Origin of the sequence: Actinoallomurus purpureus, from assembly GCF_024055795.1 — a bacterium.
In the GTDB taxonomy this organism is placed as follows: domain Bacteria; phylum Actinomycetota; class Actinomycetes; order Streptosporangiales; family Streptosporangiaceae; genus Actinoallomurus; species Actinoallomurus purpureus.
This window is the reverse complement of record NZ_JAMXMY010000006.1, coordinates 171,802-227,876: the sequence shown is the minus strand read 5'-3', so window position 1 is coordinate 227,876 and position 56,075 is coordinate 171,802. Positions and strand designations below refer to the sequence as shown.

Annotated in this window: 55 protein-coding genes (2 of these 55 only partly in view); 23 read left to right on the top strand and 32 right to left on the bottom strand. The window is 71.0% G+C overall.

What is annotated here, in order from left to right; translation table 11 throughout:
• Positions 1-151 carry the 5' portion of an alpha/beta fold hydrolase gene (locus NE236_RS14155; RefSeq protein ID WP_252842406.1) on the bottom strand. The gene continues 338 nt to the left of window position 1, outside the view, so the window shows 151 of its 489 coding nt (coding positions 1-151); its start codon is at positions 149-151; its stop codon lies off the left edge, out of view.
• Positions 152-167: 16 nt separating this feature from the next.
• Here NE236_RS14155 and NE236_RS14150 point away from each other — a divergent pair, with 16 nt between their 5' ends.
• Complete coding sequence (locus NE236_RS14150) at positions 168-650, top strand: CGNR zinc finger domain-containing protein (RefSeq protein WP_252842405.1); 483 nt, start codon at positions 168-170, stop codon at positions 648-650.
• 99 nt (positions 651-749) lie between these two features.
• On the opposite strand, the gene NE236_RS14145 is transcribed toward NE236_RS14150, so the two are convergent.
• From NE236_RS14145 to NE236_RS14125, 5 genes are all read right to left on the bottom strand, one after another.
• Complete coding sequence (locus NE236_RS14145; protein ID WP_252842404.1) at positions 750-3,506, bottom strand: RICIN domain-containing protein; 2,757 nt, start codon at positions 3,504-3,506, stop codon at positions 750-752.
• A 69-nt stretch (positions 3,507-3,575) separates the two neighbouring features.
• On the bottom strand, positions 3,576-4,004 hold the full coding sequence (locus NE236_RS14140) for a substrate-binding domain-containing protein (RefSeq protein WP_372494343.1): 429 nt from the start codon (positions 4,002-4,004) through the stop codon (positions 3,576-3,578).
• A complete protein-coding gene (locus NE236_RS14135) occupies positions 3,923-4,669 on the bottom strand; it encodes a LacI family DNA-binding transcriptional regulator (RefSeq protein ID WP_252842403.1) in 747 nt (248 codons plus the stop codon). The genes NE236_RS14140 and NE236_RS14135 overlap by 82 nt, the downstream gene beginning before the upstream one ends.
• Before the next feature lie 490 nt (positions 4,670-5,159).
• Positions 5,160-6,149, bottom strand: a complete 990-nt coding sequence (locus tag NE236_RS14130) for a glycoside hydrolase family 25 protein (protein ID WP_252842402.1) — start codon at positions 6,147-6,149, stop codon at positions 5,160-5,162.
• A gap of 1 nt (position 6,150) precedes the next feature.
• Positions 6,151-6,630 carry a CHAP domain-containing protein gene (locus NE236_RS14125; RefSeq protein WP_252842401.1) on the bottom strand — a complete coding sequence of 160 codons (480 nt, stop codon included), beginning with the start codon at positions 6,628-6,630 and terminating at the stop codon, positions 6,151-6,153.
• A gap of 394 nt (positions 6,631-7,024) precedes the next feature.
• Between NE236_RS14125 and NE236_RS14120 the strand changes: the two genes are divergently transcribed.
• Positions 7,025-8,416 carry an outer membrane protein assembly factor BamB family protein gene (locus tag NE236_RS14120; RefSeq protein ID WP_252842400.1) on the top strand — a complete coding sequence of 464 codons (1,392 nt, stop codon included), beginning with the start codon at positions 7,025-7,027 and terminating at the stop codon, positions 8,414-8,416.
• Positions 8,417-8,729: 313 nt separating this feature from the next.
• Here NE236_RS14120 and NE236_RS14115 read toward each other — a convergent pair whose 3' ends face one another.
• Positions 8,730-9,119: an RNA-binding S4 domain-containing protein gene (locus NE236_RS14115; protein WP_252842399.1), complete on the bottom strand. Its 390-nt coding sequence runs from the start codon at positions 9,117-9,119 to the stop codon at positions 8,730-8,732.
• Positions 9,120-9,240: 121 nt separating this feature from the next.
• On the opposite strand from NE236_RS14115, the gene NE236_RS14110 reads away from it, so the two are divergent.
• Together NE236_RS14110 and NE236_RS14105 are read left to right on the top strand one after the other, a co-directional pair.
• A complete protein-coding gene (locus tag NE236_RS14110) occupies positions 9,241-10,251 on the top strand; it encodes a Ppx/GppA phosphatase family protein (RefSeq protein WP_252842398.1) in 1,011 nt (336 codons plus the stop codon).
• A gap of 381 nt (positions 10,252-10,632) precedes the next feature.
• Complete coding sequence (locus tag NE236_RS14105; RefSeq protein ID WP_252842397.1) at positions 10,633-11,697, top strand: sodium:calcium antiporter; 1,065 nt, start codon at positions 10,633-10,635, stop codon at positions 11,695-11,697.
• Between the two features lie 99 nt (positions 11,698-11,796).
• On the opposite strand, the gene NE236_RS14100 is transcribed toward NE236_RS14105, so the two are convergent.
• The 5 genes from NE236_RS14100 to NE236_RS14080 form a co-directional block, all read right to left on the bottom strand.
• Positions 11,797-12,237, bottom strand: a complete 441-nt coding sequence (locus NE236_RS14100; RefSeq protein ID WP_252842396.1) for an MBL fold metallo-hydrolase — start codon at positions 12,235-12,237, stop codon at positions 11,797-11,799.
• Positions 12,234-13,565 carry an MFS transporter gene (locus NE236_RS14095; protein ID WP_252842395.1) on the bottom strand — a complete coding sequence of 444 codons (1,332 nt, stop codon included), beginning with the start codon at positions 13,563-13,565 and terminating at the stop codon, positions 12,234-12,236. The genes NE236_RS14100 and NE236_RS14095 overlap by 4 nt, the downstream gene beginning before the upstream one ends.
• Before the next feature lie 69 nt (positions 13,566-13,634).
• Positions 13,635-14,192 carry a methylated-DNA--[protein]-cysteine S-methyltransferase gene (locus NE236_RS14090; RefSeq protein WP_252842394.1) on the bottom strand — a complete coding sequence of 186 codons (558 nt, stop codon included), beginning with the start codon at positions 14,190-14,192 and terminating at the stop codon, positions 13,635-13,637.
• On the bottom strand, positions 14,189-15,667 hold the full coding sequence (locus NE236_RS14085; RefSeq protein WP_308209094.1) for an AlkA N-terminal domain-containing protein: 1,479 nt from the start codon (positions 15,665-15,667) through the stop codon (positions 14,189-14,191). The genes NE236_RS14090 and NE236_RS14085 overlap by 4 nt, the downstream gene beginning before the upstream one ends.
• Positions 15,668-15,793: 126 nt before the next feature.
• Positions 15,794-15,985: a DUF1059 domain-containing protein gene (locus NE236_RS14080; RefSeq protein ID WP_252842392.1), complete on the bottom strand. Its 192-nt coding sequence runs from the start codon at positions 15,983-15,985 to the stop codon at positions 15,794-15,796.
• Between the two features lie 345 nt (positions 15,986-16,330).
• On the opposite strand from NE236_RS14080, the gene NE236_RS14075 reads away from it, so the two are divergent.
• The 4 genes from NE236_RS14075 to NE236_RS14060 are packed head-to-tail and all read left to right on the top strand — an operon-like array spanning position 16,331 to position 22,098.
• Positions 16,331-18,364 (top strand): NPCBM/NEW2 domain-containing protein, encoded by a 2,034-nt coding sequence (locus tag NE236_RS14075; RefSeq protein ID WP_252842391.1) that lies wholly within the window; start codon positions 16,331-16,333, stop codon positions 18,362-18,364.
• A gap of 1 nt (position 18,365) precedes the next feature.
• Complete coding sequence (locus tag NE236_RS14070) at positions 18,366-18,959, top strand: (2Fe-2S)-binding protein (RefSeq protein ID WP_252842390.1); 594 nt, start codon at positions 18,366-18,368, stop codon at positions 18,957-18,959.
• On the top strand, positions 18,959-19,927 hold the full coding sequence (locus NE236_RS14065) for an FAD binding domain-containing protein (protein WP_252842389.1): 969 nt from the start codon (positions 18,959-18,961) through the stop codon (positions 19,925-19,927). Before NE236_RS14070 ends, NE236_RS14065 begins: the two co-directional genes overlap by 1 nt.
• Positions 19,924-22,098 carry a xanthine dehydrogenase family protein molybdopterin-binding subunit gene (locus tag NE236_RS14060; RefSeq protein ID WP_252842388.1) on the top strand — a complete coding sequence of 725 codons (2,175 nt, stop codon included), beginning with the start codon at positions 19,924-19,926 and terminating at the stop codon, positions 22,096-22,098. The genes NE236_RS14065 and NE236_RS14060 overlap by 4 nt, the downstream gene beginning before the upstream one ends.
• Before the next feature lie 73 nt (positions 22,099-22,171).
• Here NE236_RS14060 and NE236_RS14055 read toward each other — a convergent pair whose 3' ends face one another.
• Together NE236_RS14055 and NE236_RS14050 are read right to left on the bottom strand one after the other, a co-directional pair.
• Complete coding sequence (locus NE236_RS14055) at positions 22,172-22,837, bottom strand: hypothetical protein (protein WP_252842387.1); 666 nt, start codon at positions 22,835-22,837, stop codon at positions 22,172-22,174.
• Between the two features lie 184 nt (positions 22,838-23,021).
• On the bottom strand, positions 23,022-23,990 hold the full coding sequence (locus NE236_RS14050; RefSeq protein ID WP_252842386.1) for a LysR family transcriptional regulator: 969 nt from the start codon (positions 23,988-23,990) through the stop codon (positions 23,022-23,024).
• 158 nt (positions 23,991-24,148) lie between these two features.
• Here NE236_RS14050 and NE236_RS14045 point away from each other — a divergent pair, with 158 nt between their 5' ends.
• Positions 24,149-24,703: a ClpP family protease gene (locus tag NE236_RS14045; protein WP_252842520.1), complete on the top strand. Its 555-nt coding sequence runs from the start codon at positions 24,149-24,151 to the stop codon at positions 24,701-24,703.
• A gap of 392 nt (positions 24,704-25,095) precedes the next feature.
• Here NE236_RS14045 and NE236_RS14040 read toward each other — a convergent pair whose 3' ends face one another.
• Both NE236_RS14040 and NE236_RS14035 read right to left on the bottom strand, forming a co-directional pair.
• Entirely contained in the window at positions 25,096-25,518 is a 423-nt protein-coding gene (locus NE236_RS14040; protein ID WP_252842385.1) for a spore germination protein GerW family protein, read from the bottom strand.
• 115 nt (positions 25,519-25,633) lie between these two features.
• Positions 25,634-28,288 carry an AAA family ATPase gene (locus tag NE236_RS14035; protein ID WP_252842384.1) on the bottom strand — a complete coding sequence of 885 codons (2,655 nt, stop codon included), beginning with the start codon at positions 28,286-28,288 and terminating at the stop codon, positions 25,634-25,636.
• A gap of 94 nt (positions 28,289-28,382) precedes the next feature.
• Here NE236_RS14035 and NE236_RS14030 point away from each other — a divergent pair, with 94 nt between their 5' ends.
• Complete coding sequence (locus NE236_RS14030; RefSeq protein WP_252842383.1) at positions 28,383-28,598, top strand: DUF2277 domain-containing protein; 216 nt, start codon at positions 28,383-28,385, stop codon at positions 28,596-28,598.
• A 64-nt stretch (positions 28,599-28,662) separates the two neighbouring features.
• Here the strand turns inward: NE236_RS14030 and NE236_RS14025 are convergent, their stop codons facing one another.
• Positions 28,663-29,295 (bottom strand): pyridoxamine 5'-phosphate oxidase family protein, encoded by a 633-nt coding sequence (locus NE236_RS14025; protein ID WP_252842382.1) that lies wholly within the window; start codon positions 29,293-29,295, stop codon positions 28,663-28,665.
• A 178-nt stretch (positions 29,296-29,473) separates the two neighbouring features.
• Between NE236_RS14025 and NE236_RS14020 the strand changes: the two genes are divergently transcribed.
• Positions 29,474-31,834 carry a Tex family protein gene (locus tag NE236_RS14020; RefSeq protein ID WP_252842381.1) on the top strand — a complete coding sequence of 787 codons (2,361 nt, stop codon included), beginning with the start codon at positions 29,474-29,476 and terminating at the stop codon, positions 31,832-31,834.
• 73 nt (positions 31,835-31,907) lie between these two features.
• Here NE236_RS14020 and NE236_RS14015 read toward each other — a convergent pair whose 3' ends face one another.
• The 3 genes from NE236_RS14015 to NE236_RS14005 form a co-directional block, all read right to left on the bottom strand.
• Entirely contained in the window at positions 31,908-32,237 is a 330-nt protein-coding gene (locus NE236_RS14015) for a helix-turn-helix domain-containing protein (RefSeq protein WP_252842380.1), read from the bottom strand.
• Complete coding sequence (locus tag NE236_RS14010) at positions 32,237-32,620, bottom strand: type II toxin-antitoxin system RelE/ParE family toxin (RefSeq protein WP_252842379.1); 384 nt, start codon at positions 32,618-32,620, stop codon at positions 32,237-32,239. The genes NE236_RS14015 and NE236_RS14010 overlap by 1 nt, the downstream gene beginning before the upstream one ends.
• Positions 32,621-32,750: 130 nt before the next feature.
• A complete protein-coding gene (locus tag NE236_RS14005; protein WP_252842378.1) occupies positions 32,751-33,731 on the bottom strand; it encodes a TerC/Alx family metal homeostasis membrane protein in 981 nt (326 codons plus the stop codon).
• Positions 33,732-34,421: 690 nt separating this feature from the next.
• Here NE236_RS14005 and NE236_RS14000 point away from each other — a divergent pair.
• Positions 34,422-34,622 carry a transposase family protein gene (locus NE236_RS14000; RefSeq protein ID WP_252842377.1) on the top strand — a complete coding sequence of 67 codons (201 nt, stop codon included), beginning with the start codon at positions 34,422-34,424 and terminating at the stop codon, positions 34,620-34,622.
• 119 nt (positions 34,623-34,741) lie between these two features.
• On the opposite strand, the gene NE236_RS13995 is transcribed toward NE236_RS14000, so the two are convergent.
• Both NE236_RS13995 and NE236_RS13990 read right to left on the bottom strand, forming a co-directional pair.
• Positions 34,742-34,897, bottom strand: a complete 156-nt coding sequence (locus tag NE236_RS13995; protein WP_252842376.1) for a DUF397 domain-containing protein — start codon at positions 34,895-34,897, stop codon at positions 34,742-34,744.
• On the bottom strand, positions 34,888-35,688 hold the full coding sequence (locus NE236_RS13990) for a helix-turn-helix domain-containing protein (protein WP_289850354.1): 801 nt from the start codon (positions 35,686-35,688) through the stop codon (positions 34,888-34,890). Before NE236_RS13990 ends, NE236_RS13995 begins: the two co-directional genes overlap by 10 nt.
• A 139-nt stretch (positions 35,689-35,827) precedes the next feature.
• Here NE236_RS13990 and NE236_RS13985 point away from each other — a divergent pair, with 139 nt between their 5' ends.
• Positions 35,828-36,211: an ATP-binding protein gene (locus tag NE236_RS13985; protein ID WP_252842375.1), complete on the top strand. Its 384-nt coding sequence runs from the start codon at positions 35,828-35,830 to the stop codon at positions 36,209-36,211.
• Between the two features lie 73 nt (positions 36,212-36,284).
• Here the strand turns inward: NE236_RS13985 and NE236_RS13980 are convergent, their stop codons facing one another.
• The 3 genes from NE236_RS13980 to NE236_RS13970 all read right to left on the bottom strand — a co-directional run bounded on the left by NE236_RS13980 (position 36,285) and on the right by NE236_RS13970 (position 39,783).
• On the bottom strand, positions 36,285-38,051 hold the full coding sequence (locus tag NE236_RS13980; protein WP_252842374.1) for a serine hydrolase domain-containing protein: 1,767 nt from the start codon (positions 38,049-38,051) through the stop codon (positions 36,285-36,287).
• Positions 38,052-38,088: 37 nt separating this feature from the next.
• Complete coding sequence (locus tag NE236_RS13975) at positions 38,089-39,348, bottom strand: exo-beta-N-acetylmuramidase NamZ family protein (protein WP_252842373.1); 1,260 nt, start codon at positions 39,346-39,348, stop codon at positions 38,089-38,091.
• Between the two features lie 294 nt (positions 39,349-39,642).
• On the bottom strand, positions 39,643-39,783 hold the full coding sequence (locus tag NE236_RS13970; protein WP_252842372.1) for a hypothetical protein: 141 nt from the start codon (positions 39,781-39,783) through the stop codon (positions 39,643-39,645).
• 195 nt (positions 39,784-39,978) lie between these two features.
• Between NE236_RS13970 and NE236_RS13965 the strand changes: the two genes are divergently transcribed.
• On the top strand, positions 39,979-40,542 hold the full coding sequence (locus NE236_RS13965; protein ID WP_252842371.1) for a hypothetical protein: 564 nt from the start codon (positions 39,979-39,981) through the stop codon (positions 40,540-40,542).
• 73 nt (positions 40,543-40,615) lie between these two features.
• A complete protein-coding gene (locus NE236_RS13960) occupies positions 40,616-41,221 on the top strand; it encodes a copper resistance CopC family protein (RefSeq protein ID WP_252842370.1) in 606 nt (201 codons plus the stop codon).
• Positions 41,222-41,269: 48 nt separating this feature from the next.
• Here NE236_RS13960 and NE236_RS13955 read toward each other — a convergent pair whose 3' ends face one another.
• Positions 41,270-41,674, bottom strand: a complete 405-nt coding sequence (locus tag NE236_RS13955) for a hypothetical protein (protein ID WP_252842369.1) — start codon at positions 41,672-41,674, stop codon at positions 41,270-41,272.
• Between the two features lie 246 nt (positions 41,675-41,920).
• Here NE236_RS13955 and NE236_RS13950 point away from each other — a divergent pair, with 246 nt between their 5' ends.
• Positions 41,921-43,591, top strand: a complete 1,671-nt coding sequence (locus NE236_RS13950) for a substrate-binding domain-containing protein (RefSeq protein WP_252842368.1) — start codon at positions 41,921-41,923, stop codon at positions 43,589-43,591.
• 40 nt (positions 43,592-43,631) lie between these two features.
• Here the strand turns inward: NE236_RS13950 and NE236_RS13945 are convergent, their stop codons facing one another.
• Positions 43,632-44,777, bottom strand: a complete 1,146-nt coding sequence (locus tag NE236_RS13945; protein WP_252842367.1) for a globin domain-containing protein — start codon at positions 44,775-44,777, stop codon at positions 43,632-43,634.
• Entirely contained in the window at positions 44,774-45,472 is a 699-nt protein-coding gene (locus NE236_RS13940) for a pyridoxamine 5'-phosphate oxidase family protein (RefSeq protein ID WP_252842366.1), read from the bottom strand. Before NE236_RS13940 ends, NE236_RS13945 begins: the two co-directional genes overlap by 4 nt.
• Positions 45,473-45,823: 351 nt before the next feature.
• Here NE236_RS13940 and NE236_RS13935 point away from each other — a divergent pair, with 351 nt between their 5' ends.
• A complete protein-coding gene (locus NE236_RS13935; protein ID WP_252842365.1) occupies positions 45,824-46,522 on the top strand; it encodes a histidine phosphatase family protein in 699 nt (232 codons plus the stop codon).
• A gap of 25 nt (positions 46,523-46,547) precedes the next feature.
• Here NE236_RS13935 and NE236_RS13930 read toward each other — a convergent pair whose 3' ends face one another.
• The gene (locus NE236_RS13930) at positions 46,548-46,925 is read right to left on the bottom strand and encodes a phage holin family protein (RefSeq protein WP_308209093.1); all 378 of its coding nucleotides are present in this window, start codon (positions 46,923-46,925) and stop codon (positions 46,548-46,550) included.
• Between the two features lie 30 nt (positions 46,926-46,955).
• On the opposite strand from NE236_RS13930, the gene NE236_RS13925 reads away from it, so the two are divergent.
• Complete coding sequence (locus tag NE236_RS13925; RefSeq protein WP_252842364.1) at positions 46,956-47,546, top strand: GNAT family N-acetyltransferase; 591 nt, start codon at positions 46,956-46,958, stop codon at positions 47,544-47,546.
• Between the two features lie 45 nt (positions 47,547-47,591).
• On the opposite strand, the gene NE236_RS13920 is transcribed toward NE236_RS13925, so the two are convergent.
• On the bottom strand, positions 47,592-48,836 hold the full coding sequence (locus tag NE236_RS13920) for an MFS transporter (RefSeq protein WP_252842363.1): 1,245 nt from the start codon (positions 48,834-48,836) through the stop codon (positions 47,592-47,594).
• A 64-nt stretch (positions 48,837-48,900) separates the two neighbouring features.
• Here NE236_RS13920 and NE236_RS13915 point away from each other — a divergent pair, with 64 nt between their 5' ends.
• Positions 48,901-50,091: an ROK family protein gene (locus NE236_RS13915; protein ID WP_252842362.1), complete on the top strand. Its 1,191-nt coding sequence runs from the start codon at positions 48,901-48,903 to the stop codon at positions 50,089-50,091.
• A 218-nt stretch (positions 50,092-50,309) separates the two neighbouring features.
• On the opposite strand, the gene NE236_RS13910 is transcribed toward NE236_RS13915, so the two are convergent.
• On the bottom strand, positions 50,310-50,972 hold the full coding sequence (locus tag NE236_RS13910; RefSeq protein WP_252842361.1) for an HAD family hydrolase: 663 nt from the start codon (positions 50,970-50,972) through the stop codon (positions 50,310-50,312).
• Entirely contained in the window at positions 50,969-52,309 is a 1,341-nt protein-coding gene (locus NE236_RS13905; RefSeq protein ID WP_252842360.1) for a sensor histidine kinase, read from the bottom strand. The genes NE236_RS13910 and NE236_RS13905 overlap by 4 nt, the downstream gene beginning before the upstream one ends.
• A gap of 605 nt (positions 52,310-52,914) precedes the next feature.
• On the opposite strand from NE236_RS13905, the gene NE236_RS13900 reads away from it, so the two are divergent.
• The 4 genes from NE236_RS13900 to NE236_RS13885 all read left to right on the top strand — a co-directional run.
• Entirely contained in the window at positions 52,915-53,064 is a 150-nt protein-coding gene (locus NE236_RS13900; protein ID WP_252807152.1) for a hypothetical protein, read from the top strand.
• A gap of 166 nt (positions 53,065-53,230) precedes the next feature.
• Positions 53,231-54,382: a CaiB/BaiF CoA transferase family protein gene (locus NE236_RS13895; protein ID WP_289850351.1), complete on the top strand. Its 1,152-nt coding sequence runs from the start codon at positions 53,231-53,233 to the stop codon at positions 54,380-54,382.
• A 120-nt stretch (positions 54,383-54,502) separates the two neighbouring features.
• Complete coding sequence (locus NE236_RS44475) at positions 54,503-55,657, top strand: cytochrome P450 (protein ID WP_252842359.1); 1,155 nt, start codon at positions 54,503-54,505, stop codon at positions 55,655-55,657.
• Between the two features lie 110 nt (positions 55,658-55,767).
• Positions 55,768-56,075 carry the 5' portion of a LuxR C-terminal-related transcriptional regulator gene (locus NE236_RS13885; RefSeq protein WP_252842358.1) on the top strand. It continues 364 nt past the right edge of the window, so the window shows 308 of its 672 coding nt (coding positions 1-308); its start codon is at positions 55,768-55,770; its stop codon lies off the right edge, out of view.

Sequence of the window (56,075 nt, the reverse complement as noted above, 5' to 3'; positions counted from 1 at the left end):
CGAACTCCCACGTCGGAGAGACGTTCTTCCAGATCAGCTTCGTGAAATCGTGGCGGTTCTGCTCGAGGCCGAGCCGACCCCTCTCCGTGGCGAAGTAGTACTGGTACCACCACGCCAACTCGGCCTTCGGAACGCTGCGCGCCCGGCGCAACGTCGCGCCACGGGAGATGCTGACGTCGGCGAGCAGCCTGGACTCGTGGTTTCGCGAGTCCGGGATGGTCGACGGGGACACGGGCTCCCGGCCGTCCGATGTCCCGAAAGCCGTGGCGCTCCGGGAGGCGATCCACTCGCTCATCGCGACAAGGCTCGCGAACGAGGGTTATGACGAGAGTTCGCTCTCCCTCGTGAACGAGACGGCGCGGACACCCTGCACGATCCCGCAGCTCACCGCCGTAGGGCGTCGGATCGACGCCACCCCGGAACAGGCGATGTCGTCCGTCGCACGGGCCGCCATCGACATCCTCAGCGGGCCGGACGCACAGTTGCTCAAGGAGTGCGGCAGACCAGAGTGCACACAGGTCTACATCGATCGTTCGCGGGGGGCACGCCGAGACTGGTGCTCCACCAAGTGCCGCCACCGGGTGAACGCCGCCGCCTACCGCGCTCGCAAGAGAGAGGACCACTCCCGACCGGTCACCACACGACCGTGACGACCGACGCGGCGCGGCTGACCGGGGACGTGACGTCATGAGGTTCGATCGCCCGTGGACCGTGCCGGGCGGCGTCGCCGCCCGGCACGGTCGCCGCCGTCAGTTGTTGAGGTTGATGGTGATCGTGTTTCCGGTGGCCGTCACCGTGTGGGTGCCGGAGTTGTAGCTACCGCCGGTCACCGAGGTCACCGTGGAACTGGAGAAGACCGGCAGCGAGATGTAGGCGGTGCCGCCGGGCGGGGTGCCGGTGATGTTCACGGTGATCACCCGGGCTCCCGGATTCGTGACCGCGATCGAGACCCCGTACGTGCTGCGCGCACCGCTGCTGACGTTGTACGACGAGGTCAGGTTGCTCACCGAGATGGTCTGGCCCGCGGCGAGCCAGGAGTTCGGGATGCCGCGTCCGATGTAGAGGGGCCGGCTGTAGGTGTACGGGCCTGAGCCACTGGCCGCCAGGCCCTCGGCGACGATGGAGTTGAGGAGCCCCAGTTGCTGGCCGGCGAGCGGCCACGCGTACGGGCAGGCGCCGAACTGCGGACCCGCGTGGTTACCGGCCCACGGATTCGACGAGCTCGGGCCGCTGCCGTTGGCCTCCCACCAGGCGTTGGGGCCGCCGGTCGTGGTGGCGAGCTGCCAGGCGTAGCTGGTGATCGGCAGGTCGCGGTAGTTGTTGCTGTAGAGGCCGTCGGATGCGTAGAAGGTGTTGTATCCGGTGGAGTAGCCGTTGAAGGCGCCGAAGGTCGGATAGGGATAGCCCTGCGCGGACAGCCGGGCGAAGCCCCACTGGTACATGCGGTCGATCTGGCCGGCGTCGCCGACGATCCCGTTGAGCGCGCCGCCCATCAGCATGGTGTCGAACTGGTTCTGCCCGGCCCAGGCCGGCGACGCCCAGTTGGCGTCGTTGAACGTGTTACAGCGGTTGGCGCTGTTGGGCTTGTCGACCTCGCACGGCAGGTAGTTGAACCCGTTGGCCGACTGGTTGTTGCCCACGACCTTGTTCAGCGCGTTCAGCAGGTTGGTGTAGGCGGTGTCCGCGTACGTCGCCTCCGAGGTCAGGCCGAGCCTGGTGGCGATGTACTTGTAGGACGCGAGGCCGATCAGCGCGGAGTAGTTGCTGAACAGCCATTTGCCGGTCGAGTCGTTGTCGAAGTTGCTCTGCAGCGTGCCGTCGCTGTCGAGCTGGCCCTGGTAGTTGGTGTGCATCATCGTGTAGAGGCTGGGGCCCCACGCGCTGGAGCCGCCGGAGTCGTCATGGAAGTAGCTGTTGACGAAGGAGGTGTCGCCCGTCTTCGCCAGGTAGATCGCCCAGATCTGCGGCGTCTTCCAGACCCCGTCCCAGTACCAGTTCGCGCCCTTCTCGTCCCAGCCCTCCTTCTCGGAGATCCGGGCGGTGAGCAGGAGGTTCTGCGCGTCGTGGAAGTCGCCCGTCGACAGCTTGGCGATCAGCTCGCCGGGCACGTCGTGGTTGAGGATGTACGCGTAGTTGTTGGCGGCCGAGAACTGCGCCTTGCCCACCTGCATGATCAGGTTGTAGGCCGTGGCCGCCTTGTACGCGTTGGTCATCGCGGTACCCGGGTTGGCCAGGTTTCCGGTGCCCGGCAGGGTGATGTTGGGCAGCGCGAAGGTGTTGAGCTCGCCCAGCCGGCCGTTCCAGTACGACGCCATCTGGCTGTAGGCGGTGTCGTAGTCCGGCGCGCTGGAGGCCAGCGTGCTGGTGCTGGGGAAGGCCGCCCCGCTGCCGAAGTTGTCGACCGCGGCCACGAAGTCATGGTTGCTGGTCGCACCCGCGGCGACGGTGTCGAGCGACGAACTGGTCAGGCGCACAAGGTTGGGCCCGGACCCGCCGGGCGGCACGGTCACCGAGCCTGAGCCCTTGTTGGTCACCGAGACCCGGGTGTAGATCAGCATGAAGGTGCTGCCGTTCAACGTCACCTTGTTCGCGAAGTTCTTGATGGCGATGGTGACCGAGCCGCTGGTGAACTGCGTCTTCAGGGCGGGCAGGTAGCCGTTGTCCATGGTCCACTGGACCGACTGCGCCGCGTGGGTGCCGCCGTAGTTGTAGGCGCTGAAGGAGTACATGCCGCCGCAGTACTGCGAGTTGTAGACACTGTTGACCCCGCGCGCGAAGTACGACCCGGACAGGAAGGTCGTCACCGGCCAGTAGTTGCCGTCCCAGCCGAGCGCGCTGGTGTTGTAGTAGCCCTGGGAGTACGGGTCGTTGGGGGTGGGGAAGTTCGTCCCGTACGACCGCCCGAGGCTGGAGTTCCCGCAGACGTTGTAGGCGGGCAGGGCCGGGAAGCCCTCATAACTGCCGGTTCCGCCGCCGCCCTGGGCGGCGTAGTTCGGCACCTGCCAGGTCCGGGAGCTCGCCGTGCTGCAGGGCAGCTGGACCAGGCCGGTGTTGGAGGCCGAGGAGTCACCCGATGGCACGACGCACTTGCCGGAGTGAACGGCTTTGAGGTTGAAGGTCTTGTTACTCGCCGAGACCGGCACCAGCTGGAACTTCTGACTGTTCTGCCCGCTGCAGGCCGACTGGCCGACGGTGGCGTTGTCGGCGGTCGAGGCACCCGAGACACCTGCGCACTTGCCCGTCGCCACGGTGCCGATCGTGTACTGGTCGGTGGTGCCCGAGACCGGGGAGAAGGTGAAACTCTGATTGGTCCCGTTATTACAGGACCACTGAATGAGCTGAATGTCATCGGACGAACCCCATGGCACGTCCATGCAGTTGCCGCCGTTCTGATTCACGACGGTCGAGGAGAAGGACACCGCGGCCTCGGCCGTACTGAGAATGGACAGCACGGTCGTGAGGAGCAGGGCCGCGGACAGCAGGAACAGGACTCGTGAGCGCCGCACAGAACCCCCATTACGGGTAGGCGTGGCAAGGACTCACGACAGTGGAAGCGCCGTCCGTAAGAAGTGCGCCTACCCGGCCACCGGCGGAGGTGCCCCAATTGTTGATGATCGTCCAGAAGCTGGCAAGGGTCTTTCATGGACCACGGCAGGAGCGGTCGAGTCGCGGATGATCAGCCGGCAGGGCATGCGGCGCACGCCCGGCGTGGCGCGCCCGTCGATGGCCGCGAACAGGTGCTGGGCGGCCGTCCGGCCCAGACTCTCGAGGTTCATGTCGATGGTGGTGAGCGGGGGGCGGGTCTCGGTGGACAGCACCTCCCAGTTGTCGTAACCGACGACGGCGACGTCGTCCGGGATGCGCAGGCCCCGCTCGCGGGCCGCCTCGATAAAGCCCGCGGCGATCTGGTCGCTGCCGCACATCACCCCGTCGACCCGCGGGTCGGCGCGCAGCACGATCTCGGCGGCCTGGCGGCCCCAGCGCTGGGACCAGGCGCCGTACAGCGGCTCGCCGGACAGGGCCAGATCGGCGTCGGCCAGGGCCGCCCGTACGCCCGTACGCCCGTGGCACGATCCCGCGCGGCCGCGTAGTGCGTCGGCCCGGTGATGTGGGCGATGCGGCGGCGGCCCAGCGTCAGCAGGTGCTCCACGGCGGTCCGTGCGCCCTGGACGTCGTCGGGCACGAATGAGACGTCCTGCGGGTCCTCCGACGGGGCGTACGCGTAGACGACGGGAACGGGCAGGTCGTGGCTGAGCGAGGGACGCGGGTCGGTGCTCTGGCCCACGACGATGAGGCCGTCGACGCGGCGGCCGAGCAGTGTCCGCAGGTGGTGCTGCTCGCGGATCGCGTCACCGCGCGCGTCGCACAGCAGCACGGCCATCTCCCCGGCCCCGAATGCCTCTTCGGCGCCGAGCAGCACCGGGATCCCGAACCGTCCGACGCTGTCGCTGGTGAGCAGGCCGACGGTGCGGGTCTGGCCGGTCAGCAGGCCACGGGCCAGCGCGTTCGGCTGGAAGCCGAGCTCTGAGGCGGCCTCGAGCACCCGCTGGCGGGTCTCCGCCCGCACCTGCGCGCGGTTGTTGAGCGCCTTGGACACCGTGGCGATCGACACTCCCGCGTGCGCCGCGACATCGCTGATCGTGACCGGGCGTTGCCGCTCAGAATCCACGTGAACCCATTTCGGTACGTCCCAGAATCTCGGCGTTGACATCGCTCAGGAAACGAGCTTACGTTACCGAAAACGTTTTAGGTTTTTTTCGGTACGCCTGGAGGAGGCGGAAAAGACCAGGGATCGAAGGCGCTGAGAGGCGCGCTGTTCGGCGGCGATCCGGCCAGCGGCCGAAGGTCGGCACCCGCGGCTCTCGGCCAGTGAGAACGTGTGCCCGGCCCGTGGGCGATTACCCGGCCGCTCACGGGCCGGGCACCGGCTGGACAGCGCCGTCGACCCCCTACAGGCCCGCCCCGTACGACAGCGGCCGGCCCCGTCGCACCCCCCTGGACGGAACCGCCGGCGTCGGACAGGCTCGATCGGATCCGCGTACGCGGACTTGGCCGAGTGAGCCGGCCGCCGGTCGGCGGCACGTGCGCCCGAGACGAGCGGTCGCACCTGCCGACGCGGGCGCCCCCCAGAAACGACCGGGGGGCGCCCACCGGATCGGTCAGCTCATGTCCCAGCCGATGGGTCGTGTGCCCTCATCGCGCCGGATCAGCACGACGTAGTCGACGTCCTCCGGATGGTCGAAGTACTCGACCGTCTTGAACGTCTTGTCCGGTTGGTGGGCGTCGACGGTCCCCATCCCGACCTTCGCCTCGATGAGCTGGTGCGTGCCGTCCTTGCGATGCACCGCGATGCGCACCTCGCCGGTCGGCTGCGGTGCGACCCCCAGCTCGGGGATCGACAGGCTGTTGTCGTAGACCAGCCCGATGGCCCTTGGGAATCCCCTGGGGAAGGAGATCTCCAGCTCGCCGCCCTTACCGGCCGGCAGTTGTCCTCCGTACGGCATGTCCCCCTCCTGTCGCCCGCCCACTCCGGCGAGCTCCTCGATCGTGAGCCGGCTGACGTTCGCGTCGAACTCCCCGGCGAACGCGTCGGTCCACTGCCAGATGTGCGGCCGCTTCCAGCCCACCGTCAGCCCGGCGGGCAGCCAGGGGCTGAATGAGCGCGGCCAGTTCGTGGTCGTCCCGGAGCCGGGGTACTGCGGGTACCACCACAGGTCGAAATGGTCGGCGAGCCCTCGGCCGGTGGCGTTCCCGGCGTAGGAACCGCCGAGATACAGCACCGTCGTGACCCCGGGAGCCCGCTGCCGCAGCCGGGCGGCGAACGCCTTGGCCCAGGCGTTCGTCTCCGCCTGCCCCAGCGCGGAACGCTCGAGATCCAGGCACAGCAGGTCACCGGCTCCGGGCCTCGCGGCGCCGACCAGCCGATCGGCCTGGACGGAGGCAGGCGACTGTTCGGGGCGCGCGAAATGGTAGGCGCCGCGGACGAGCCCGGCGGCCTTCGCATGAGCCCAGTCGGCGGCGAACCTGGAGTCACTGAACGCGGCGCCCTCGGTGGCCTTGATGAAGACGAAAGACCAGCCGTACCGCTTCGCCAGCGACCCCAGGTCTGGCGTGCCCTGCCATGCCGAGATGTCGGCGCCGCGGAGCATGTCAGCCCCTCCAGCAGGAGTCGCCGCCCGCCACGACCGTCACCCGTCGGCCTTGCCACTCCGGGTCGCCGAAGCCGAGGACGTCCGCCAGCCGACGGCCCCGAATGGCGCACCAGCCGTTCAGGGTGTTGAACTCGATGGTGATGATCGAGCCGTTCCCGTTGTCCTGCAGAACGGCTCCGACGTGTTCGGGATCGCCGGTCGAATTGAAATCGAAGAAGGCGATCCGGCCGCGAGCGGGCCGTTGCGTCGACCGGCCGGCGTCCTGCCAGTGCCGCCACCACGACGGCACCCACGCCCACTCTCGGTGTACGCCGCCCAGGGCCAGGACCTGGTCGGTCCTCCAGGCGCACCACAGCAGGCCCATCGCGCAGAAGTCACCGCTGCGGTAGGCCGGGTCCCCGATGAGCTCGGCGAACCAGTCGCCGTACTTCGTGCTGCCGTCGGCCCGTCTTCGCGGACCGATCTGTGTCTTGGCCATCGCCAAGAATGCTTCACTTCCAGGCATTGCTCACCCCCCGTTGAACAGATGATGACAGTCCGCAAACAATGCCGTCAGTATCGGGGTCGCCACGCTGCGCTTAATGGACGGGCAAGAAGGTGATGACGCCACGGCTGCATCTCCTGGACCGCTCCCCCCGGCCCCTCACCACGCCGCACGGAGGACCGGGCCACGGCCGGCCCTTGCCCCGTCGCCGATCCGGCCGTTCCCCGCCCCCACGACGCGGCCGTTCCCCGACCCCACGATCCGGCCATGCCTGCAATCGCCCCCCGGTCGATGCCGTGGCCAGGCCGCCCCCGCGCCTCCCTGATCGAATCGATGGAGTCGGCGGATCACCGTGTCGCCGTCGCCGGACTGTGGTGACAATGGGCCCATGGGCAGGGTCGCGTACGGCGCCGCACTCATCGTCCTCACCGCCGCCACGGCGTGCGGTTCCGGTGGCGGGTCGAAGCCCGACGCCGGTTCGCCGACCCCGGACGGATCCGTGGCGAGCGCGTCGGCACCCGTACGGGCGACCGCGTCCTGGCCGACGTACCACGGCGCCAATGACCGGTCGGGGTTCGCCGCCGGCTTCCCCGCTCCCCGCACGCTCGGGGACGCCTGGACGGCGAGGCTGGACGGCGCGGTGTACGGGCAGCCGATCGTCGTGGCCGGTACGGCGTATGTCGGCACGGAGAACGACACCGTCTACGCGCTCGACCCGGCGACCGGCCGTCAGGTCTGGAAGCGAAACCTCGGCACGCCCGTGCCCCGTTCGGAGCTGCCCTGCGGGAACATCGACCCGCTCGGGATCACGGGGACGCCGGCGTACGACGCGGCCACGCGCACGGTGTTCGTGGCCATGGAGACCACCGGGGCGCACCACACCCTCGTCGGGCTGAACGCCACGGACGGACGGGTCCGGTTCACCCGCGGCCTCGACGTGGCGGCCGGCCGGGACCGCACGGCGGAGCAGCAGCGTGGAGCCCTGGCGGTCGCCGGCGGCAGGGTGTACGTCCCGTTCGGCGGGCTCGACGGCGACTGCGGGAACTACGTCGGCTACGTCGCCGCCTCCCGCACCGACGGCGCCGGCGCCGTCGCCTCCTACGCCGTCCCGACCCGCCGGATGGGAGGCATCTGGGCGCCCTCCGGCCCGGCCGTCGACGCGTCCGGCGACGTCTACGTCGCCGTCGGCAACGGCGCGAGCACGGGCGGAGCGTACGACGGCAGCGACTCGGTGCTGCGGCTGTCCCCCGACCTGACACGCCGCGTCTCGTACTTCGCGCCCAAGAGCTGGGGTCAGGAGAACAGCGAGGACCAGGACCTCGGCTCGACCGGTCCGCTGCTGCTGCCCGGCGGGCGGGTGCTCATCGCCGGGAAGACGGGCGACGTGTACCTGCTCGACGCGCGTGACCTCGGTGGCATCGGCGGCCAGCGCGCCTCCCTGCCCGGCTGCGTCTCCTTCGGCGGCATGGCCAGAAACGGCTCCTCGGTCTTCCTGCCCTGCGAGAACGGGCTGCAGCGCGTGGACGTCACCGGTGGCGGCGAGCTGCGCCGCGTCTGGACCGCGCCGGCCAACGTCAAGGGATCACCGGTCGTCGGGGGCGGCGCGGTCTGGACCCTCGACTCCGAAGCCGGCGTCCTGCACGCCCTGTCGCAGTCCGACGGGCGTTCGCTCGGGTCCCGCCGCGTCGGGTCGGTGACCCGGTTCGCCTCACCGACCCTCGCCGGGTCGCTCGTCCTCGTCCCCACGACGCACGGCGTCACCGCCGTCAGCGTCCGCTGACGGGGAGTCGGCCGAGCGCGTGACCGGCCGCACCGGCCGCACCGGCCGTACGGCGTTCACGCCCGCTGTCCGGCGCGCACACCGATCTCCCACAAACCGGCACGGCACTCACGCACTGTGTGGTCCGGCGCGCACACCGATCTCCCACAAACCGGCACGGCACTCACGCACTGTGTGGTCCGGCGCAGGGTCCGCGCGCCGGGTGGCACTCGTGCCGTGCGCCCGGCGCGCACCGCTCTTCCGCAGACCGGCACGGCCCCCCCGTACGCACCACCGTGCGGCGCGCGGACGAGCCCTCCGCGGTGCGGCGCGCTCAGCCCCGGCCGGTCCGGCGGCCCAGAAGGCGTTCGAGCTCCCGGCGATCCCGCTTGGTGGGCCGCCCGGCGCCGCGCTCGCGCCGCGCGATCGGGAGCAGGGCCCCGCGCGGGGGCGGCGGCGGGCTGTGGTCGGTGTAGCACTCGACGGCGACGGGCGCCCCGACCCGTTTGCGGACGGCGCGCCGCACCACGACGATCCGCTCTCGCCCGGCCAGGCGCAGCCGCACCTGGTCCCCGGGCCGTACGGCGGTGGCGGGCTTGACGCGTTCGTCGTTGACCCGGACGTGACCGGCCCGGCAGGCGGCCGTGGCCAGCGAGCGGGTCTTCACCAGCCGCACCGACCAGATCCACACATCGACCCGTACGGTCTCCTGATCCGCCGCCATAGCACCGACCTTAGCCCCCGACCTCAGGAGCCCGCGAAGGACGGTGCCGTAACCGTCGTTTCGGCATGGCGTGAACCGGGCACAATGCTTCACTCGGCGGCAGCCGGGTAATCAGGCGGTCATGCGCACCGCCATCTTGGACGTCGGATCCAACGCCGCCCATCTGAAGGTCGTCGACCTCGTCGCGGGCGCGCCGATCCGGACCATCGTCTCCGTCAAAGAGCCGACCCGGCTGGCCGGGGCGATCACGACCGGTGGCCGGATCAGCGGAGTGGGCGTCGACCGGGTGGTGGCGTCGGTGGCCGCGACCGCGCGCGAGGCCGCGCGGATGGGCGCCGTCGAGTTGATCGCCTTCGTGACGTCCGCGATCCGCGACGCCGCCAACCGGGAGGAGATCCTCGACCAGGTCGCCGTGGACACGGGCGTGGAGCTCGGGTTCCTGTCCGGGCGTGACGAGGCGCGCCTGACCTTCCTCGCCGTGCGCGCGTGGTACGGCTGGTCCGTCGGGCCGATCGTGCTCGCCGACATCGGAGGCGGCTCGATGGAGATCGCAACCGGGGACGGTGCCGAGGCCGACGCCGCCCTGTCGATGCCGCTCGGCGCCGGCCGGCTCACCCGCGACCACCTGCGCGGCGATCCTCCGCGCGGCAAGCAGGTCGAACGGCTCCGCGCGCATGTGGCGGGCCGGTTGACCGCCTACGGCGCCGACCGGCTGACCGACGGATCATCCGGCCATCACGCGGTCGCCACCTCGAAGATCTTCACGCAGCTCGCCAGGCTCTCCGGGGGACAGGGCGCGGACGACAGCCGGGTGCTGGAGCGTTCGGCGCTTCGACGGCGGATCCCCCGCCTGGCGCGGATGACGGCCGAGGAACGCGCACGACTCAAGGGCGTCTCGCGCTCGCGCGCCCGCCATATCCTCGCCGGCGCGATCGTGGCGGACGAGATCATGGCGGCCCTGGGGTTGAGCCGCCTGGAGATCTGTCCCTGGGCGCTGCGGGAGGGGATCGCCCTGCGCCGGCTTCAGCGGCTGGAGGTGGAGGCCGACCGGACGGAGGACATCGGGCATCTCGCGCGGCCGCTTCCCGCCTGCCGGCCGCGCCTGCGCTCCGTCGCGAGCACCGGGGCCTGACGCCCGTCCGGCGGGAGACCTCGCGGCGGGCCGCGTAGGTTCTCCTGCGCATCGCGTCGCCGTCAAGCGGGCGGGTCCGGGCGCGGACGCGTCGCGGCGGGCCGTGAAAGGACGAGGGCCCCGCCGGGACGTCGCCCGGTGGGGCCCTCGATGTGTGTACCGGTGTGCGGGTCGCCTCTCGGCGAAATGCACAACGCGGCTCCAGCCGAACGGTATTCCGCGAAGGCGATAGATGAGGCCCGGGGACACCAGGCACACCGGCCACGAGAGGTGTAACAGGGCTCGGGGGACCGTTTGTTCCCGCCCGCGACCCGGAATTCTCCCGGCGGGCCGGATACCCTCCCCGGATGGAATCGGAAATCAGCGGGCAGAGCGCTCGTCATGGGTGATCTGCCGTCGCTGGTGTTGCTGGCGTTGTTCGTGCTCAGTGCCGGGGTGATCTGGTCCGCCGGGATACGGCTGTCGGACACCACGGACGTCCTGTCGGAACGGCTGCACCTGGGCAGCGCGCTCGGCGGGCTGATCCTGCTCGCGGTCGCGACCAACCTCCCGGAGGCGGCGATCACCGTGAGCGCCGCGATATCCCACCATCTCGACGTCGCGGTCGGCAACATCCTCGGCGGCATCGCGCTGCAGACGGTCGTGCTGGTCGTCCTGGACGCCTTCGGTGGCGGGCGCGCCCCGCTGACGTACGTCGCGGCCAGCCTCAGCCTCGTCCTGGAGGGCGCGCTGGTGGTCGCGGTGCTGGCGGTCGTCGTCATGGGCACCCAGATGCCCGGCGACCTGGAGTTCGCCCGGCTGGCGCCCGCGCCCGTCCTGATCGCGATCGTCTGGCTGGCCGGCCTCCTGCTGCTGAAGCGGGCGGGCCGGGGCCTGCCGTGGCACGAGGGCGGTGACGCGCCCGACACCCAGCCCGAGCCGAAAGGCCACTCGAAGACCAAGAAGGAGGCGCACGCCACTTCCTCGGGGATCGGCACGCGCCGGGCGGCGCTGGTGTTCGGCATCGCCGCCATCGCCACACTGGTCGCCGGCGTCGTCATCGAGCGCAGCGGTGAGGAGCTCTTCGGCCGGCTCGGCATGAGCGGCGTGGCGTTCGGCGCGACCGTGCTGGCCGCGGCCACCGCACTCCCGGAGATCAGTACCGGGCTGACCTCCACCCGGATGGGCGACTACCAGCTGGCGATCAGCGACATCTTCGGCGGGAACGCCTTCCTGCCGGTGCTGTTCCTGGCCGCGTCGCTGATCTCCGGCGGGCCGGTGCTGCCCGACGCGCACCGGTCCGACATCTACCTCACCGCGCTGGGTTCCCTCCTCACGCTCGTCTACATGGCGGGGCTCATCTTCCGGCCCCGGCGCCGGCGCCTGCGGATGGGCGTGGACAGCCGCACGGTGCTCGCGCTGTACGCCCTGGGGATCGTCGGCCTGCTCGCCGTCGGCGGCGGGTGAACCCGGCGGTCCCGGTGACGTCCCCCGGTGTCCGCCCCGGGTAGGCCGCCGCGCCATGGCGGCGGGGCCCCCGCCGGGCGTGCCGGATCGGCCGGTCGCTCAGAGGTCGATGACCGCTCCGCGCTGCAGGACGCGCACCGTGTCGTCGAGGCCGCGCCGGCGTACCTCGGCGTCGAAGTCCGACAGCGGGGACGTGAACGCGGTGTAGTCGTTGTGGTGGATCGGGACCACCCGGCGGCAGCCAACCAGCTCGACCCAGTCGGCGCCCTGCCGGCCGTCCATGGTGACCAGCAGGGCGCCGAGCACCTTCGTGCCGCCCAGATGGACGATCCCCACGTCGATGTCCGGGTACCGGCGGGGGATCTCGGCCAGCTCGTCGTACATCAGGGTGTCGCCGCTGATGTACATGCGAAGGTCCACCTGCCCGCCCCGGGAGCCGAACTCCACGATGCTGCCCATCACCGGGGGCAGCAACCGCCGGAAGACCCCGGGCGCGTGCCGTCCGGGGGTCTTCGAGGGCAGCCCGGGCCAGGCGATCAATCTTCGATGAGCGTCAGATCCAATGCCTCCGATCCCGATTCGGCCGGTCGGGGCGGGCCATCGCCGGCGGCGCCCCGGACCTGCGGCATGAGCAGCGCCAGCGCCGGCACACCGGCGACGAGGGCCATGCCGATCGCCGCCACGCCGAGGCTCCCCCGGCTCAGCAGCGGTGTGACCAGGGCCGCGCCGATCGGCGGTGTCGCCTGCATCAGGGTCCGGAGTATGCCGAAGACCCGGCCGCGCATCCGCGCCGGCACGCGTTCCATCCGCAGCGACTGCGCCCATACGGTCATCGGCACGCCGCACAGCCCGATCAGCAGGAAACCGGCCGCGACCGTGACCCGGTGCGGCACGGTGAGCACCGCGAGGAATCCGGTCGCCGCGGCGATCTGGGCGGCCGCGATCGCCCTCAGCCGATCGCGCCCGGGCCGCCAGGCCCCGGCGAGGACACCTCCGAGGAGCTCTCCGGCGGACAGCGCACCCAGCAGCAGCGCGAGCGCGCCCGGCCCGCCCGGCAGCCGGTCCTTGGCCAGCCAGGGACCGGCGACCAGGACGAGTGCGCCTTCGGCGATGTTGAACGCCATGAAGGCGAGCGTCGTCGCGACGAGCACCCGGTCCCGCCCGATCCGCGCCAAGCCCGTCCGGACGGTCGCGGCGGTCGGTCCACCGCCCGGAGCGGCGTCCCCGGATGCCGCGATCTCCGGCCCGGCGGTCCCGGCCTCGGCGTCCTCGGTCCGCGCCGGCGGCCGCAACGGCCGGCGAACCGTACGGGCCGCGACGGCGAACACCGCGTAGGACGCCGCGTCGAGCGCCAGGACGTTCGCGGCCCCCATCGTGGCGATGAGGGTGCCGGCCAGTGCGTAGCCCACGATCCCGGAGACGGCGTAACTGATCGACTCCAGTGCGTTGGCGGTGTCGAGCCCGGCCGCGTCGACCAGGTCCGGAATGGCGGCCGGCACTCCGGCCATGGGCACCATCTTGAGCAGGCCGTGGACCGCCGCAACCGCGAACGGCAACCAGGACGGCATCCGTCCCATCGTGGTCAGTACCGGGATCGACGCCACCGCCGCGGCCCGGATCACGCTGTCGGCGGCGAGGACCGCCCGCTTGTCGAACCGGTCGAGCAGGAGACCCGCGACCGGGCCGCCGAGAACGACCGGGACGGTGTAACACACCGCGAGCAGCCCCAGTCGGCCTGTCCCGTGCCGGTCGAGCACCAGCCACGAGAGCGCGACCAGGGTCATCCCGTCACCGATCGTGGAGATCGAGGCCCCCGACCACAGCCGGCGGAAATCCCGCCCGGCCAGCACCGCCGCATAGTCGCGCACGTCCGTCCTCTCCGCCGTACATTTCACGATCACCGGCGTCGATGGGGCCGGTTCCCCGCGAGGGCCGCTTCAGCGCCCGCGCCCGGCCCTCGGGACGGCGTTCACAAGGCCGCTCTCCAGATCCAGGAGGTGGCGCTTGGCCCCCACACCGCCGAGCCCGTAGCGGACCAGAGCGCCCGAGGCCGCGATCACCCGGTGGCACGGCAGGATGATCGGTACGGGCGTCCGCCCGCCCGCGGCGCCGACGGCGCGGGCCGCGCCAGGCCGCCCGATGTCGGCGGCGATCCGGCCGTACGTGAGGGTCTCGCCGTACGGGATCGCGGCAAGCCGTCGCCAGACCCGCTGCTGGAAGTCCGTCCCGGACGGCGCGATCGGCAGGTCGAACGCCGTGAGTTCGCCGGCGAAATACGCACACAGCTGATCGACGGCGGCGGCGAGCACCACGTCACCGGAGCGTCCGGCCAGGGGAACAGGCCCGGTGTCCGCCCAGAGGTCCAGGCGGCGGAGCGCCCGGCCGTCGCCGGTCAGGACCAGCTCGCCCAGCGGCGAGTCCAGGACCGTGCGACACGGCACGGCATCGGGAGCGGGCGGCAGGAAACGGACGCCCCGTGGTCTCGTGCGGCTCATCGACGAAGGCTCCCCGTCGGTTCCCGCACCGTCGCCGCCGCGACCGACCACAGGTGCTGCACGGCGTAGGACCGCCATGGGCGCCACCGCCGTGCGTCCTCTTCCGCGCCGGCAACGGGGGCTCCGAGCAGGTCCAGCGCCCGGCGGACGCCGGGATCGGCCGGGAGCAGAACGTCGGGGTCGCCGAGCGCACGGATCCGGATGTAGCCGGCCGTCCACGCGTCGATCCCCGGAACCGTGCGGAGTCCGCGTTCGGTCTCCTCCCGGTCGGCTCCCGGATCGAGGACGATCGCTTCGGTGGCGAGGCGATCCGTCAGGGCCATCAGTACCCGGTGGATGGAGTCCGGCAGTCCCAGGCCGGCAGGCTCCGCCCCGGCGATCGCCGCCGGACCGGGGAAGACATGAGTCACGGCGCCCACCGGTGCGATCAGAGGGCGGCCCAGCCGTCGGACCAGGCCGGCGGCGAGCTCCCGGGCCGCCATGACGCCGGCGTACCGCTCGAAGACGGCACGGACGGCGAGCTCCGCGGCGTTGGCGTGACCCGGCACGCGACGGCCCGGCGCCGCGCCGATCAGGGGTGCCAGCAGCGGGTCCTCGCCGAGGACGTCCGCCACCTCCCATGGGTCGGTGTCCAGGTCCAGGAGCCGGCGGCAGCGGCTCACCGCGGCGGACAGATCCCGCAGGTCCTCCAGCCGCAGCTCGCAGTGCACGTGAAGGCCGTCCCCGGCATCGCGCAGCGCGACGACGCCGGAGCCCCGTGGGAGATCGAGCGACCTGCGGTACAGGCCGTCGTCGGCGTCCTCGATCCCGGCGACCGCCCGCTCGGCCAGGAAACCGAACAGCGCGGCGAGATCCAGCGGCGGGCGGTAGGCCAGCCGGAGGTCGATCGCGCCCGGGGCGGGCGTCGCCGCGCGGGCGTTCCGCACCGCTCGCAGGCCCGTCGGGGTCGTCCCGTACGCCTGCCGCACCGTGTGGTTGAACTGCCGGATGCTGGCGAATCCGGCCGCGAACGCCACGTCGCTGACCGGCAGGTCCGTGCGTTCGAGGAGGATCCGGGCGGCCTGTGCCCGCTGTGCACGGGCGAGCGCCTGCGGACCGGCGCCGACCTCGGCGACGAGCTGGCGGTGCAGCTGCCGTTCGCTGTAGCCGAGCCGGGCGGCGAGCCCCGAGACCCCCTCCCGGTCGACCAGGCCGTCGGTGATCAACCGCATCGCCCGGCCCACTAGGTCGGCGCGGACGTTCCACTCCGGCGAGCCGGGAGCCGCGTCCGGACGGCACCGCCTGCACGCGCGGAAGCCCGCCTGCTGGGCCGTTGCCGGCGACGGAAAGAACCGGGTGTTCTCCCGCTTCGGCATCACCGCCGGGCAACTCGGCCGGCAGTAGATTCCCGTCGTCACCACGGCCACGAAGATCCGGCCGTCGAACCGGCGGTCCCGGCTGCGGAGCAGCGCGTACGCGTCCTCCTCATCGATCACGACACCCACTCTGGCGGCGGCCGGACCGGTCCCGCCAGCCACCATCGGACGTCGACGTCCCCACGAACCAGCCGATTACCGGCCGGGCCACGACCGGGCACGTGCGACTCCCCGCCGAAAGCTCCCTCAGTGGGGCACCGCCGCCTCGTCCTTGAGCATGTTCCGGATCTGATCACGGAGTTCCGGGCTGTCGGCGTGGCCGTGCACGGAGATCGCGTGCTGCACGGCGGCGCGGACGACCTCGTCCTCTTCCCCGCTGATGGTGAGGGTGCAGCCGGACTCGCTCGGCATCTCACGGCAGTCTGCGACCTTGCGCATGGTCGCCTCCTTCCCTCGGCGGTCACCAGGACCGCGAACGGCGGGGGAACGGGGGTGTCGTGCGGGCCACCGTGGAATCACCTCCCCCCTCGGACGTGCCTCCGATCCGGCGAACGGCAAAGACATCGGTCGACGATGCCAAAGACGGCCAAAAGTACCTTGAGAGCTCGGATGACATATTCGGACTCCAGCCCAGGCGATAACCGAAACTCGTTCACATACAGGGAAAACGCCGAGGTCGAGGCCGATGGCGGTCAGTAAGGATCCTTGACCAACTCCGTGGATAGATCCTATGTTTCTGCCAGCCTCCGGACCTTCCGGCCCACGGCGAAGGAGTCTCCCCCAATGCCCCGCCGCCGCCTGTCCGCAGCCCTTCTCGGGCTCTCTCTGCTCACCGGATCCACCGCCCTGGCGATCACCGAGTCCCTGACCACGGCACCGCCCGCCCACGCCCTGGACGACGGGCTGGCCAGGACACCACCGATGGGCTTCAACGACTGGAACGCCTTCGGCTGCAACGTCGACGAGAAACTGATCACCGAGACCGCCGACTACTTCGTGAGCTCCGGACTCAAGGACGCCGGGTACACCTACGTCAACATCGACGACTGCTGGGCCGCCCCCGACCGCGACCCGCGGACCGGCCGCCTCGTGCCGAACCGGCAGACCTTCCCGCACGGGATCAAGTGGGTCGCCGACCACGTCCACGCCAAGGGCCTCAAGCTCGGGATCTACACCAGCGCAGGGACGCAGACGTGCGCCAAGACCATGCCGGGCGCCCTGGACCACGAGGACGTCGACGCCCGGACGTTCGCCGACTGGGGCGTGGACTACCTGAAGTACGACAACTGCAACAACCAGGACCGGCCCGCGCTGGAGCGCTACACGAAGATGCGCGACGCGCTGGAGAAGACCGGCCGGCCGATCGTGTTCAGTCTCTGTGAGTGGGGCCAGAACAAGCCCTGGGAGTGGGGCAAGGACGTCGGCCACCTGTGGCGCACGACCGGGGACATCAGTGACAGCTGGAGCTCCCTCCTCAACATCTTCAAGCAGAACGCGCCGCTCGCGCCGTACGCCGGTCCGGGGCACTGGAACGACCCGGACATGCTGGAGGTCGGCAACGGTGGGATGACCGCCCGGGAGTACCGCTCGCACTTCAGCCTCTGGTCGATCATGGCGGCGCCGCTGCTCATCGGCACCGACCTGCGCAAGGCGACGCCGGAGACGCTGAGCATCCTGGAGAACAAGGACGTCATCGCCGTCGACCAGGACCCGCTCGGTGCGCAGGGCACGGTCCTGTCGAGCGACGGCGGGCACTGGGTCCTCACCAAGCCGCTGCGGGGCGGCGACGTCGCCGTCACCCTGTTCAACGAGACCGACAGCAGCGCCTCGTTCGGCACCACGGCGAGCGCGCTGGGCCTGCCGAAGCGGCCCGCGTACGTCCTGCGCGACCTGTGGGCCCACAAGGACGCCGAGACCGCCGGTTCGATCTCCGGGGTCGTGCCGCCACACGGCACCGTGATGTACCGCGTCCGCGGCGACTCCCGGGGCTGGGCCTTCCAGCCGCCCGCCGCCGCGTTCGGGCTGGACCTGCCGCCGGAGATCACCGGCATCCCGGGGACGATCACCCCGGCCGGGCGCACGTTCACCGCCGACGTCACGACGACCAACCTGGGCCGCGCACCGGTGATCAACGCCCGGCCGTCCCTCGACCTCCCCGCCGGGTGGAGGGCCGAACCGGTCGGCCGTACCCGCGCGACCCTGCTGCCGACCGGCGCGACGATGAAGAGCCGGTGGCGCGTCACGCCGCCGGCGCCGGAGTCGCCGGGCGCCCGGTCGCTCACCGCGCGCCTGTCGTACGGTCTGCCGGGGGCGCGGCTGTCGGCCACCGAGGACCTGATCGTGCCAAAGCCGGTGCCCGGCGGGACGACCGACCTGGGAACCGACGACTGGGCCACGGCGCACAACGGCTACGGACCGGTCGAGCACGACATGTCCAACGGCGGCGCGAAACCCGGTGACGGCAAGCCGCTCACGATCAACGGCACGGTCTACGCCAAGGGGCTGGGCACCCACGCGCCGGCCGAGATCGTGTACTTCCTGAACGGCCGGTGCGGTTCCCTCACCGCCGACGTCGGCGTGGACGACGAGCGCGACCCCCGGACGGTCGCGGGCCAGAGCACCGTGACGTTCGAGATCTGGGCCGACGGCACGAAGGTCGCCGACAGCGGGCTCCGGACCTGGCAGGACGGCGCCGTGCACCTGTCCGGCGGGCTGACCGGCGCGTCGTACCTGAAGATCGTCACCACGATCGGCGGCGACACCAACAGCTACGACCGCGGTGACTGGGCGATCCCCGTGCTCACCTGCGGGAGCTGACATGGGCGGCGAAACGCCCCGCGGTGGCGGCCTGTCACGACGTCGGTTCTTCGGCACGACGGCGGCGGCGTCGGCCGGGGTCGTGCTGACCACGGCTCCGGCCCCGGCCGCACGGGCGGCGGACGACGACGGTGCCGTCGACGTGGCGATCACGGTGAACGGCACGGCCGAGAAGCTCCACGTCGATCCCCGTGTGACGCTCCTGGACGCGCTGCGCGAACGGCTCGGCCTGACCGGCACCAAGAAGGGATGCGACCGGGGGCAGTGCGGGGCGTGCACGGTGCACGTCGACGGCCGGCGCGTCCTGTCCTGCCTCACCCTGGCCGCGACGGCCGACGGCCGGAAGGTCACCACGATCGAGGGTCTCGCCGACGGCGACGATCTGCACCCGGTGCAGCGCGCGTTCGTCGAGTGCGACGGGTTCCAGTGCGGGTTCTGCACGTCCGGCCAGATCATGTCGGCCGCCGCCCTCCTGAAGGAGGGGCACGCATGGACCGACGAGGAGATCCGGGAGGCGATGTCCGGCAACATCTGCCGCTGCGGCGCCTACCCCGGCATCGTCGAGGCGATCAAGACGGCACGGAGGGCGGACTGATGCACGCGTTCGGCTTCGCCGCCGCCCGTACGCTCCCGGAGGCGCTGCGGCTGGCGGCGCCTGACTCGGCGTTCCTCGCCGGCGGCACGACGCTGGTCGACCTGATGAAGCTCGACGTGCTGACCCCGGATCGCGTCGTCGACATCAACCGCCTGCCGCTGCGCGGGATCCGGTCGACCCGCGACGGCCTACGCATCGGCGCGCTGGAGCGGATGAGCGACGTCGCCCGGCACCCCGCGGTGCACCCGGTCATCGCGGAGGCCCTGGCGCAGAGCGCGTCGCCGCAGCTGCGCACCATGGCGAGCATCGGCGGCAACCTGCTGCAGCGCACCCGTTGCGGGTACTTCCGTGACGTCCACACGCCCTGTAACCGGCGGCAGCCCGGCAGCGGCTGCCCGGCGCGGACCGGTGACAACCGTACGCACGCCGTCCTCGGCACCAGCGACGCGTGCGTCGCCACGCATCCGAGCGACCTGGCCGTGGCGCTCGTCGCGCTCGACGCCTCGGTCCGCCTGGTGAGCCACGCCGGCGAGCGCCTGGTCCGGCTCGCCGCGTTCTACCGGCTGCCCGGTGACACCCCGCAGGTGGAGAACGACCTGCGGCCGGGCGAGCTGATCACCGAGGTGGTCGTGCCCCGCCGCCCCTGGGCACGCCACTCCACCTACGTCAAGGTACGGGACCGGAGCTCGTACGAATTCGCGCTCGCCTCGGCCGCCGTGGCGCTCGACATGCGCGGCGGCGTGATCCATGAGGCGCGGGTCGCGGCGGGCGGCGTCGGCACCGTGCCGTGGCGGCTGCCCGCCGTCGAGGCCGCGCTGCGCGGCCGGCCGCCGACACGCGCCTCCTTCGAGGAGGCCGCCGCGTCGGCCGCCGACGGCGCGCGGCCGCTGACGGAGAACGCGTTCAAGGTGACCCTGCTGAAGCGCACGATCGTCCGCGCCCTCATGAGCCTGGAGGGCGGGTCATGACGGATCGCGTCGACGGGCGGCTCAAGGTCACCGGCGCCGCGACGTACGCCGCCGACAACCGCCTCGACCGCCTGGCCTATGGGTACCTCGTCACCAGCACGGTCGCGCGCGGCACGATCGTGAGCATGGACACCGCCGCGGCGTCGAAGGCGCCGGGTGTGCTCGCGGTGTACACCCCGTTCGACCCGCTGAAGCTGTACCGCTACACCAAGGAGCAGAACGACGAGCTGACCCCGCCACTGCAGGACAAGAACGTCCGCTACTTCGGCCAGGCGATCGGCTTGGTCGTGGCCGAGACGTTCGAGCAGGCCCGCGACGCGGCGTCGCTGATCCAGGTCCGGTACGACGCGCGCCCCGCCGCCGCGTCCTTCCACGACGGCCTGGCCTCGGCGACCGACCCGCCGAGCGGGTCGCCGATCTCGGAGGTCCTCGCGCCGGGCGTCGGCTCCATCGACGACGCCCTGAACGCGAGCGAGATCACGGTCTCGGCGACTTACACCGCCTCGATGCAGAACCACAACGCCATGGAGCCCCACCCGACCGTCGCGGCCTGGGACGGCGACCACCTGACGCTCTACACGGCGACCCAGGGCGTCATGCTGGTGGTCGCCCGGATCGCGGAGGCGCTGGGCATCGACACGTCCAAGATCCATGTCCGCAACCCGTACGTCGGCGGTGGCTTCGGCAACAAGTGGGGCATCTGGGCACACACCCCACTGACCGCCGCCGCGGCCCGGGCGCTGGGCCGCCCGGTGAAGACCGCCCTCACGCGGGAGCAGACGTTCACGGTCGTCGGGCACCGGCCGGCCTCGCAGCAGACCGTGTCGCTCGGCGCGGCCAGGGACGGCACGCTCAAGGCGATCAAGAACGACGGCGTCTCCAGCAAGTCGGCGTCGAACGGCTTCTACGAGCCGGTCGCCAACCTGTGCCTGTCGATGTACGCCTCGCCCAACATCCGCGTCAGCCGGAAGATCGTCACGCTGGACGTACCCGTCACCACGATCATGCGGGCGCCGCAGGAGGCGAACGGCTCCTTCGCGCTGGAGAGCGCGGTCGACGAGCTCGCCGTCAAGCTCGGCATGGACCCCCTGGAACTGCGCCGGAAGAACGACTCCCCCGTCGTGCCGAGCAGCGGCCTGCCGTGGTCGAGCAAGCACCTCGACGAGTGCTACCGGATCGGCGCGGAACGATTCGGCTGGTCGCGGCGGAGACCGACGCCCGGCGCGGTCACCGACGGCGACTGGCTCGTCGGGCTGGGCATGGCGACCGCGACGTACGGCGCGTCGCGGGCCCAGGCGTCGGTCAAGGTGCGGCTGCTGGCGGGCGGCACCGCCGTGGTGTCGGGCACCGGGGCCGACCTCGGCACCGGGCAGTCCACCGTGTGGGCGATCCTCGCCGCCGAGAGCCTCGGCATCCCGGTCGGGCGCATCCGGCCCGACCTCGGCGACTCCTCCTCCCCGGTCGCCGCGAACGCCGGAGGCTCCGGCTCGACCTCGACCAACGGACCGGCCGTCCAGCTCGCGACGGAGGCCGCGAAGACCGCCATGATCGCCCTCGCCGTCCAGGACGAGAGGTCCCCGTTCCATGGGAAGGCCGCCGACAGCGTCCGCTTCGAGGACGGTCGGCTCAAGGCCGGGGACCTGTCCGTGCCGTTCGGCTCGCTGCTGACCTCGCTGGACGTCCCCGGCGTCGAGGCGACCGCCACGTCCGCGAAGAACGGCGACAAGACGCACGGGTTCCGGTCGTTCGGCGCGCACTTCTGCGAGGTCCGGGTGAACGCCTGGACCGGCGAACCGCGCGTCTCCCGCTGGCTGACCGTCCTCGACGCCGGCCGGATCGTCAACGAGAAGACCGCGCGCAACCAGATCATCGGCGGTGTGGTCATGGGCATCGGCCACGCCCTGCTGGAGGAGACCCGCCTGGAGCCGGCCACCGGCCGGATCGCCAACGCCGACCTCGCGTCGTATCTCGTGCCGGTCAACGCCGACATTCCGCGTATCGACGTGCACTTCCTGGACTACCCGGACACGCTGCTCAGCCCGCTCGGCGCCCGCGGCATCGGCGAGTTCGGGATCGTCGGGGCCGCCGGCGCCGTCGCCAACGCCATCTACAACGCCACCGGCAAACGCGTCCGCGACCTGCCGATCACCCTCGAAAAACTCCTCACGTGAACGGTCGGTCCCTGACCGAGACAATGTGCCAGACGGAGGCGGGGTCGGTGGTGGCGTCTCCAGTGGGCTCTGGTCATTGGTACCAGGTGCCGGAGAGCGGGCCGCGCTTGCTCTCCTGCGAAACACCAGAGGGCAGGGACGCGAGTTCCAGATCACCGCGGATGTGCAGGTAGAGGCTGGGAACGGGCAGTCCTATCGTCTGAATCCATCCCTTCCCCCAGACATGCCCGTCCGCGATCAGGCGTTCCGTCTGCCCGACGGGTGCCAGCTGCTTGATGTAGCTCTGGCAGAGCGTTTCATCCCTGTCGGCGAAGGCATAGCGGGCAGCGTAGGCATACCTCTCGTGCAGCCAGACGTAAAGGACGATGGGGCGTCGCAGCATCCTCGCGAACCATTCCGCGGAACGCCGCGCCAGTTCGCCGACGTCGCCGGTCTCGTCCAGAGCCCAAGAGGAGGGGCTTTCGGGAAGAAAGTAGAGCTGGTTGTGGAGCCGGTCACCGCGGACCCTGCCGTTCGCGAGGTGCGTGCCCAGGTCGACCAGGCTGAGTCGAGCCTCCGGATCCGTCAGGCTCACGGCCGTAACGAGCGCGTCCCCCTCTTCATCTCGGAAGGCCGACCCGTATTCGGGACTGTCGAGAAGCGCGCCCAACCGATCGGACAGTTCTGCGACAAAGGCGCGTTCATCTGAGGTGAATTCGTCGTCAGGGTCGTCCATCTCGAAGAGCACTGGCTGAGGCATGCCCGGAACTGTATCCCGTGTCTCCGGCGAATCGGGCGGGGGGCGAGGGTGTCCTCTCAGGGGTGTTTAATCAGGCGAGACGATTTCCTCGCTTGAGTGAACGCGGCTGAACGAGACGGCCCAGGGGCGCCAGGTACCGCTGGCGCCCCCGCACACCGCCGACCGCGTAGCGCCACCGAGCGGATCAGGGAGCCGGGACGGCGTCGCCTCCCGCAAGGGCCGAGCGGTCGAATTCGGGCAGCCAGAAGCGGCCGTCGTCGGCATCGGGAACGGACGGGACGGGCAGCGCCTCGAGCAGCCTGCGCAACCGGGGATCGCGGTTCCGGCGATGCCAGGTGACAGACCACACGTGCAGTGGCACCGGCTCGATCAGCGGGATCCGCCGCATGCGCGGGTCGTCGGGCAGGTCGGTGCCCGCCTCGCTGAGCATCACGGCGCGTGTCTCACGCCGCATCTGCTCCCCGTAGTCGCGGACCCCGATCGCGAGCTCGGTGAACCGCACGGGAACACCGAGCTCGTCGCGGAGCCGGAGGAGATAGCCGCGCCATTCCTCGGCACCACCGGGATCGGGCATCGCGATACCCGCCTCCCGGAGGTCGGGCAGCCGCAGGACGGATCGGCCGGCGAGCGGATGCGCCTCGTCGACGAAGGCGTGAAGGGGCTCGATGTGCATGGGACGGTGGTCGAGCTCCGCGGGCCAGGGCCGGCCGAGGTCGTGCACGCGGCCGAACGCCGCGTCGAGTTCGCCGCTCAACACTGCGGGCAGCGCGGCCGGCAGCCCCTGCCGCATCGTGGGCTCCACCCGCAGGCCCGGCGTCCGCCCGACCGCCTCCCGCAAGATCCGCAACGGCGTGAAGCGCTCAGCGAACACCTCGACGCGCAGCAGCGCGTCCGTCTCACGGACGGCGGCCACGGCGGTGTCGTACGCGGCGACGGCCTCCCGGGCGAGCGGCAGGAACCGCCGACCGGCCGCGGTGAGCCCGACCCGGCGCGTCGTGCGCTCGAACAGCGGCACTGCCAGGGCGTTCTCCAGACGGCGGATGCGCTTGGACAGCCCCTGCTGGGTGAGGAAGAGGCGGTCGGCGGCCCGCCCGAAGTGCAACTCCTCGGCGACGACGACGAAGGCCCGCATCCCCTGCAGGTCGGGATCCATGGGGACAGAGTCGATCAACAACCACGGGCTGTCAAAGCGGCCTGAGAAGTTGTTGGACATGCCGTCTGAGCTGCCGGTTTCCTGACGCCATGACCGTCTTCCCGCAGATACTCCTCGAACCGACCGCCCGCACCGCCGAGGCTCCTCCCGCGCCGCAGATGGGAGAGCAGGTGTTTCAGCGGTTGCTGCGCGAGCGCATCATCGTGCTCGGCCAGGAGGTCGACGACGAGATCGCGAACCGGATCTGCGCCGAGATGCTGCTGCTGTCGGCCGAGGACCGGCAGCGCGACATCCACCTGTACATCAACTCGCCCGGCGGCTCGGTGACGGCCGGCATGGCGATCTACGACATCATGCAGTTCATCCCGAACGACGTGGCCACCCTGTCGATGGGCTTCACCGCCTCGATGGGGCAGTTCCTGCTGTGCGCGGGCGCACCGGGCAAGCGGTACGCCCTCCCCCACACCAGCATCCTCATGCACCAGCCCTCCGGCGGGATCCGGGGCGTCGCGGCGGACATCCGGATCCAGGCGGAGCACATGCGTGCGGTCAAGCGCCTGATGCTCGAGCGCATCGCCCACCACACCGGGCAGCCTGTCGAGCGGATCGAGGCCGACTCCGACCGCGATCGTTACTTCACCGCCGAGGAGGCCCGCGAGTACGGCTTCGTCGACCACGTGGTGCGCTCCGCCGACCAGCTGCTCACCCGATGACCGCGCCACCCGTGATCACCCGGCCCGTCGCGTACCGGCACGGTTCGGCCACGCTCGAAGGCGTGCTGGTCACCAGCGAGGCCATCCCGGCCACCGTCCTGGAGGTACACGGCCCGTCCTGTCTTGAGAGCGCCCAAAGCATCTCGGCTCCCTCCGATCTCACGGCGCCGTACCGAATGCTCGGTGAACGCGCTCTCCAGAGGGGACGAACGCCGCAATACCCAACGGAGACCCGTCGTTCACCGAACATCGCGTCCGCCACCCGCCATCGGCAACGTCCCCGGGCCGGGTCATCGGCTGACGCCGCCGGTCAGAGGTAGAGGCCGAACCCGTCATCGGCGGGCGCGGGGCGGGACGGCAGGTCCTCGGCTCTGGGATCCGGCTCTTGCGTGTCAGCGTCGGCGGCGCCGACCAATGGCGCGGGCGAGCCTCGGCGCGAGGGTGCCGGCAAGGACAAGCGTTATTGGAATGACGATGTCCGTCCAGGGGTCGCGAATCGGCTTGTAGGTGGCCGTGCCGTCCTTGATCTCTATGAAGCCGAGGGGCCTGGCATAGCCGCCGCCTCCCCCTCCGCCGCCCTCGCCAATCTTGGCCGGTCCGGTCTCGCGCCCCGCGCCGGCACCGAAGCCGTAAACGGTCTGGGCCACCGGGATCACGGTCACGCCGTCGCTGACGACGGGTTCGCCGAAGACGGCGGTCACCGATGCCTTGCCGCCGAGCCGGTCGGCCAGTCGCTCCAACAGGCTTCTGGCCGCCTCGACGGTCTCGCTTGCCGCCTCGACGGCGGCTTCAGGCGCGCTTTCGATATCGGTCATTGCGGTCCTGCCCAGTCGGAGTGCTTGCGGGTGGCGGTCCCGAGTATGCGGGTAGCCGCCGAGGGACGGAAGCCCGCACGTGCTCGAGGGAGTTCAGGCCACAGGTGGCCGCCCGTCACAGGTAGAGGCCGAACCCGTCATCCGCGGGCGCGGGGCGGGACGGCAGATCCTCGGCGCGCAGGGTGACGAGGTCCGTCCGCGAGGGCCGGTCGAGGCCGGTGACGCGCTGCGCCTGGCGTGCGACGGCGGCGTCGAGCAGGTTGCGCATGAATCGTCCGTTGCCGAACGACGGACCGCGTTCCGTACGGCGGAGCAGGGCCCGCAGCGCGTCGGCGACCTCCGGTGCGAGGACGAAGCCGTCGTCGTCGGCCAGCCGTTCGAACACGCCGCACAACTCGTCGTCGGTGTAGTCGGCGAAGTGCAGCACTTTGGGGAAACGGGAGTCCAGCCCGGGATTGGCGGTCAGGAAGTCGGCCATCTCCCGCTCGTACCCGGCGACGATGACGATCAGGTCGTCCCGGTCGTCCTCCATGAGCTTGACCAGCTCCGCGAGGGCCTCCAGGCCGAAGTCGCTCTTGAACGACGGCTGGGTGAGCGTGTATGCCTCATCGATGAAGAGCACTCCGCCCATGGCCCTCTCGACGAGCCGGCGGGTCCGCGGGGCCGTCTGGCCGATGTACTCGCCCACCAGATGCGCGCGGGATGCCTCGACCAGGTGGCCGGAGGACAGCACGCCGAGCTGCTTGTAGATGCGGGCCAGCAGCCGGGCCACCATGGTCTTGCCGGTGCCGGGGTCGCCGGTGAACACCATGTGCCGCGTCGGAGCGGTGCCGCTCAGTCCCTGCTCCTCGCGCAGCCGCTCGGCGCGCGTGGTCGCGATGAGCAGGCCGATCTCCTGCTTGATCACCTCGAGGCCGGTCAGGGCCTCGAGCTCTGCCAGCGGGTCGTCGGCGTCGCCGAAGGCGCGGGGGACGTCGGCGCGCTTGACGATGAGCTCGGCGCCCTGCTCCGTACGCTCCCGCGCCGCCTCGACCGCGACGTCCGCCAGACGCGCCACCAGGCGGGCGTTGCGGAGGGTCTGCGTCGGCGGTGTCGCGGCGATCAGCTCACCGGCGGCGTCACGGGCACGCTTGTACGTCCGCGCGCCGCGCCGCCGCACCTCGCGGTCGAACAGCTCGGTGTACCCCTCGACCGTGAAGGGCCGGGTACGAGCGACGCGGAACCTGTCGAGCAGGGCCGGGTCGGCCGCGCGGATCCGCTGCTCCCCGTCCGCGCCGCACAGCGCGACCAGGTGGAGGTCCTCATGCACCGCCAGCAGCCGGTGCAGTTCGGTGATCAGCGCCTGGCCGTCGCCGGCCTCGGCGGCGAACTCGTCCAGACCGTCGATGACCAGCAGCCGCTCCCCGGCGCAGTCGCGGACGTCGGCGTGCAGTCTCGCGGCGGCGTCGAAGAGGGGCTTGCCTGCGAACAGGGTGTGCGTGAGCCAGAGCGGGCTGCGGGGCAGCTCCAGCGTCTTCGCCAGCTCCTGCACGGCGAGGCGCCGGCCGGTGCCCTCCGGCCCGGCCAGGAGCAGCCGTACGGTCGAGGTCCCCTCGGTGATCTCCTGGAGCAGGGTCGTGAGCTCGGGCTGGTCCACGAGGCCGGTGGCCAGGTCGGGGCGTGCGGCGCCCTCGTCGCGGGCGACCGACGTGCCCTTCCGGCCGTTCCCGAGCTTCGCGGTGAGCGGGTTGACGACGCGTCGGCGGGGGGCGTACAGGCGGCGGAGGTCGCGCTGGAACTGGTCGATCGGCGTGTGGTCCGCACCGGTGCGCTGCGCTTCGTCGGGCAGGCCCTGCGCGCAGACCACGAACCGGGTCGCCATGTCCAGCCAGGCCCGGCAGGCGTCGGCCGCGCCCTCGACCAGCGCCTCGGTGAGCCAGAGCCGGCTCTCCTCCTGCCACGCGCCGGCCCGGAAACCACGCCGTTCGCGCCGGAAGCGCGCGCACACCTCCTTGTAGAGGTCGTCGCCGAGCACGATGGAGAGCTCGACGGGCACGCGGTCGACGCCGCACTGCAACAGCAGCCGGCTCAGGTGGGTCCCCACGGATCCGGAGCGCGGCACCACACCGGCCAGGTGGTCGTACGCCGCCCGGAGCCCGGAGCACACCCATTCCAGGTAGCCGATGGGCCCGGCCAGCTCGGGTACCTCCGCGATGATCTCGTCATCGGCGCGCGCGGCCCAGTGCGCGCGCAGTTCGCTCTTGGACAGGTTCACGTCGCAGTCCGGCGGGTCGTCGTACAGCCGGATCAGCGCGCGGCGCCTGCCTTCGAGCGGTTCGATCCCTTCCAGCACGGCCAGGCAGTCGCGGGCGAGCCGGATCGCGAGTTCGCGGTCCGGTGCGTCGACCAGCCAGTCGATCGGCGGCCGCCAGGTGTTGGTCGTGGTGCTCCACCGAGTGTTCAACGTGGTCAGCGGTGCGGGATCGCTGAGATGCCGGCCGAGCAGGCGTTCGTACAGCTGGCAGTGGGAACCCGCCCGGATCGCGCTCACTCCGGGCAGGAAGCCGATGATCTGGTACAGCTCCGCCGCGACCAGTGAGGCGGGCAGCGTCAGCAGTTTGTGATCGTTGGTCGTGAGGTCCGCGCAGCGCGGATCGGCGAGGAGCGCGTCGATCCGCTCGGCGATCTCCTCGAAGAGCCCGTCGGGCACACGCCACGGGCCGAAGGAGTAGATGTCGAGGATCGGCTCATCGGTGAGCAGTAGCTCCAGATGCCCCGGCAGCCGCACCACAATCCCCCAGTCACCATAGAAAACCGGACAGCAGCCTACGGTGAGTTGATCGCGGATCGGGCCGGATGTCCGAGCCGGGGTGCACGATGAGGTCATGTGCAGAAGCATCAAGACGCTGCGGCCGCCGGCCGCCGAAGAGGTCACCGACGAGGACATCCGCGCGGCCGCGCTGCAGTACGTCCGGAAGGTGTCGGGGTTCCGGAGCCCGGCAGCGCACAATCAGGCCGTCTTCGACCGCGCCGTCGAGGAGGTGACCCGGGCGACCGCCGAGTTGCTCGCCGACCTGGAGGTGCGCGGCGCCCGCCGGTGACCGGGCCCGAAGGGCCTGCAGGCCCGATTCACGGCGATCGTGGCCAGTGCCCGGCACCCATCACTCAGCCGTACAGGCGCTTGGCGTAGTCGGGGCCGTAGTGGCGTTCCAGCTCCTCCAACGTCTCCTCGGTGTGCTGGACGCTCTTGACGATGCTGGCCTGCGACGGGAGCGCGTCGGGGTTCCAGGTCTCGGGCTTCCACAGCGCCGAGCGGAGGAACGCCTTGGCGCAGTGGAAGAAGATCTGCTCGATCTCCACGACGATCGCCAGGTGGGGCCGGTGCCCCTTGACGATCATCTCGTCGAAGAAGGGGGCGTCGCGCAGGAGCCGGGCCCGGCCGTTGATGCGGAGCGTCTCGCCCCGGCCGGGGACGAGGTACACCAGGCCGACGTGCGGGTTCGCCAGGATGTTGCGGAATCCGTCGGCGCGCCGGTTGCCGGGACGGTCCGGGATGGCGATGGTGACGTCGTCGATGACGTGGGTGAAGCCGGGCGGGTCCCCTTTCGGGGACACGTCACAGGCGCCGGTGGCGTCGGCGGTCGCGATCAGGCAGAACGGCGAGGCCGCCAGCCACTCGCGGTCGCGTTCGTGCAGCCGGACGCGTTCCTTCGCGACGGCGCGTGGCAGCGGCTCACCGAGCAGGTCCCGCAGCTCCTCCTCAGAGGTGATCTCCGTGAACGCCGTCACATCCGTCATCCCGCCGCCTCCCGTACATGATCACGAGGAGATCTCAGCCTATCTCCGGCGTTCGGAGCGGTGCGCGGGGATTTTCCGCCGCCCGGAACCGTCCCCGTGTCGGCGGCACGGCGCGACAACGGGGGCCGATGGCTGCAGAATGCTTCCCGAAGCTCAGTGAGAGGTCGGGTCAGAAATCGTGTCGACGTCGATTCACCAGAAGATCGCCGAAGAGCTCGGAGTGCGCGAGCGGCAGGTTCAGGTCGCCGTCGAGCTGCTCGACGGTGGGGCCACCGTGCCGTTCATCGCTCGTTACCGGAAGGAGGCGACGGGCACGCTCGACGACGCGCAGCTGCGCACGCTCGAAGAACGGCTGCGCTACCTGAGGGAGCTCGACGAGCGGCGCGCGGCGATCCTGGAGTCGATCGAGTCGCAGGGCAAGCTCGACGACGCGCTCCGAGCGCAGATCACGGCCGCCGAGACCAAGGCGCGCCTCGAGGACATCTACCTGCCCTACAAGCCGAAGCGCCGTACGAAGGCGCAGATCGCGCGGGAGGCGGGCCTCGAGCCGCTCGCCGACGCGCTCCTCGCCGACCCGGGCCTCGACCCGCAGGCCGAGGCGGCGGCGTACACCAACGCCGACCTCGACGTCGCGGGCGCCCTGGACGGCGCCCGCGCGATCCTCGTCGAGCGGTTCGCCGAGGACGCCGACCTCATCGGCGACCTGCGCGAGCGCGTCTGGTCGAAGGGCCGCATGGTCGCGAAGGTGCGGGAGGGCAAGGAGGAGGCCGGCGCGAAGTTCTCCGACTACTTCGACTTCGCCGAGCCGCTGTCGCAGCTGCCCTCGCACCGGATCCTCGCGCTGTTCCGGGGGGAGAAGGAGGACGTCCTCGGCCTCACGCTGGAGCCCGGCGCCGAGGAGGCCGATCCGGCCCGGCCGAACCCCTACGAGCTGGCCATCGCGCACCGCTTCGGCGTCCCGGGGAGCGCCCGGTGGCTGGTGGACGCCGTGCGCTGGGCGTGGCGGACCCGCATCCTCGTCCACCTCGACCTGGACCTGCGGCTGCGGCTGCGGCAGGAGGCCGAGGACGAGGCGGTGCGGGTGTTCGCCACCAACCTGCGCGACCTGCTGCTGGCCGCGCCGGCGGGCAGCCGGACGACGATGGGCCTGGACCCGGGGTTCCGCACCGGCGTGAAGGTCGCGGTCGTCGACCCGACCGGCAAGGTCGTCGCGACCGAGACCATCTATCCGCACAAGCCGCACGGCCGCTGGAACGACGCCCTCGACGTCCTCGGGCGGCTCGTCGAGAAGCACGACGTCGACCTGGTCTCGATCGGCAACGGCACCGCGTCCCGCGAGACCGACCAGCTCGCGGCGGACCTGATCACGAAGCACCCGAAGGTCACCAAGATCGTGGTGTCGGAGGCGGGGGCGTCGGTCTACTCCGCCTCCCCGTACGCCTCGCGCGAGCTGCCCGCCATGGACGTCTCGCTGCGCGGCGCGGTCTCGATCGCCCGCCGGCTCCAGGACCCGCTCGCCGAGCTCGTCAAGATCGACCCCAAGTCGATCGGTGTGGGCCAGTACCAGCACGACGTCTCCGAGCTGAAGCTGTCCCGGTCGCTCGACGCGGTCGTCGAGGACTGTGTCAACGCCGTCGGCGTCGACGTCAACACCGCGTCGGTGCCCCTGCTGACCCGCGTGTCCGGCATCGGCTCCGGCCTCGCCGAGAACATCGTGTCGCACCGCGACGCCAACGGCCCGTTCCGCGCCCGCGAGACACTGAAGAGCGTGCCCCGGCTCGGCCCGAAGGCCTTCGAGCAGTGTGCGGGCTTCCTGCGCATCCAGGGCGGCGACGACCCGCTGGACGGCTCCGCAGTTCACCCGGAGGCGTACCCGGTCGTGCGGCGCATGCTGAAGACGACCGGTGGCGACATGAAGTCGCTGATCGGCAACAGCGCCGCGCTGCGCTCCCTGAAGCCGCAGGAGTTCGTCGACGACACGTTCGGACTACCGACGGTCACCGACATCCTGAAGGAGCTGGACAAGCCGGGCCGCGACCCGCGTCCGGCGTTCAAGACGGCGACGTTCAAGGAGGGCGTGGACAAGGTCGCGGACCTCGAGCCCGGGATGGTGCTGGAAGGCGTCGTCACGAACGTCGCCGCCTTCGGTGCGTTCGTGGACATCGGCGTGCACCAGGACGGCCTGGTCCACGTCTCCGCGATGTCCCGGACGTTCGTCAAGGACCCGCGCGACGTGGTCAAGTCCGGTGACGTCGTCCGCGTGAAGGTCCTCGACGTCGACATCCCGCGCAACCGCATCTCGCTCACCCTGCGCCTCGACGAGGAAGAGCCTCGTCCGAAGGGCGGCTCCGGACGCAGCGACGGCGGCGGGAACCGCCAGGGCGGTGGCCGTCGTGACGGCGGCGACCGTACGGAACGCCAGCGGCGCGACCGCGGCGGCTCCGGTGGCGACCGCGGCGGCTCCGGCGGAGGCGGCGGAGGCGCGATGGCCGACGCCCTGCGCCGCGCCGGCCTCGACAAGGGCCTCGGCGGCCGCTGACCCGATTCCCTGGCGGTCACCGTGCGAAGACGGCCGTGACCGCCAGGGGTCACTGATTGAGTCGGGACGTCGGTCAGCTTGCCTTCAGCTGTTCACTACTCACCGTGTAAGCATGATCGCCAAAATCGGCCGTCAGCTTCAGGGTGCCTCCCAGCGCGGCCACGTATCGGGCGACGACGTCGACGGTGAAGACCTCACCCCGTTCGATCTGGCTGACACGGCCCTTGCTGACGCCCATGATCTGCGCGACATCGGCCTGGGTCAGCCCGCGTTCTCTGCGAATCTCCCCGAGTTGATGAGCATCCACCCGCGCCATCAGCGCCCGGTGTCGGCGCTCGGCCTCCTCGGGACCGCCGACTCGCTCGACATAGGCATCGCGATCCCACTTCTGATAACTCGGCATCACAACTCCTCCGCTCGCTCCTTGAGGTAGATGTCGTAGCGCTCCTCTGCCAAGGGGATCGCCTGCCGATACCACCGCCGCCAGTTTCCGGACTTGTCTCCCGCCACGAGCAAGATCGCTGATCGCCATGGGTCGAACACGAACAAGATCCTAATTTCGCTACGGCCCGCCGAGCCCGGCCGTAGCTCCTTGAGGTTCTTGATCGTCGATCCGGCGATGCTTCCCACCAGCGGGCGCTTCAGCGCCGGACCCGAGCGGCTTAACGCGTAGATGGCATCTTCGATCAAATCGAACGTAACAGGGTCTTCGGTACGGATGCCCTCCAACCAGTTGCGAACCTCATTGACGAGGTAAATGTCCCAGTCGCTTGTGCGCTCCTCCACAACCAGGGAGTATAGGCAATCCTATACCCGACCGTGGGGAACTCAAGCTCTGAGGCCGATCGGGGACGCACATGTCAGCGTCTGCCAGGGGACGGCTCAGGCCCCGCCCATGCCCCTATACCGGTTCTGCTCACTCCTCGGCGGCGCTCAGCCGGGCCGGCGCGCGCCGCCGGGCGTACAGGCTGGTCGCCGTCACGGTCAGGAGCGTCATGACGATGACGGCCAGCGACAGCGGCGTGGGGACCTCCGGCACCGACGGCCAAGGGCCGTGCGCCCAGTGCAGCACGAGCTTGACGCCGATGAACGCGAGGATCACGGCGAGGCCGTACGCCAGGTGGACGAGCTTGCTCAGCGTGCTCTGCAGCACGAAGTACAGCGCGCGCAGCCCGAACAGGGAGAAGGCGTTGGCCGTGAACACGAGGTACGGGTCCTGGGTGATGCCGTACACGGCGGGGATGGAGTCGACGGCGAACACCACGTCGGCGCTGAACACCGCCACCACGACGAGTGCGAACGGGGTCAGCGCCCGTCGGCCGCCCTGCCGGGCGAGCATCCTCGGTCCCCGGTAGTCGTCGGTCACCGGCATGACGCGGCGCAGCAGACGCACGGAACGCAGCGATGAGACATCGACGTCGTGGTCCGTGCCCTTGACCGCGTCCTTGAGGATCTTGATGGCGGTGACGAGGAGGATCGCGCCGAAGAGCAGGAACGCCCAGTCGACCGCCTGCAGCGCCGCCGCCCCGATCGCGATGAAGATCGCGCGGAGCACCAGGGCGCCCGCGATGCCGTAGAGCAGGACCCGCTGGGAGAGCGCGGTGGGCACGGCGAACGCCGCCAGCAGCAACATGAAGACGAACAGGTTGTCCACCGACAGCGACTTCTCGACCAGGTAGCCGGTGAAGTACTCGGTGCCGGTCGACGCCCCGAACCACTTCCAAACGAAGACGCCGAACAGGATCGGCAGCGCCACGTAGAAGCCCGACCACGTCAGCGACTCGCGCAACGAAGGCGTGTGCGGGCGGCGCGTCAGGACCAGGTCGATCGCGAACAGGGCGAGCACACCCGCGATGGTGATCGTCCACAGCAGTGGTGAGGCGATCGATTGGGACATGGAAAACTCCCGGAACGTTGAAGCGTCCGAGGTCTCCTTCACCCGCCGTCGCGGAGCGGGCCGCCGCCCGGGGACCCCATGGGGGGTCCGTATTGGCCGGGTGGGCGCTGGGAAGTACTCCCCTCGCCCACCACCATAGCCAATCGAGCCAGCTCGGAACCGTGGCCGAGCGTCAGATCGGTCACACCGCGCGGTTTCAGTTCGCGCTGCGGATCCAGCCGGCGGGCTGGAAGCGGGCGGCGTCGACCCGCGCCGCGAATGCGCGTATGCCGGCGAGTTCCTCGCCGATCGGCGGGCAGCCCGACGAGGCTCAGCGCGACTACTTAGCGTGGCCAGTAGGCAGCCGGTCCGCCGTAGGAGCTGTCGCGGTTGCCGGGTGCTCGCCGAGATCCGGTCGGGTAGCGGTTCGCCGCGCCGAGTGGGGGACGCCCGCCGGGGGTGCCGGTCACCATCGACGCCGCGCACACCCGCGCCGGCACCGCCCGTTATCGCCCTGGCCTCGTGTGATAAATGCCCATGTAATGGGCGCCGACGGCACGTCACCGCCTCAGCCGCCGTCCACTGAGACGACAATTTTCTCGTCTGAGTAGACGCCGTGGAAACACACGGGTCCCCCGGGACGATTTCGAGGCTGATTCCCCATCAGACTGGTGAAACGAAGATGACCTTCTCTCTGTGATCACGGGGTCGGTGGCTGCTGACCTGCCGCAATCGTTGCCGGCGCTGTTGGGCGTGCGCTGGCATCCGGTGCGCCGGCGGCGAGTGGCGCCGAGTGCGGGAACACTGCGGCGGGCGCTGATCGCGCTGGATGCCGATGCGCTGGACCGGGCGGTGGGGGCATGGCTACGCGAGCACGCCGGCTGTGACGAGGCCGCCGGGCGATCGCGCTGAACGGCAAGGACCTGCACGGGTCCTGGGGCGCCGACGGGCGACTGGTGCTGTTCTCTGCGATGACGCACCGCCAAAGCGGCCGGGGCGGTGGGGGGGCGGCCGAGCCGATTACGGTCGCCTCAGCTTGCCGCAGAGGTCTCCGCGAGCACGGAGCCGCCAGCAACCGCGCTGTCACGGACCGCCGCCACGCCGAGGAGAGCGGCAACCTCGACGCACTCGCCGCCGTTGTTCAAGCTTCGCGCCGTCTTACGCCACTCCACACCACTTAGGTCCATCGCTCTTCGGCCACCTTCCTGATGAGGTCCCGTGACATGTGCCCTGGAAGCGTTCTGTTTCGGAGATCGACCAGAACACGCGAAAGCGTTGCGAGGTCCGCAGGGTCATCCGTTGCGAGTCCTCGTATAACCGTCTCCACATAGGCTACCCGGCTCATATCGGCCATCGTCGCGACGACGAAGCTGCTGCCGTTCCCGGAGTGTTCGCCGCTGCCGGCCACGACCTGCACCGTCACGTTCGGGCGCTCACTCAGTGAGAGCAGGTGGTGCAGTTGGTCACGCATAGTTTCGGCCGTGCCGACCGGCCGGTACAGAGACTGCTCGTCGACCAACAGCGCCACGGTAGGAGCATTCTCCTTGTCGAAGAGCTTCTGGCGTTCCAAACGCGCGTCCACAGCCTTCTCATTACCGTTGAGGATCGCCGTCGCGTAGGCCGCCGACTGCGCCAGCCCGGCCATCACCGATAGCTGATAGCACGTCAGCTCAATAGCGTCTGCCTCTATCTGCGGCCAGTCGAACCAGATCGGTACCGGGTGGCCGTCTTCGTTCAAGTCCTCCCACAGGCTGATCAGCGCCCCACCCGCTTCGAGCATTTCATCGACGACTCCCACAAAAGATCGGGTGGCGCGCTTCTTCCCGGCCTCGATCTTGCTCACCTGGGGAGCACTCACCCTCGTCAAGCGAGCGATGGCCTCCTGCTTGAGACCTTTCGCCTCACGCCTTCGGCGCATCTGACGGCCGAAGGCGACGAGTGCGGGCGACTGACGGTAACCCTGACGGCGGGGCGGCATGGCACCTGCCTCTCGGTGGAACCTTCCGATTTCAGCCAGCGACTTGCCACTACCTGCCACGTCTGAGTGGCAGACACATCATAGGCCGGAATGCGACTTCATGTGATTGGCACATCACCATCAGTCATGGAGGGGTCGCATGATGGAGGCGGCGCAAGTCGAGATCGTCGTGAAGCGGTGCCCGGAGGCCGTGGCGGAGGTTCGCAGGTTCGTCCGCCTCGCACTGGACGACTGGGACATGGACGACTACGTGGCATGCCTGGTGGCGAGCGAGCTCGTCACCAACACCGTCCGCTATGCCTCAGGAGACGAGGTCACCGTACGTCTTGCCCGCACCGACGACGGTGCGCTGTGGCTGGAGGTGGAGGACGCCGCCGGCACCATGCCACGCGTACAAGAGGCGGAGCCGGCCGACGAGTCGGGTCGGGGGTTGTTCGTCGTGGAGCAGCTCAGCCGACGCTGGGGCGTCCGTCCCCTCGCCGGCAACGTCGGCAAGGTCGTCTTCGCGGTGCTGGAGTCGTGAGGTCTCTCGACGCTACAGACCCCGGAAGGCGCCGACCGCGCCGGCCGGACCTCCGGCGCGGTCGGCAGAAACTTCAGTCGGAGCTGCGGATCCAGCCGGCGGGCTGGAAGCGGGCGGCGTCGGCGGGGCGTTCGCCGTCGAAGACCAGGCGCCCGGCGGTGTCCCGCGCCCGTACGCCGTCGACGTACACGCCCCGCCCCTCGTACGCCGCGTCGGTCGTGTAGCGCCAGCGCACCGAGGTGGTCCCCGCCGGCAGTGTCGCGGTGGCCGTGGCCCAGCTCCGCCCGGCGAAGCCGGAGAACGCCCCGGCGACGGTCCACGCGGTGCGCCCGGCGCGCAGGGACAGCGGCGCGGGCGTCCAGGTCTTCCCGTCCGGTGACGTCTCGAGCACGCCCGTGTCGGTCTCCTCGGTGTCGTACCAGAGGTCGAAGGACAGCCGGGCGGCACTCGTGGGCATCGGCGCGGTCAGGGTCGCGGTCGTGCCGTCCGCCATCTGGGAGAACCAGGCGTCGCGGCCCTCGGCGGGCCGTACGGGGACCGCCCGGGCCACGTCATGGGCGACGGTGCGCCGCGCGGGGTTGATGCTGCCCCAGTTGCGGCTGGGGTGCACCCGGTTGGTCAGCAGGATCACGAAAGACCGGGAGATCGGGTCGATCACGAGGCTGGTGCCGGTGTAGCCGGTGTGCCCGATGGTGACCGGGGAGGTCATCGCGTCCTCGTACCAGCGCAGGCCGAGCTCGAAGCCGAGCCCGTGGGCGTTGCCGGGGAACGCCGTGTTGAAGTCGGTGAACAGCAGCCGGACGGACGTGTCGTCCAGGACGCGGGCGTGGCCGTACCGGCCGCCGTCGAGGATCATCTGGGCGAAGATCGCGATGTCGTGGGCGGTGGAGAACACCCCGGCGTGTCCGGCGACCCCGCCGAGCGCGTAGGAGTTCTCGTCGTGGACCTGGCCCCAGACGAGGCCACGGTCCAGCGCCGCGTACGGCTTGTGCTCGTACTCCGTGGCGGCGATCCGCGGCCGCTCCGCCGCAGGCGGGTTGTAGCCGGTGTCGCGCATGCCGAGCGGCCGGGTGATGCCGTCCCTGACGAGGGCGTCCAGGGTCCTCCCGGTCACCTTCTCCAGCACGAACTGCATGGTGATCATGTTGAGGTCGGAGTAGATGTAGGCGGTGCCGGGCCTGGCCTGCGGCGTGTCCGCGAACAGCGCCGCCTCCTGTGCCGTCCGGCCCGTGTAGTTGTAGAAGGGCAGGTCCGGTCGCAGGCCGCTCGTGTGGGTGAGCAGTTCGCGGATCGTGATCGCGTCCTTGCCGTTCTGGCCGAAGCCGGGGAGGTACGACGCGACGGTGGCGTTCAGGTCGATGCGGCCGCGCTCGATCTGCTGGATCGCCGCGACGGTCGTGAACAGCTTCGACATGGACGCCAGGTCGAAGATCGTGTCCTTGCGCATCAGTATCCACTGGTCACGCGGCAGTTCGGTGGGCTTGTCGTCGGCGTACCGCAGCGCGTACCCCATCGCGTCCTGAGCGGCGACGACGCCGTTCCGGGCGGCGAGGACGACGGCGCCCGGGTAGAGCGGGTACGTCGGTGAGGGGTTCATGTAGCCGGCCGCGTCCTCGGCGATCGCCGCGACCGCGTCGGGCAGCAGCCCGGCCCGCTGCGGGGAGCCGTACCGGAGCGTCCGGCCGGGGGTGAAGCGCAGGTCGGCGGCGGTGACGGTCGGCGGCCCGGCGGCGCTCGTCCGCGCGGGGGCCGACGCCCCCTTCACCGGGTCGGCGTGGGCCGCCGCAGCCGGTGCGCACAGGCCCGCGAGGGCAAGGAAGATCGGCAGGGCACGGCGCATCGTCTCTCCTGGGGGCGCGGCGGGGGGTGGAGGGTCGTCAGCGGTACAGCAGGTAGCGAGCCCGCCGGGCGCGGAACCGCGCGAGATCGTCCTGCCATCCGGCGACGACCTGGTCGACCTTCGCGCCGCCGTCGATGGCGGTGCGGACCTGGTCGGAGCCGGTGAGCTTGTCGATCCAGTACGGGGCCTTGCTCTCCCGCCAGGCGAAGTCCTTCGGGTAGAGCCTCCGGGCGCTGATGATCATGGCGAGGGCCGTGCGGATCGGGTCGTAGCGCCGGCGGTCGGTGACGACCAGCTGCACGCCGCCGCAGTTCTGGTTCTGCCACTTGGAGAAGGTGGGCACGAAGTACGCCTCGCGGAACCGCACGCCGGGCAGGCCCAGGCCGTTCAGGTCGTCGACCCAGTGCCAGTCGACGTACGGCGCGCCGACCATCTGGAACGGAAGGGTCGTGCCGCGTCCCTCCGAGAGGTTCACCGCCTCGAACAGGCCCATGCCCGGATAGGCGACCGCCGTGTCGACCGTCGGCATGTTCGGGGAGGGCGGCACCCACGGCAGGCCCGTCTCCTCGTACGTCATGCCGCGGCGCCACCCGCGCATCCCCGCGACCTCCGGCTTCGCCTTCCCGCTCAGGAACTCCCCGTCGAAGAGGCGGGCGAGCTCACCGACGGTCATGCCGTGCTGCTGGGCGATCGGCTCACGCCCCACGCCCGAGGCGTACTCGGGGTGGAGGACGGGGCCGGTCGCCTCCAGGCCGCCGAGGGGGTTCGGCCGGTCCAGCACGACGAAGCGCTTGCCCGCCAGGATGGCCGCGCGCATGCAGTCGTACATCGTCCAGACATAGGTGTAGAAGCGCGCGCCGGCATCCTGGATGTCGAAGACCACCGTGTCGACGCCGGCCTTGGTGAAGTCGTCCGCGATCTGCTGGGGGGTCTTGGCGTAGGCGTCGTAGACGGGGATCCCGGTGCGCGGGTCCTTGTAGGAGCCCTCAGACCCGCCGGCCTGCGCCGAGCCGCGGAACCCGTGCTCGGGGCCGAAGACCGCGACGAGGTTCAGGCCGGACGCGCCGTGCATGACGTCGACCTCGTGGCTCAGGTCGCGGATCACCGCGGTCGGGTTGGCCACGACACCGATCTTCTGGCCGCGCAACTCACGGTAGCCACCGGCCCGCAGCACCTCGAACCCCGTGCGCACCCCTCCGCCGGGCGAGGCCTGCGCGGCCCGGGGATTTAGTGAGGCGAACGGGACGGCCGCTCCGGCGACCGCGATTCCGCGAAGCATTCCGCGTCGTGTCGTCATCGGTGGATCTCCCTCGGCTCGGCCACGCCGGGCCGGTGGTCGGAGACGAGTGTCCGGCTCGGTGCGTCCCATAGCAGCCTAAACACTCATCGGTGAAAAGAACCAACAGGATGAGTCGGTCGTATGAAAATTAGATACGGATGATCCCGTCGTCAATAGCCACGGCCGAAGCGTCACCGGAGCGGTGCGGTGGGAGGACGGAAGGGCCAGGGCGATGCGGCTTGAGCTCCGATGCCCGCTTGGGGACGAAAAAGGCGCCCCCCAGAGGGGGGCGCCGGTCACGGCCGCTTTCGCTCAGCCGTTGTTCGAACCGCCCTGGGCCTCTCCGCTGGGCTTCTCCGACCCCGTGGTCGTCGTCCCGGCCTGGGCACGCCTCTGCTGGATGAGCTCTTGGCGGGTGGGGAGATTCCGCTTCCAATGCTCGTTGTAAGGCATGTGAGCTCCTCTTCGTTGCCGTGTTCGTCGCCGTGCTCTATTGGCACGCTCGATGACTACGGTCCGACCAAGGTGGCGAAGCGCCATGGCGGCCCGGTAGGGAGCATGGTTACGTCCACCACCCCGCAGGCCCGGCGGAGGGCCGTTGGGCCCCTTTGGGGTACCCCGTACAGGCGGTGGGAGGATGAAGGGGTCATGCCCAACGATCCGGTCCTCCGTCTCGCCCGCGCGGTGGTGTTCGCCGCCGTGTGCGTCGCCTTGGCCGTCGTGGGGCATGTGACGGCCTCCCATGAGGCCGTGCCACCGGCCGCGATCGGGGCCGGGCTGGTGGGGCTGACTATCGTGGCCGTCGTCCTCGCGGGCACCGAGCGGTCCCTGGGCACGATCCTGGCCGGGCTGCTCGGCGGGCAGTTCATGCTGCACGTGCTGTTCACCGCGGCACAGCACGGTCAGCACATGGCCCACCATCCGGCGGCCCTCGCCTCCCCCGGCACCCGGGCGATGACGCTCGCGCACGTGACGGCGGCCGTCGCCTCGGCCTGGTGGCTGCGGCGCGGAGAGCGCGCCGTGTGGCGGCTGGCCAGGAGGGCTGCGGCCGCCGTCATCCGGCCGTTGCGGGCGCTCCTGTCGTCGCCCGTTCCCCTGCCGGCACCGGGCGGGCACGTCCTCGCCGACTCGGTGGGCCGCCCCTCCGAACGCGTCCTCCGTCACGTCCTCACCCGGCGCGGGCCGCCCGCTCCGTTCCCGGCGTTCCGCTGAACGCCTCGCCGCACCGGATCCGCCGGATCCGGTCATCAGCACGCTCAGCGAGCATCACGAACGGAGAACTCCCATGCGCATCCCGGTCCGTGCCGGCCGGAGGCCGGTAAGCCGGCTCGCCGCCGCGATCGCCGCGGTGGCCGTCACCGGCCTTCTCACGGCCGCCCCCGCCGACGCCCACACCACACTGACCGCCGCCGTGCCCGCCAAGGGCTCGAAGGTGCCGTCCCCGGCCCGGATCAAGCTGACCTTCGCCGAGGCGGTGAGGTTCCCCGGCATCGTCGTGCTCGATGCCAAGGGCGGCCACCACGAGTCCGGCAAGGCGCACGCGACGGACGCCACGGTGACCGAGCAGGTCGCAGGTGTCCTCCCGCCGGGCGTCTACACGGTCGGCTGGCGCGTCGTCGCCGACGACGGTCACCCGGTCACCGGCGACTACAAGTTCACGGTCGTGGGCGGGACGTCGCCATCGCCGACCGCCGGTTCTCCGGCGACCGGCTCCTCGACGGCCGGGTCGGCGGCCCCTGCGGCGGCCGTGCCGTCGAGCACCCCGGCCGCGCGGCGGACCACCGACACGTCGAGCGCCGGCTGGTGGTGGGTCGGCCTGGGCGCCGTCATCGTCGCTGCGGTGGCCGGCGTCGGCGTGCTCCTCCGCAGACGCCGCGCCGCGCGGACCTGACCGGCGACGACCACGGACCGGCCCCCGGCGCTGCCGGGGGCCGGCGCCTCAGCCGCGCACGGCGGTGAACTCGGCGCGCCGGCCCGGCTCGCCGGGCGGGCGCCGGACGCCGTTGACGTATATCTGGACCGCTCCGGCGTCGCTCAGCACGACGTTGAGGCGCGCGTCGTCGAACCGTACGGCCTGCCCGTGCACGAGGGTGCGGTTGACCAGGATGTCGCCGCCGGGGACGCCGACGAACACCTGGCACTGGGAACCGGTGACGGTCAGGGCCAGCGTCGCGGTCGTGGTGGCGGCGGTCGTGTGCCGCGCCGGCTCCGGGTCGCGGACGTGCGCCCAGATGGAATAGCCGGCGAAACCCAGGGCGCCGACCAGCACGGCGATCCCGGTGAAGGCGACGATCGTCGCCCCGCGGAGCGACCGCCTGCGCTCAGGCGAGACATGACGGCCCACAGCGAAGAGTGTAGTCAGCCGTTCTTGCCCATGTCAGTCGCCCTATTTGTCAATGTCCGGAAACGGTCGCGGCGATGCGTTTGGCGGGACATCGTTCGACGTCCGGGACGCCGGTGACGCAAGGGATCCATCCCCCTCCCCCCGCCTAGTCGGAATGTCCGGATGCAGGCGTTATTCAGGGGAATTATCTGGATAATCTCCGGACAGGTGACGGGAAACTGTCAATGAACGGGACGGACACCGCCGATGCCTTATCCGCGCCGTGCCACCGGGACCAAGGCACTGGGAACGCTGCTGGTCATGCTGCCGGCGCTCGCCGCCTGCGCGCTCGGCTCCGGCTCGAACGGATGCCACGGCCGGGCGATCACCGTCGCGGTCGCACCGTCGATCGCCCCGGCGATCGAGCAGGCCGCGCGCCGCTACAACGCCGGGAACTCGTGCGCCCGCGTCATGGTGAGCCGCCAGCGGCCCTCCGACGTCGCGGCCGTGCTCTCCGGGCAGGGTTCCAACCCCGGTGTGCCACGCCCCGACGCGTGGATCCCCGACTCGTCCCTCTGGATCCCGATCGCCCGGCGCACCGACGCCGGGGCCGCCGCCGTACGGGCGTCCGGCGCGTCGGTCGCGATGTCACCCCTGGTCCTGGCCGTCCCGCGCGGACGCGCGCCGAGCACCGTCAACTGGCGACTGCTGCTGTCCACGCAACTGCCCGGGACCGGCGGCCCGCCACCCCCCGTGCGCGTACGGTTCCTCGACCCCACCACTGAGGCGACCGGGCTCGGCGCGCTGCTGCTCGCGCAGCACGCCGCCGGCCCCGGCAGGAACGGGCTCTCCTCCTTCGCCGTCACGCTGTACTCCGACCTCGGCACCGCCCTCGCCGACGACCGGGCCGCGTACACGCAGATCGCCAAGGGCGGTGCGCCGCCGACCGCCGTCGTCCTGTCCGAGCAGTCGGTCTGGCGGCACGGACACGCCGGCGACGCCCCGTCCGTGACCGCGCTGTACCCGGACGGCGGCACGCTCGCCCTCGACTTCCCGTACGTCCCCACCACGACCGACCACGGGCGGTCGAGCACGGTCGAGGACTTCCAGGCCACGCTCGCCCAGTCCCAGACCCGTGTCGCGCTACAGGGGCTCGGGCTGCGCACGCCAGACGGCGTGGCCGGGTCGGGCTTCGACGAACGGTACGGCGTCGTCGCCCGTGCCCCGGAGCGGCTCCCCTCACCCGACCCGGTGAACGTCGGCCGGGTCCTGCAGATGTGGCAGCGTACGCTGCTCGGCGCGCGCATGCTGATCCTCCTCGACGTCTCCCCGTCCATGGCCGACCGGGTCCCGCAGACCCAGGACACGCGCATGCAGGCCACCGCCAAGGTCGCGACCGGGGGGATCAGGATCCTCAGCGACAACTCCCAGGTGGCGCTGTGGGAGTTCTCCACCCGGCTGGACGGCGACCGCGACTACCGCCAGATCGTGCCCTTCCGGACCCTCAGCGAGAAGGTCGGCACGGGGACGCAGCGGGACCTGCTCGAACGGTCCTTCGCCGCGGCGGCGCCGGTCCCCCGCAGCAGAACCGGCCTGTACGACTCCGTCCTCGCCGCCTACCGGGAGGCGGTCCGGACCTATCAGCCCGATCACAACAACGTCGTGGTCCTGCTGACCGACGGGATGAACTACGACCCGGGGCGGACCATCTCCCTGCAGACCCTCATGAAGGAGCTGAAACGGACCACCGATCCGATGCGCCCCGTCGCGATCGTCCCCATCGCGTTCGGGCCCGACATCGACCCGGGGCCCCTCCAGCGAATCGCCTCGGCGACCGGCGGGCAGGCGTTCGTGACCCTCGACCCCCGGCAGGTGCAGCAGGTGTTCCTGCAGATGCTCATTCGCCTCACCTGCGGTCAGGCATGTCCCATGTCGTGAGGTGTACGGGTCGGCGGAGACGGTGCGGGCGGATCCGCCGTCAGATCGGGGCGTGCGAGCGAAGCCGGTGCATGATCTGGCCCGCGTCCGGCTCGCTCCGGATACGGTGCGCCGGCAGGCCCAGGTCGGCGAGCCGGTCGAGCGTGGCCAGGACCATCTCAGGGGGCCCACAGACGTACGTCAGGGGCCACGTTTCGACGTGATCTCGCCCGATGACGTCGGCGACCGTCCGTCTCGGAGGGTGGTCGGGGTCGTCCGACACCGCCGTGACCAGGCGGAGCCGACGCTGTGTCGTGGCCAGACGCGTCAGGTCTGCCACGTCGTAGAGGTCATTCTGCCGCCGTGCGCCGTGGATCAACGTGATGTCGGCCGCGTGGCTCGTCCGCAGCGTCTCGTCGATGATCGCCTTGAGCGGGGCGAGCCCGGTCCCCCCGGCGAGGCACAGCAACCTTTCCGGCTGTGGCGAGGGCAGCGTCATCATGCCCCGCGGTGGCCCGAGCATCAGCCGGTCCCCGACGGATGTCTGGCGGACGAGGGTGGTGCTGACCCAGCCGGCCGGAATCAGCCGTACGTGGAAGGTGAGGCGGTTGTCCGGGCGCGGGGCGTTCGCGATCGAGTACGCCCGCCAGATCCGCGGCCAGCGAGCGGTCTGGATCGTGGCGTACTGACCGGCGAGGAAGGGATAGGGCTGCTCCGGCTCCACCGTGATGACAGCGGTCTCGGGTGATCTGTGCTCATGGGCGATGACCCGGGCGTTCCAGTAGGGCGGGGATGAGGTCTCGTCCTTCGCCGCGGCCTGGATCATGATCGTGGAGATCAGATCGTAGGCCACCTGCCACGCGTCGCTGTACTCCGGCCTCCACGCTTCACCGGCGACGGCCCGCATCGAGGCGACCAGGCACCGCCCGACGGCAGGATAGTGCTCCGGCCGCGCGCCGAACTTTCGATGGTCCTTCGCGAGTTCGCCGAGGTACGCGGCCACGCTCTCGGTGTCCTCAAGGTTGAGGACCACATAGGTGAGGGCCTGGAGCAAGCGGTCACGCTGCGCGTCCATCCCCGCCGGGAACAACGCGCGCACCTGCGGATACCGCGAGAAGAGCATGCCGTAGAACTGCGTGGCCACCTTCTCGGAGCTCTCGGAGACGAGCGCCCAGCTCTCGCGCAGGAGGGCGATGTCCACGCTCACGGGCGCGGCTCCCGGGGCGACGCCGGCGTTCGGGTCAGCGGGGACGGGCCCTGGGGCGGTGACGCCTTCGGAGGGTGGCTCTTCCACGTCTCGCCGACGAAGTAGCCGGCCCCAGCGGGACGTACCGACCTGTCGGCGATCCGCGCCCTGCGGTCCTCCTTCTTCAGGAGCGGGATGTTCTTCGCGCAATGGATGTACGCCTCCTCGACGCTCACGACGACCCAGCGCTCGGCGCGACGGCCCGGCGTGGGTTCGTCATCGGACAGCCCGTAGTCCATCGCCGCTGCGGCGGTGATGACCCGGGCCCGTCCGTTGACATGCAGGCCGACGAGGTCATTGAAGAAATCGACCATCAGTACGCCGACGTGCCCGTTATCCACGATGTTGCCGAGGCTCGCCATGACGCCATTGCCGTGGTATTCGGGGTAGGCGATGGTCTCTTCGTCGATGACCTTGATGAAGCCGGGCGGCCCGGCACGAAACGTGCAGTCGCACTCACCCTGGGCGTCGGCTGTCGCGACGAACGCCATCTCCTGGCTGCCGATGAATTCCCGCATACGCGGGTTCAGCCGGTCGCGTACCTGCCTGTCGTAGAAGTCGGCAGCTCGCTGATCGGTACCGAAGAGCTGCTGGAGCAGGTGCTCTCCGTGCGACCCGGGGCGATCCGAGCCGGAGGCGTGTGCCGCCAAGCCCATCACCTCACTCCCTCTCGTCGGCTCCCCTGAGCCGCGCGCGGTTTCAGCGCGGACCAGAGGCGCACGTCCTCACTGGATGGGTCACTGGTGTGGCTGATGTTCCTCCTGAGGACAGCGAAACAGCGGCGAGCCTACCCGACTGATGCATTTTGGTCACCCTTTGGGGCATTAGCACACGATTTGCTCGTCTCATCACTTTTTGAACCGCGATAGCGACAGACGGTGACTCTACCGTCGAGGAACGCGGTCTCAGCGGCGTGCGCCGTCGGCCGGCCGCGCTTGGCCGGATCGAGGAGCAGCCCGACCAGGCATGTCCATGTCATGGAGGTGCACAGGTAAGGTCACTGTGCTGTGGAATCACTCGAGTGGCTGGCGATGGTCCGGCATGGCGAGAGCACCGCGAACGTCGCGTCGGACGAGGCGGCGGCCCGCGGGCTCGACGCCGTCGACATCACCCTGCGCGACGCCGACGTCCCGCTGTCGCAGGTCGGCCGGGAACAGGCGGTCGCGCTCGGCCGCCGGCTGGCCGCGCTGCCCGCGGACGAGCGGCCCACAGCGGTGCTGTCCTCGCCGTACCTCCGGGCGAGCGACACCGCCCGTATCGCGCTGGAGCAGCTGGCCGACCCGCCGCCGATCGTCCTTGACGAGCGGCTGCGCGACCGCGAGATGGGCGCCCTGTACATGCTCACGCTGCGCGGCATCGAGACCCGCCACCCCGAAGAAGTGGAGCGCAAGCGCAGGCTCGGGAAGTTCTACTACCGGCCGCCCGGCGGCGAGTCCTGGGCCGACATGGCGCTGCGGCTGCGGAGCGTCCTGGCCGACATCGACCGGGAGTACCCCCGCGGCCGGATCCTCGTCGTCGCGCACGACGCGATCGTCGTCCTGACGCGGTACATCATCGAGCGCCTGTCCGAGGAAGAGCTGCTCGATGTGGAACGCACCCTGGTCGCGAACGGCTCGCTCACGATCTGGGCCCGCGAGAACGGTGGGCTGCGCCTCGTCACGTTCAACGACACCGACCACCTCAAGGACGCCGACCTGGCCCCCTGAACCGGCCGGCCGAGCCCCTGTGGGATCAGGCCTCGTCGTCGTGGACGAAGAGGTTGAGCAGCCAGCTGATCACGCCGACGACGATCGCGCCCCAGAACGCCGCCCAGAAGCCGGACACGTGGAACGGCAGATCCAGTTTGCCCGCCGCCCAGCTCGCCAGCCACAACAGCAGCCCGTTCACGACGAACGCGAACAGCCCCAGCGTGATGACGTAGAAGAAGCAGCCGAGAGTCTTGACGATCGGCTTCAGGAACCCGTTGATCACGCCGAACACCACCGCGACGACGACCAGCGTGCCGATCTTTCGCGGCGTCGTGGCGGCCGTCACGTCGATACCGTGCACCACCAGCGTGGCCACCCAGAGGGCGACAGCGGTGATAACCACTCGAATCAGGATCTTCACATCCTGATCGTCGCACGAAACACTCAGCGCATGGCCACCGTTCGGACCGTGACCGAGACCGACGTCGACGAGCTGTCCGAAGTGCTGGGCCGGGCGTTCGCCGACGACCCGGTCTGGCAGTGGATGTTCCCGCGGCACCCGGAACGGATGGCGCGGCTGTTCGTGACGCTGCTCCGCCACGCGCACCTGCCGAACGGCGCCACCGAACTGGCCGGGCAGGGCGAGACCGTCCAGGCCGGCGCGCTGTGGGACCCGCCCGGCCGATGGAAGATCCCGGTCACCGCCCAGCTGCGCCAGGCCCCCACCCTCCTGCGCATCCTGGGCACCCGGACGCTCCCCGTGCTGCGCGGCCTCGGCGAGCTGGAGAAGTCCCACCCGACGGAGCCGCACTGGTACCTCGCGGTCCTCGGCACGGACCCGTCGGCACAGGGCCGGGGGCTCGGCTCGGCCCTGCTGATGTCCCGGCTGTCGCGCTGCGACGCCGAACGGCTGCCCGCCTACCTCGAGTCGTCCAAGGACAGCAACGTCCCCTACTACGAACGCTTCGGCTTCCGGGTCACCGGCGAGCTCCGCATGCCCGGCGGCCCGCCCGTCTGGCCCATGTGGCGCGACCCCGCCTGACCGGAGGCCGGCCGGCGGACGGTCGATCGGGTGGATCGTCGGTGGTCACGAGGCGTTCTCGAGGGCGGTGGTCTCGGGGGCGGGCGTGTGACGGGCGGTGAGGGCCGCGATGGATCGAGGACCGGCCACGGCGACGAAGGCGGCGAGGACGCAGGGAAGGGCCAGTGCGGTCCGTAGAGAGGTCGCCTCGGCCAGGTGGCCGATGATCGCCGGACCGGCCAGTAGCCCGCCGTAGCCGAAGCTGGTCATCAGCGCGATGGTCCGTCCGGCCGTCTCCGGATCCGCGCCCGCCGAACTGAACGCCACCGGCACGACCGTCGCCAGGCCGACGCCGACGAGGGCCCACCCCGTCCACGCGCACACCATCGCCGCGCCGCCGACGGAGGGGGCCAGCAGCACGAGGGCGTAGCCGGCGGCGGCCAGGGCACCCGCCAGACGCAGGGTCCGGCCGCCTCCGAGCCGGCCGCGCAGCCTGTCGCCGAGGAGGCGCACGGTGGTCATCGCCACCGAGAAGACCGTGAACGACAGGGGCGCCAGGTCGGCCGTCGCACCCAGCACCCGGCGGGCGTGCATCGCCGCCCAGTCCATGGCTCCGCCCTCGCAGATCGCACCGGCGAGCATCACCGTGCCCAGGAGCAGGATCGCCCCCTGGACGCGACCGCGCCTCGGAGCGGCCGGCTCCGAAGACACTGCCGGCTCCGAAGACACTGCCACCGACCTTCGCCCCACGCGGCCGGGAAGGAGGAGACGGGCGGGGAGCAGGAACAGCACCGTCATGGTGATCGCCGTTCCCACCAGCAGCGCCTGGACGCTGAGACCGCCGCGCAGTGCGGCCGACGTCACCAGGCCGCCCGCCGCGCCGCCGAGGCTCCACATGCCGTGGAACGCCGACATGATCGGCCGGTCGTAACGGACCTCGACCTCGACGGCGTGGGCGTTCATGCCGACCTCGAGCAGCCCGAAGCCGAGGCCGAAGATGACCGCGCCGACGAGGAGCGCGGGATAGGAGCCCGCGAGGGCCGGTGCGAGCAGGAGCGACGCGTGCAGCGGCCCGGCCGCCCAGGTGAGCCGGCGGCTCGACCAGCGGTCGGACATCCGGCCCGCGGCCTGCATGGACACGAGCGCCGACAGGGAGATCAGGAGGAGCACGGTGCCGGTCCGCCCGGCGCTCAGGTCGAGCCGGTCCGCGAGGGCGGGCAGGCTCGCCGCCCAGGTGCCGATGGTCATGCCGCACAGCCCGAAATAGCAGAAGACACCGACGCGGGCGCGCCTGGCCACGGGATCGGTCACGGATCCTCCTAATTTGCTCTTGCCGAGAACATAATGGATGACCGAGGGCTGCCACAATCGACGGGTGCGTGCGGTGACCGGAGCGACGACCAGCGGCGAACTCCGCCTGCACAACCTGCTGCGCCTGCTGCGGGCCGCGCACGACCGCGCGGGCGAGGCCACTCGCTCGGAGCTCACCCGCGACCTCGGACTCGCCCGCGGAACCGCCGCCGTCCTGGTCGGCGACCTGACCGACGCCCACCTGGCGCGGGAACGACCCTCGCCCCAACGGGGGCGCGGCCGCCCCACCGCGATCCTCGGCCCCCACCCCGAAGGCCCGCTGGCCCTGGCCGTCGACCTGCGGGAGGACGGCTGGACGATCGCCACCGCAGAGATCGGCGGCGGGCTGACGGTGCGCGAGGAACGGCCGCATGCCGCGTATCCGCCGGAGGCCGTGCTGAGCGACCTGGCGGCCGCGATCGACCGGCATCTCGCCGCACTCGGCTCCCGGGCCGTCGGCGTCGGCGTCGCGATACCCGGCCCGATCCGCGACGGCCGCATCGTCGACATCCCGCACCTCTCGTGGCGCGACGTTCCGGCGACGGAGATCCTGCGGGCCGGCGCGCTACCGTTCTCGCTCGGCAACGACGCCACGCTCGCCGGGCTGGCCGAGGCGCGACGCGGCGCGCTGCGCGGTGTCTCCGTCGGCCTGCACCTGCACGTCGACTTCGACCTGGGCGGCGCGCTGCTGGCCGACGGGAATCCGTTGCACGGCGCGCGCGGCACCGCCGGGGAGTTCGGCCATATGCCGCTGGGCGGATCCACCCTGAGCTGCGACTGCGGCACCGTCGGCTGCTGGGCGCTCCAGGTCGGCGCGAGCGCCCTGCTGCGGGCGACGGGGACCCCGGTCGAGCCGGGGCACGGCCGGGCGGACGCGTTGCGCGTGCTGGCCCAGGCCGCCGACGGCGACGCCCGGGCCACGGCCGCGCTCCATGAGGTCGCCCGCGACTTCGGTGCCGGAACCGCCGCCCTCGCCAACGCCCTCGACCCGGAGCGGGTGACCGTGTCCGGGCTGGGCGTGCGGATCCACGACCAGGCGACGGACACGTTCACGACCGCCTACCGGGACGGCCTGATGGCCTTCCGCCGTGAGCAGCCGCCGCCGGTCCTGTCCGCCGCCCTGGGGGCGGACGCGATCCTCGTCGGAGCCTCGGAACTGGCCTTTGACACCTTCCTGACCCCGGCGGGCCTGGCCGCCTGGCAGCCGCCCCACTGAGCCGTCGGCCACCCGACCCGCTCAGCGTCCAGAAGTCTCGGGCAACACCCTCCGCAGGAGCGCATATCCGTACGGAAGGCGCGCGCTCGAGGCCCTTCACCGAACATTCCGCCCGCTCGCACAGCACCCTCCGCAAGGGCGCGCCTCACCCAGGCCGTACGCCGGCGAGCACCTTCACCGAGCATTCCGTTCGCCGCGCCACGGCGACCGCGGAGGCGTCAGGTGCCGGTGTTCATGGCGGCTGCGACGCGTTCGATGGTGAGGTCCTCGAGGTCGCCGGCGACGTACGAGGCGAGGGCGAGCGCGTCCGGAGCCGGTGGGTAGCGCGGATGGGGGACGGCGATCACGCGCATCCCGGCGGCGTGCGCGGACCGCAGGCCGTTGCTGGAGTCCTCCACGGCGGAGCAGCCGGCCGGGTCCACTCCGAGCCGCTCAGCGGCGAGGAGGTACCCGTCGGGCTCGGGCTTGCCACGGGCGACCTCCTCGGTCGAGACGGTCGCCTGAAACGACTCCGCGAGTCCCGTCCGGCCGAGGACGACGTCGATGAGCACGCGCGGCGAGGAGCTGGCCAGTCCGAGGGGCCAGCGGGACGCCAGGCGGCGTACGGCGTCCACCGCGCCCGGCATCAGTGGGACGCCGACCTCGTAGCGGCGGGCCATCTGCTCGACGACGCCCCGCGCGACCTCGTCGGCCGGCAGCCGGACGCCCAGCTCGCCGCTCAGGTACGCGGCCCACTCGGACGTGCTCATGCCCATCAGCCGTTGCTGGGTGTCGGGCTGCCACTGCCCGCCGTGGGCGGCCACGAACGCCCGCCGTACCTCTTCCCACACCGGCTCGGAGTCGACGAGGACCCCGTCGAGATCGAAGACCACAGCGTTCATGCCGATAACTCTGACATCAGGGGAAGAGTGAGCACGAAGCAGGCACCCTTGTCGCTGTCGGTGAGGGTGAGCGTGCCACCGTGCGCATTGGCGATCTCCCGGGAGATCGCCAGGCCGAGACCGCTGCCGCCGGGGTCGCGCTGCCGGGCGTCGGGCAGCCGGGTGAACCGCTCGAAGATCCGCTCCCGGTCGGCGGGCGGGATCTGCTTGCCGTCGTTGAACACCTCGACGGCGGCCTCGCCGTCCCCCCGCCGTACGGTCACGGTGACCTCAGACTCGGCATGCCGGGCGGCGTTGTCGAGGAGGTTGGTGAGCACCCGGCTGATGTCCAGGCGGTTCGCCCGGGCCAGCACCCCCGGCTCGGCGATCACCTTGGCGGTGATCCGCCGGGGCACGCGGCGTACCTCACGCTCGGCCAGGTCGCCGAGGTCGACGGGGCCGTTCCGGCTCGGCAGGCCCGCGTCGCGGCGCGCCAGCGCGAGCAGCTCGGTCACGATGTTCTGCAACCGGTCGGTGTTCTTCAGGGTCCTGGCGAGCGCCTCCCGCAGGTCGGTGCCCTCGGGATCGAGCAGCGCGATCTCCAGTTCGGCGCGCAGCCCGGCGATCGGGCTGCGCAGATCGTGGGAGACGTCGGAGACCAGACGGCGCTGCTGCTCCACGGCCGCCTCCAGCCGGTCGAGGGTCGCGTTGACGGCCATCGCCAGCCAGTAGAACTCGTCGCGGCGGGGCGGCAGCGAGACCCGGCGCCGCAGATCCGCCACGTTGATCGCGTCGAGCTCGTCGCGCAGCGCCTCGACCGGCCGCAACCGGCGCCCTGCGGCCCACCACCGCCAGACGCCGCCCGCCCCGATGCTGACGGGGATGCCCAGCGCCAGCAGGACGGCCAGGCCCGGACGCGGGAACAGACCCGGCTCCGGCGCGATCGAGTGGATCGTGAGGGCCTGCCCCGGACCGGTCACCCGCTGGGAGACCACCACGAGGCAGTGACGCGGGTCGACGCACACGCGCTGCTCGATGCGCCGTCCATCGGCGGGCCGCCGGGCCCGCAACGCGGGCAGACCGGACACGCTCCGGGTGGACGCGACGACCTGCCCCTGGTCGTTCTGCACCTGGACCAGCTGATGGCCGCCCGTGATGACGGGGTTGGTGAGCCGCCCGGCTCCGGCGAGCGCGGCGATCTGCCGGCTGGTGAACGTCAGCTCCGAGGAGAGCTGGTTGGCCACCCGATACTGGATCAGGGCGAGAAGCCCGATGTAGGCCAGCACAGAGAGGATCCCCGTCACCGTCATCGCAATGACGGTGGCGCGCTGCCGGATCGTCTGGTCTCTGTGTCGCACTGGCTGTCCCCCGTGGCCACGGCGCCCCCTGAGCCATGCCACAGCACCGGACAACTACCCAACGAGGGGCTCCCTATGCATTCCGTCACCTCTGGGTGTACATCACCGCACCGGTGACTCGGCCGCCAGGCGACGCGGACGGCGGTCTCCCCCGGGTCGCGGATGCGGCAGCCGGAAACTGCTGAGCCCCCCGTGGCGGTCGCACCCGGGCGACCCGAGAAGTGCAGCGGCGGTCGGGACGGCGACGCGACGAGAGAATCGTCTGCTCACCGCGGCCGGGCCGAGCGGGATCCTCCCCGGTCCCCCGCGCCGACGACGCGGCTGAGGGTGAGGCTCGGCACCGCCATGCCCGGTAGGTCCGATTCGGCGAATGGAACGCGGCAAAAGGTCCCGGCTTCCGGTCGTCCTGACGCACGCATGTGTGTCAGAGTTGACACGCGACAGAACGCAGGGAAGCGGTGATACTCAACTGGAGGAGACGTACGGCCGCGAGGGCGGTCGCCCACAGGGGCGGCCCGGCCGGTGGAAAAACCGACAACGAATGACTGCCGTCCGCGCCACAGATGGGCGACAATAGCGGCGTTCGATGGGAGGCGGGAGCGCCAATGAAGAAGTACCTGACCTGGGCACTTATAGCCTTTGTCATCTTCTACCTGCTGAATTCCCCCAATGGCGCAGCCCACGTCGTGCACAACGCACTCGGTGGGCTGGTGTCGGCGGGTAACTCCTTGTCGAGGTTCGTCAACGCACTGTGACCCCCCGTTGGCGCGAGGCCCCCTCTCGCGCCAAGCCCTACGTCCCCGTTGGTTCTCATCGCCGTCGAGGTCCGGGCTTCTTTTCATGCCCGGACCCGGAGGTCACCGCGCGGCTCGCTAGAACGGAGTTCTAGAGTGAGCCGCAGGGCCGACCTGAGAGGTGATCATGGGACCACTGCAGGGTGTTCGCGTCATCGAGATCGCGAGCCTTGCACCTGCGCCGTTCGGCTGCATGGTGCTCTCCGATCTTGGTGCCGACGTGCTCCGCGTCGACCGTCCGTCCAGCGTGGCCGGCGCGGCGACGCTCGTCGGCGGCGAGGCGACCGCCGATCCGCTCAGCCGCGGTCGCCGTTCCATCGGCCTGAACCTCAAGGATCCGGCCGGCGTCGACCTGCTCCTGCGTCTCATCGCGTCGGCCGACGTCCTCGTCGAGGGGTTCCGCCCCGGCGTCGCCGAACGCCTCGGCTTCGGCCCCGGCACCTGCCTCGAACGCAACCCGGGCCTGGTGTACGGCCGGATGACCGGCTGGGGGCAGGAAGGCCCCATGGCCTCGATGGCCGGCCATGACATCAACTACATCGCCGTCGCGGGCGCGCTCGACCCGATCGGCCACGCCGGTGAGCGGCCGGTCCCGCCGCTCAACCTCATCGGCGACTTCGGCGGCGGCGGCATGCTCCTCGCGCTCGGCATCCTCGCCGCGCTGTACGAGCGTTCGCGGTCCGGCCGGGGACAGGTCGTCGACGCCGCCATGGTCGACGGCGCCTCCCTGCTGACCTCGTTCATCCACGGCATGCGCGGCCAGGGACTCTGGCGCGACGAGCGAGGCACGAACCTCCTCGACGGCGGAGCGCCGTTCTATGACACCTACGAGACGGCCGACGGCCGGTACATGAGCGTCGGCGCCCTCGAACCGCAGTTCTACGCCGCCCTGCTGCGCGGCCTCGGCCTCGAGGGTGAGGACCTGCCCGCCCAGCTCGACCGGGAACGCTGGCCCGAGCTCCGGGCCCGCTTCACCGAGCTCTTCAAGCAGCGCACCCGCGAGGAGTGGACCGAGATATTCGACGGCACCGACGCGTGCGTCGCACCGGTGCTCGGACTCGGCGAGGCCCCGGCCCACCCGCACAACCGGGCCCGCGACGGCTTCCACGAGATCGGCGGGCTGACCCAGCCGGCCCCGGCTCCGCGCTTCAGCCGCACCGAGGCGGAGACGCCGCGCCCGCCCGTACGGCCGGGCGAGCACACCGACACCGCCCTCGCCGAGATCGGCCTCACCGAAGAGGAGATCGCCGCCCTCCGCGCGAGCGGCGCCGTCGCCTGATCACCGTCCCGCCCCGTTCACGCGCCGGCGCTTTGGCCTATCGCTTGCTTGGGTCCCTGGCTAATCTGATCACAGGTCCGGCGATCCGGGGCCGAGCGGCCCCGGTGAAGGAGGGACGGCGTGGAGATCGATCTGCTGGACGGGGAGATGTACGCCGGCGACCCGTCGGAGGTCTACCGGTGGCTGCGGCGGGAGGCGCCCGTCCACCACGACGAGGCGAACGGCCTGTGGGGCGTGTCCCGGCACGCCGACATCCGCGCCATCGAGCGCGATTCGGGGCTGTGGACCAACTCCGGCGGATACCGCCCGCAGATCGCCGCCGATCCCTCGATGATCGGCACCGACGATCCGGAGCACGCCCGGCGGCGCCGCCTCGTGTACCAGCGGTTCACGCCGCGCGGCGTCACCCGCTACGCGGACCGGATCCGGGCGACGGCGATCGAGCTGATCGAGACCGCCCTCTGGGAGGGCACGGTCGACGCGGTGCCCGCCCTGGCCGCACCGCTGCCCGCCCGGATGATCGGCTGGCTGCTCGGCTTTCCCGAGGATGCCTGGCCGAAGCTCGTCCACTGGTCGGCGACCGCGGTGGTCGCGGGCGGCGGGCGGCGTTACGTCACCGACGAGGCGGCCGTCGCGGCCGGCGAGTACGGCGAGGTCGTGGTCGGCATGGCGCAGGACCGGCGCTCGTGCCCGGCCGACGACCTGCTGTCGGTGTGGTGCGCCTCCGACGAGTACGACGACGATCGCCTGGCGCACGAGGCCCTGCTGCTGCTCATCGGCGGCGCGGAGACGACCCGTACGGTCATCGCCACGGCGATCGACGCGTTGATCCGTCACCCCGCGCAGTGGGAGCTGCTGCGTCGGCGGCCCGCCCTGCTGCCCGACGCGATCGAGGAGTTCATCCGCTGGACGACGCCGGTCCTCAACATGTGCCGGGTCTCCTCGCGGGAGGCGACGGTGGCGGGCGTGACCGTTCCGGCGGGCTCGCAGGTGCTGCTCATGTACGGGTCCGCGAACCGGGACGAGACGGTGTTCGAAGGCCCGGACGTGCTCGACGTGACCCGCGACCCCGGCGGCCACATCGCGTTCGGCCTGGGCTCCCACTTCTGTCTCGGCGCCGCCCTGGCGCGCCTGGAGCTGCGGATCTTCTTCGAGGAGTTCCTGGCGCGGGTCGCCTCGGCGGCCTGGGCCGACGCGCGAGGGCCGCGCATCCTCCCCAACGCCTTCGTCCGCGGCGTGACGGAGTTCCCGGTCGTCCTGACCGCCGCCGGCTGACCGGCACGACGAAGGGCCTGCGGGCCCGTACGCGATATGGGCCGATTACACCGGACCATCTCCGTCAAATGCAGGATCTACGACGGCGCCCCGTACGTCATCCTCGTTCCATGAGGTCCATCCGTGTCCTCATCGTCGACGATCACGCGCTGTTCGCCGAGGCGCTCGCGGCCCGGCTGGGCGCGGAACCCGACCTTGAGGTGCTGCCCGTCGCGGGCGACGTCCGGCGCACCGCGGCGCTGGTCGCCACCGAGGCGCCCGATGTCGTGGTGCTCGACTTCGTTCTCGGCGAGGAGAGCGGGCTGGACGCGCTGGACCTCCTGGGACGCCGCCATCCGGAGGTACGCGTCGTGGTCCTCAGTGGGATCACCGACATCTCCCCCATGGTGACCGCCCTGCGGCGTGGGGCGGTCGCCTG

Excerpts from the sequence above, each read along its gene's own strand:
- NE236_RS14030 (WP_252842383.1), top strand. The coding sequence starts at position 28,383 with ATGTGCAGAAGCATCAAGACGCTGCGGCCGCCGGCCGCCGAAGAGGTC.
- NE236_RS13960 (WP_252842370.1), top strand. The coding sequence starts at position 40,616 with ATGCGCATCCCGGTCCGTGCCGGCCGGAGGCCGGTAAGCCGGCTCGCC.
- NE236_RS13900 (WP_252807152.1), top strand. The coding sequence starts at position 52,915 with ATGAAGAAGTACCTGACCTGGGCACTTATAGCCTTTGTCATCTTCTAC.
- NE236_RS14105 (WP_252842397.1), top strand. The coding sequence starts at position 10,633 with ATGGGTGATCTGCCGTCGCTGGTGTTGCTGGCGTTGTTCGTGCTCAGT.
- NE236_RS14005 (WP_252842378.1), bottom strand. The coding sequence starts at position 33,731 with ATGTCCCAATCGATCGCCTCACCACTGCTGTGGACGATCACCATCGCG.
- NE236_RS14150 (WP_252842405.1), top strand. The coding sequence starts at position 168 with ATGCTGACGTCGGCGAGCAGCCTGGACTCGTGGTTTCGCGAGTCCGGG.
- NE236_RS13950 (WP_252842368.1), top strand. The coding sequence starts at position 41,921 with ATGCCTTATCCGCGCCGTGCCACCGGGACCAAGGCACTGGGAACGCTG.
- NE236_RS14055 (WP_252842387.1), bottom strand. The coding sequence starts at position 22,837 with ATGCCTCAGCCAGTGCTCTTCGAGATGGACGACCCTGACGACGAATTC.
- NE236_RS13980 (WP_252842374.1), bottom strand. The coding sequence starts at position 38,051 with ATGCGCCGTGCCCTGCCGATCTTCCTTGCCCTCGCGGGCCTGTGCGCA.
- NE236_RS14110 (WP_252842398.1), top strand. The coding sequence starts at position 9,241 with ATGCGCACCGCCATCTTGGACGTCGGATCCAACGCCGCCCATCTGAAG.
- NE236_RS14065 (WP_252842389.1), top strand. The coding sequence starts at position 18,959 with ATGCACGCGTTCGGCTTCGCCGCCGCCCGTACGCTCCCGGAGGCGCTG.
- NE236_RS13910 (WP_252842361.1), bottom strand. The coding sequence starts at position 50,972 with ATGAACGCTGTGGTCTTCGATCTCGACGGGGTCCTCGTCGACTCCGAG.
- NE236_RS14045 (WP_252842520.1), top strand. The coding sequence starts at position 24,149 with ATGGGAGAGCAGGTGTTTCAGCGGTTGCTGCGCGAGCGCATCATCGTG.
- NE236_RS14015 (WP_252842380.1), bottom strand. The coding sequence starts at position 32,237 with ATGCCGAGTTATCAGAAGTGGGATCGCGATGCCTATGTCGAGCGAGTC.
- NE236_RS13895 (WP_289850351.1), top strand. The coding sequence starts at position 53,231 with ATGGGACCACTGCAGGGTGTTCGCGTCATCGAGATCGCGAGCCTTGCA.
- NE236_RS13940 (WP_252842366.1), bottom strand. The coding sequence starts at position 45,472 with ATGGGCTTGGCGGCACACGCCTCCGGCTCGGATCGCCCCGGGTCGCAC.
- NE236_RS14060 (WP_252842388.1), top strand. The coding sequence starts at position 19,924 with ATGACGGATCGCGTCGACGGGCGGCTCAAGGTCACCGGCGCCGCGACG.
- NE236_RS14125 (WP_252842401.1), bottom strand. The coding sequence starts at position 6,630 with ATGGCCAAGACACAGATCGGTCCGCGAAGACGGGCCGACGGCAGCACG.
- NE236_RS14025 (WP_252842382.1), bottom strand. The coding sequence starts at position 29,295 with ATGACGGATGTGACGGCGTTCACGGAGATCACCTCTGAGGAGGAGCTG.
- NE236_RS14080 (WP_252842392.1), bottom strand. The coding sequence starts at position 15,985 with ATGCGCAAGGTCGCAGACTGCCGTGAGATGCCGAGCGAGTCCGGCTGC.
- NE236_RS13970 (WP_252842372.1), bottom strand. The coding sequence starts at position 39,783 with ATGCCTTACAACGAGCATTGGAAGCGGAATCTCCCCACCCGCCAAGAG.
- NE236_RS14050 (WP_252842386.1), bottom strand. The coding sequence starts at position 23,990 with ATGGATCCCGACCTGCAGGGGATGCGGGCCTTCGTCGTCGTCGCCGAG.
- NE236_RS13965 (WP_252842371.1), top strand. The coding sequence starts at position 39,979 with ATGCCCAACGATCCGGTCCTCCGTCTCGCCCGCGCGGTGGTGTTCGCC.
- NE236_RS13985 (WP_252842375.1), top strand. The coding sequence starts at position 35,828 with ATGATGGAGGCGGCGCAAGTCGAGATCGTCGTGAAGCGGTGCCCGGAG.
- NE236_RS14070 (WP_252842390.1), top strand. The coding sequence starts at position 18,366 with ATGGGCGGCGAAACGCCCCGCGGTGGCGGCCTGTCACGACGTCGGTTC.
- NE236_RS14040 (WP_252842385.1), bottom strand. The coding sequence starts at position 25,518 with ATGACCGATATCGAAAGCGCGCCTGAAGCCGCCGTCGAGGCGGCAAGC.
- NE236_RS14130 (WP_252842402.1), bottom strand. The coding sequence starts at position 6,149 with ATGCTCCGCGGCGCCGACATCTCGGCATGGCAGGGCACGCCAGACCTG.
- NE236_RS14120 (WP_252842400.1), top strand. The coding sequence starts at position 7,025 with ATGGGCAGGGTCGCGTACGGCGCCGCACTCATCGTCCTCACCGCCGCC.
- NE236_RS14090 (WP_252842394.1), bottom strand. The coding sequence starts at position 14,192 with ATGAGCCGCACGAGACCACGGGGCGTCCGTTTCCTGCCGCCCGCTCCC.
- NE236_RS13925 (WP_252842364.1), top strand. The coding sequence starts at position 46,956 with ATGGCCACCGTTCGGACCGTGACCGAGACCGACGTCGACGAGCTGTCC.
- NE236_RS14075 (WP_252842391.1), top strand. The coding sequence starts at position 16,331 with ATGCCCCGCCGCCGCCTGTCCGCAGCCCTTCTCGGGCTCTCTCTGCTC.
- NE236_RS14115 (WP_252842399.1), bottom strand. The coding sequence starts at position 9,119 with ATGGCGGCGGATCAGGAGACCGTACGGGTCGATGTGTGGATCTGGTCG.
- NE236_RS13995 (WP_252842376.1), bottom strand. The coding sequence starts at position 34,897 with ATGGACCTAAGTGGTGTGGAGTGGCGTAAGACGGCGCGAAGCTTGAAC.
- NE236_RS13990 (WP_289850354.1), bottom strand. The coding sequence starts at position 35,688 with ATGCCGCCCCGCCGTCAGGGTTACCGTCAGTCGCCCGCACTCGTCGCC.
- NE236_RS13975 (WP_252842373.1), bottom strand. The coding sequence starts at position 39,348 with ATGACGACACGACGCGGAATGCTTCGCGGAATCGCGGTCGCCGGAGCG.